The organism is Pseudomonas sp. Y3 TE3536 (genome assembly GCF_053629175.1).
This window is the reverse complement of sequence record NZ_JBRJHU010000001.1, coordinates 4,582,879-4,640,549: the sequence shown is the minus strand read 5'-3', so window position 1 is coordinate 4,640,549 and position 57,671 is coordinate 4,582,879. Positions and strand designations below refer to the sequence as shown.

Below are 57,671 nucleotides of genomic sequence, written 5' to 3'. Positions count from 1 at the left end.
TCCTCTGGTCGGTCCGTAGGAAGTCCCCCTCGTAGCGATAGGTCGCCACCTGGTTCTGTTGCCCATCGCCTGGCACCAAGGTGTGTATCGCCACCCGAGGCAGGCCAGGGCGTCCGTTTTTCTGCTCTTCATTCTTTGGTTGCCACGGTTGGTACCTTACGCATTCCACCGAGCCGTCAAGTTCCCGCAGGCCACACAGCACCCGGTCCAGGGTGTAGTCGTCGTCATAATCGCAATCGACCTGCTGCAGCACGACGTCCTTGTCCTTGACTTTCACCACGCGCTTGAGCGTGCGAAGCAGGTAATCCTTGAGCTCCAGCCTGACCTCGTATTTCTCGGAGTTGCTCTGCGGCCAGACCTGCATGTTCACCTTCGCAGCCTTGCCCTGAGGCGTCTCGTACTCGGCCATGAACAGGGCCTCTTCCCCGCTTTTGACCGTCAACAGCAGGAACTGGCCTTTTTCGCGCTTCCACTCCAACGTCAACTTTTCGCCGTAGGGCGATTCGATGCTAGACGGCACCAGCAACACGAACGGCTCCAGGCGTGCGAGTTCGAGTTCGAGATCGGCAATGCGCTTTTTCAGCTCAATAATGGCTTTCTCGCCTTCCCATGCGTTAACCGCTCGGTCGTAATCGAGATCCGCAGCGACGTAGTAGCAACGGGGCACGGCCGCCCATGCGATCCACTGCTGCCACTTATCCGGTAGCACGGGAAAACCCGGCCTGGACTTGTCCCGAATGGCTTTCAACGTTTTCAGTAGCAGGCCATGGAGTTCCTTGTTCGGTTCTTCCTCGTCACTGCCCTTGACTGCAGGTTTTTCCAGAATTTCCTGACGGCCGCTAGGCAGGTCAAGGGTGAACTTACTGTAATCCGCATTGCTGCGTACCACGCATGAGGCCAGCTTGATCGCCTTTTCCGCGCCCAGGTCCTTCCATTGCGCTTCGTTGAACTTGATCTGGGCGCCATCAGCCAGGGTCAGTCGCCGGTCGCGCACGTCCACGCTGGAAAAACGCCAGGCCCAGCCATCGCCAAGCCCCGCCTCATTGGCGCGCAGCGCCGAGTAATGCAAGGTCAGATCGACCGCCGGCCCCTGGCCTTGCAGCCCTTGCAAGCTGGCCACCAGGTAATGGGCGTGGAACAGCCCCGTGCGTGGGTCTACCCCGGCTTCACCGTGGCCGGTGGTGTCAAACAGTTCGGAGCGGCTGGTGTTGCCGTAGTCTTCGCAGAGGTAGCTGATATCCGTCTGCACCTTGAGTGCTTTGGGTGGGGTGAAGGTGACGGGCTTGGGGTCGTGCCAGAATTGGGTGGTTCCCAAGGCGCCGATATGGCCTACGGTCAGGGCTTCTTTGCCGCGCTCGGACTCGGGGCAGTCCAGGTAGAGGTCATACGCCTGGTTGGTCAGCGGGCCTTGCCAGGTGATGGTGTCGCCGGTGACCGATACGGGCCACACGGCAGTGGCCTCTTTATGAGCGACGGCAATGGCAAAGGCGAGCTTAGCGGCGGCTAGTAAGGCATCAGATCTAACAACTGAATAACCATAGAATCGGGAGTAGTATTCTTCCCGATCTACTAGGGCGCCAGCCATAGACGCTACGCCAATTCTCTTCCGGACGTAGTTGTCCGCTACCGCGGGGATGGACTTGACAGCGGCCTCGTAAGCTGTCGCGAAAGTGGCCTCGTCGGCGGCTTGGAAGGCGGCGGTTTGTATTAGTGCCTTTAATGCAGTCTCTACGGTGGAAAACTGGTTGCCCAAGGAGACCGAGTCAGCGACCTGAACGGCGGCGGTTGAGGCACCGGTTTCGGCGAACGAAACGGCGACAGTGTTACCTGCCTTGAGAGTAGCGTCTACATAGCTGATGTAAGCCTCTCTGAGCTGTTTGGCCGCGGCCTGCCTCGGCATACACGCCATCACCCGGTAGCCTTTGTCGCGCGCCGCCTTGTCCAGGCGAAACTCCAGCTCTGCGTCCAGCGAGCTGATGGTCACCCCCGTCATACCCTCACCGGGCTCGATGGTGAACGCCACCGGGTCTGCGGCCTCCTGGTATGGCCATTCATCAGCGTTCAGCAGTTCCCGCCGATAGTCCTCGGTCGCCCATTCGCTGCCATCGCCGACGTTATCCAGTGCGACAAGCAGCTCGGCGTGACGCGACAGCCACAGCTGCCTGCCGTCCTTGACATACAGTTCTGGCCAATGCTGCGTTTCGATAAAGCGGGCCAACGCCTGTAACCACGCTTGCTCGTTGCTGGGCACCGGAACGCAGGCCTGGGGCCTGAACAGTGCGTGGTGCAGCAAGGCTTGGTTACCGGGATGGCGCACGGTCACCAGCACGGCATCTTCCAGCGCCTTGAATGCCGGCGCCAGCAGCGGGCCTTCGACGTCGTAGTCATCGTCCGGCAACCTGGCGAAGATGCGCAACGCGTCGCCGCGCTGTTCGAGCACCGCCGCGGTCGTGTTAACGCGCAGGTAAGGCGCCACTGCTGACGTGGCCAGCGCCTCGGCCCAGGCCTTCAGCCATTTGCCGCTGGCGCGCTGGGAGCTGCTCGGGGTCCATTCGTGGTGGCCGAGCAGGCGCTGGGAAAACGTATCATAGACCCAGGCATGCAGCACGCCGCCGTCAGGCACCGCCTTCGTGCCATCGAACATACGGCTGGCCCACCAGTTCACCTCGGTTACTGTCACACACAACTCGGCACACTGCGGCCCCCAGAACGCGTTGTTCACCTCGCCCGGTACCACCGTGCAGCCTGCGCCCTTCACCCCCGCCCGCAGCAGGCGGCTGTCACGGTTGACCTGTTCGCACAAGGCCTTGGCCCAGCCGCTGGCGGCCTTGGCGGTAAACAGGTGCTGCTCGTGCAGGGCCTGAGTCTTGAGGTCGCGCACCTGCAGGCTCAGGGTCTGCCCGCGGGCCAGTGGAAAGTCATCGTGACAGGCCAATACCTGGACCAGGTTGTTGTCGAACGGTGCGGTGCTGAACGCCCGGTAGTCGGCCTGGCACCACAGGCGCGGATCTTCGTGGCTACTGGAAAACGCATTGTTGTCGCTCCAGCCCCCGGCCGTGATGGGCTTGCCGGCCTCGGCGACATACTTGGTAAAGTCCTTGAGCCACTGCTTGGTGCCCAGCTTGCTGGCCTGTGCGGTGTAGTCGACATGGGTCAGCTCGCCGGTGCGGCGGTGCACCAGGCAGGCACTGACGGTTTCGCCCGCAGCCAGGGCGCGGTCTGCCTTGATCGGGCACAGGCTGTACCAGCCACCTTCGGCACTGCCCACCCGCTCCAGGCCGAAGCCCTGCATGTCGGGCATGGTGCCGTCGGTTTGGTTGGTGATCTTGTAGGGCACCGGGAAGGTCTGTTTGGCGTCGATTATCGGAAGCGCCGTCGGGGCCTCGGCTTTTGAAGCGCTTAACGCCTCCATCAGAGGCGCGAGCTTGGCGACGTCCGAAAGTGAGTAGACTGCACGGACGTGCTGCATATTTACCTGAATCGGTGTATCAGACGGTGGGCTTAGAAAATGGTCCACAAATGAGTATTCCGACGCAAGGTCATTGCGTAGTTCTCCAAACGCGTCATCCATTGAAATGATGAGGCTTTCCACGGACGCTGGATGCGGCTCAACGGCATCCAGGTAGCAGAGCAGACCATAGGTATCTGTGCAGGCGTCTGAACCAAACGTAGTTACAAAATCTTTGACTGATGCAGGATGGAGTTCAATCAGAACTGGTAATGAAGAGGCAGACAAGAGCGCCGGATCGTCAAAGATAATGCGATAAGCGCCAGATGAAAGCATCGCGAACAGCTTACGCTTGAACTGCTGCTCCAATCCTCGATACTTCGGCTCATTCTGACTGTATCGACTTACCTTCTCACGTTCAACACCACTTATGGTATGAATAACATTGAGTCCAACCTCCGAATTATCGTAGTTAAGGATATCGCAACAATCCTGCGCCGCTGATTCCGAGAAATCATCACGGTACAAAACTTCAATGTGCGTATCGTGTGCCGCGATAAACCAGCATTTGTCGCCATTGACGCATATCGGGTCACCTCTTTTAAGGTCTGACCCGTCTATAACACTTTTATTGTAGCCATTAACAAAAATCTCCGAAAAACGAGTCATGCCTCATCCCCTGTGCGTAGTCAGTGTCGAGTTCGATGAGTCGCCCGCCATGAACCGACTGGGTTTCAGGAATCTGAATACACTTACTGATCCTGGGTGACTCGTGGGAACACTGTCCTCCTATTCCGAAAACCCGTCACCTGACAAAAATGCCAGGTGCGGCCTAGGGAAGTCACACTGGGGAGGCCTTAACGGTTCTATTGTTATCGACCGCATTGCCCGGTCGTGATGCGCTGGAAGCCCGCCTATCAGCTGTCGTGACGGCTTAAACGTTCGCCAAGGCCAACTAGCGCGTCATCCCCAATTCGGCATCATCCATCAGCGCCTTGGCCAAGGCGCTTAGATAATGTGAGGCCCAGATCAGCTGCGGGTTGTCGTCCATTACGCCGGCGATGGTCAGGTCTCGCACAACGCCCATCAGTTCTGAGGCTTGCTCATGGGCGTCTTGGCAAGGGATGCCGGGTTCGATGCAGAACAGCGGCTGGGTCTTTTTTCGCCCTGGTAGAACTTGGTCTTGCCGACCGTGGTTGGGGCTTTGTTGGCGTCTGTGGTCATTGTTCGGTCTCCCTGAAATTTCACCGCCTGTTCGGGCCTCTTCGCGGGGCAAGCCCGCTCCCACAGGTATACACAGGCCTTGAGACCTGCGGTGTACCTGTGGGAGCGGGCTTGCCCCGCGAAGAGGCCCGTACAGGCAACTCATTACCTGTGGCTTAATGCTGAGTCCGTGGCTGATGCGCCGGCATCTGCACCTGGATCAACGCCGACTCCAGCAGCACACGCAGTGACTCCAGCTCATGCATCGTCGCCATCATCAAGATCGACACGGGTGATTTGGGCTGTAGGAGAATGGCCTGATTTGCCACGGACTGTGCGCACAGGGCGTAGTCCGCTGCCTGGATGAGGGTGTCTTCGAGGGAATGGTGGTTGTGGGGTGGATCGGGGACTATCTTCAACATCCTATGATTCCTTCTAAGTGGCAACCACCCGCCTGCTGTCAAACAGAAGGGTGGCAGCTGTACGTGGGTTGACAGACCGGCGGAATCACGAAGCTCCGGCGCACGCAAGCGTGCCCACACGTACAGCTGCCATAAAGGACGAACCGTATGCATGATTACCGTCGCGGCCTGTCAAAGCCGTGTCGTTGATGTGCAACGACACGCCGAGACTAGAGCGCTGCCTGAACAGCCGCAACGGAAAAAAGGCGGCAGGAGTATGTTTGGGAAATGCCCTACAAGGAAGGGGTTAAATCTGATGATCTCTCTCCGAGTTTTACAGCTGGGCCTCTTCGCAGCGGTCATGCGCGGTCTGGGTAGGAGCAGCCTTGTGCTGCGAAGAGGCCGGTGGCAGCACTGAAGATTCCCGGTTGGGTCACGGGCCTCTTCGCAGCACAAGGCTGCTCCTACACTGGAATGCGTATGCCGCGAGAATCAAACAACTTTGTGGGAGCGGGTTAACCCGCGAAGAGGCCAGACCAGGCAACACAGTAGCTGTGCTTTAGTGCTGAGGCCGCAGCCACCTGTACCGCGCTGTCGCTTGATCACTCGGAGTGGATGTTCAACTTTAGCTCGTCGGCGCCTGCTTCGGCTCATTCACCGGGTCGCCGTTGCAGTACACGTACGGCGAGCCACTTTGAGTAGCAAGCAAACCTGCACCCGCAGGCACCTGATAGCGGTGCAGCTGCCCATCGTACAAACGATCGCCATTGCCCAAGTGGTAAAAGCTCAAAGGGTTAAGCGGTTCGCCTTTAAAACCCAGCCAGGTGGTTGATGCTAAGTCGCGAACACGAAACCCATAGGGCAGGTAGCTGAAATAGACCGGGGCGGTAGATTGGCCGTGCTTGAGGCTGGCGAACACGGTGCCCGCAGCATCACGCAGTTCGAACGTGCAGGTCGTTGAGTCCCACACGTCATCAGTGGCCTCTGTGATTTGCTGCAAAAAGCACGAGGGGCTGTTATTGAGCAGCACCATCCGCCGTTTCGCTGCCTGGCCGGTAAAGTGCTCGCCCAATTGTTGAACGGCGTAGATCGACCCTTCCCGGTAGTGATACACCTCCCGCTGCTCACCTAGCACCACTTCCCTGATCCGCCCCTGAATGTCATAGGCAAACTGGTAATCCGCGCCCTCCCCCCCTGCCTGGCTGCTGTATGACTTGATCTGTCCATTCGCGTGATAGCCGAGCTTGCGATTGCTGCGTTTCAAGGTGCGGCCGCGTTGATCGTTGACTTGCGGGTCGCCGTTCGATGAGATCAGTGCACCTGGGCGGTCTGGGTCATAGCCGTACGTAGAAACACCTGGCCCCTTGCTCGACTTGTGGCTGCGCGACACAACGTTGCCATCGGTGTCGTACGTAAATATCTGCTCGGTATAGGCTTTGTTGCTGCTGCTGACGGGCGCATTCTCGCCCGTGCAGTACCATTTATGCAGACGCTCATCGCTGTCGTACGTGTAATGGTCGCTGCGGTACTCCTTGTCATCGACCTTTAGCACAGACTGCTTCAGCCGCCCATCACTAAGCAACGTTCGCTCAAGGCTCAGCGTAGGAAAGCCGTCGCCACTGAAGGTGCGCGTAGTTTCATTGCCTGACGGGTCATAGGCGTAACTCACCGTGATCAAGGCGCCGCTGCAGACATCCTTGATGGTTTCCTGAGTGAGTTGGCCTTCGTCGTTGTAGGTGCTGGTTGTCTGGCATGCCGAACTGGCTGAACCGACGACGCGGTGATTGGTGTCGTACGTGAACGTTGTGGTAGTACCCGTAATGTCGTCGAAGCTGAGCAACTGGCCGGCCGCCGAGTAGATGTGCAGGGAGGTGGCCGTTTGCTTCGTACCCTTGAAGGTGGGCGCGCAGGCTTCACTGAATTGGTGTTTGGCAAGGTCCAGCGTGCCACTGTAGCCAGCAGCAAGGTAATCTGGCATGTCCTTAGGCTCAGCGTCTTGAAATAGCGTGGTGAGCGGCCCATCGCTGCCAACGGCGAGTGATTGTTGGCTCGCAAACTCCAAGCGCACGTTACCTACTGCACTATTAAAAAGAAGGAAGCGCGGGGTATTTTCTGCAGATTGATTGTCCATATTAAGCTATCACCTTTAGCACAAGAAGGATTTCGCCACCTTAGAAACAGTCACCACCTAAACTTTTTACGAACAGCTCCACTGCGTTCACAGCGTCAGCACACCGTCAACCCGCTGCAGCACTCAGCACCTCGCTGCAGCGCTGATCATCTACTTGATCTTCCGAATAGTAAGAAAAGGAATTATACGCCGTTAAACCTTCAGCCCTAGGCGCGATGCTTTTGACTGCCGCCCTCAACGTGCCATGTTCATAGGCCATGTTCTTAAGCGCTGGGTACACTTCAGCCAACAGTGGGTTAACCTTTTCGATCCTGTCCTCGAAGGGCTCGAGATTCACCTGAAGTATCATCCTACGCAGAATAGGAACTTTACGCCCCGTCACGCGATTGAATCGGCACTGATTAAATTGTGCAATGGGCAGCCCAATTGCCCTATCCTTCACATTATAGAAAAAAGCTTCAACGGGAAGCGCTGCGGCTGTTTGAGCCGTCCACGAGGTCACCTTGAAGTCATTAGGCACGGTGGTCTTTTCGGACGCCCGCTCAACGACCGCCAGTGCCGTCATGAACGCCTCCGTTACATCTGGCCCCTTAAGGGAAAATGCGCACCGCTTGTCGTAGGCCTTATCTTCAATGGGCGAATGAGCCTCAAACCAGGCCTTGGCATCTTTAACAATGTCACTCGACACCACACATGGCGCACTGCTGTCTTTCTTGTCCTCATACGCTCCACAACCCTTGTCTGAGCGTTTGTCCGAGGCACCATCAACGGGATAGACGCAGGTTGGCTGTAACTTCAATTGACCCGGTTGTTCTTGACCTGGCGGTGACACAATATAACCATTGGTGTATGCAAACGCTAACCGTTCAAAGGATATACCGATGCGCACGTAACTAAACGAGGTATCGTGCGTTGCTCCCTTTCGGGCGGGATCCCACGCGTTAAAATGCTTTCCACGCGGATCGCCCACACCTCTTATCAATAAACCGGAGCATTCGTAAGCCGGGCGATTATTCGGACAGGACTCTACATAAGCTTGATAGCGCAATGTAACTTTTTTCTCTATTTCCTTACCGTATCTATTGAGCTCAGGCCATGCCTGTACAGGCCCGATCATCGCCAGCATTATCAACCCTACACAATGTACACGCATCTATTAACCTCCATTTCTCAAGAGATAATGCACTCCACTGTGCGCTTCGCACGCCCTTGAATGACACACTGGATAGTGATGATCGTCTACTGGTAAAAATGATAGGTTGACGCGAATCGACTATGAGCTGCGCTCCTTATAAAGCTCCGAGAAACCCGCTCACCCTGCCTCACCCTCCAGTCATGCGGGGTCCTGGTAGGAGCAGCCTTGTGCTGCGAAGAGGCCGGTAGCAGCCCTGAAGATTCCCGGTTTGGTCACGGGCCTCTTCGCAGCACAAGGCTGCTCCTACAATGCGTAAGCCTGTTACAGGTCATCCGCGAACGGCAGCGGTAGTTCGGCCATTTGTAGGCACTGCAAACGGTACTCAAAACGCAACCACAGGTGGTCAAAGAAGTACGCCGCCGTTTGGCGTTTGCGCCGGTAGAACGGTTGCTCCACTTGCAACAACGCCAAGCGTGCCGCCCGGGCCCAGGCATGGCCGAGCAACACCATCGCTAACGCTTTTAGGAAGTCACCCGCTGCCCGGTAGGCATATTCCCTGTCATCATGCCGCACAAGCCCACGCACCCAAGCGCGCAATCCGTCACTGGCTACGTGCAACTGCTGCGCCCAACGCCTGCCTTCGGCGTCACTCGCCAAGCCCGCATCTCCCAGCACGTGGTCGAGCAGCGCTTCCAGCGCCTCGCCACGGTCGCCCAACACCTTGCGCACGAGCAGGTCGTTGGCCTGAATCTCGTTGGTGCCCTCGTAAATCATGGCCACGCGGCTGTCGCGCACGGTCTGCTCAATGCCCGATTCGGTGACGTAGCCGTAGCCGCCAAACACCTGCAACGCGTCACTGGCCAGCTGAAACCCTTGCTCGGTGAAAAAGGCTTTGACCACGGGCGTGAGCAAGCCGATGCGGGCCTCCAGGGTGTGACGGGCCGCCCCTTGCGACTGCTCGGCAAGGTCGAGCAGATGGGCACTCCAATAGCCGATGGCGCGCATGCCTTCGGTCAGCGCCCGAGACTGCCACAACACCTGACGCACGGCCGGGTGGAAGGCCACCGGGTCCGCTGCGGCAGCTTGAGCACCTTCAGGGCGCACCACCGCACGCATTTGCACACGCGCCTGTGCATAGGCCATGGCACGCTGCCCGGCGCTTTCGGCGTGGGCCAAGCCCTGCAGCCCGACGTAGGTACGGGCACTGTTCATCATCACGAACAACGCAGCCAAGCCGCAATGGGGCTCGCCGATGAGCCAGCCTTGAGCCTGGTCGAAGCTGAGGCTGCAAGTGGCGCTGGCGTGAATACCCATCTTGTGTTCGATGCCGGTGCAATGTACGCCGTTGGGCTGGCCGTGCTCAGTCAACTTGGGGACCAGGAACAACGACAGCCCGCGGCTGCCCGCAGGCGCATCGGGCAGCCGGGCCAGCACCAGGTGCACGATATTGTCAGTGAGGTCGTGCTCGCCCCCCGAAATGAACACTTTATTGCCCGTCAGCCGATAAGCCCCCGCTTCATCCGCCCGCGCCTGCGTGCGTAGCAGCCCCACATCGCTGCCGGCCTGGGGTTCGGTCAGGCACATGGTGGGCAGGCATTCACCGCTGACGATCTTGCCCAGCCAGGCCTGGCGCAGCTCGGCAGAGCCAAACGTGCGCAGGCACTCGTAGGCGCCATGGGCGATGCCGCTGTACATGGCCCAGCCATGGTTACAGGCGTAGATCACTTCGTGCAGCGCAGCCCCGAGCAGCAGCGGCAGGCCCTGGCCGCCGTGCTCCACTGCGCAGGTCAACCCTGGCCAGCCGCCCTCCACGTAACGCTGGTAGGCCTGGCGGAAACCTTTCGGGGTGGTCACTTTGCCGGCGTGAAAGCTACAGCCTTCGCGGTCGCCACTCATGTTCAACGGCAGCAACTGGTGTTCTGCAAAGCGCGCGCCTTCCTCCAGCAGTTGGTGAGCCAGCGCGCTGTCGACGCCGGCGAATCGCTCGGATTCAGCCCAGGCCGCAGGCGCTTGCAGCCAGTGATCGACGACGAAACGGATGTCTTGCAGCGGAGCGCGATAGGTAGACACGTGAACCTCCTTTTCAGGTCTTGGCCAGTGGGTTTTCCAACAGCAAGGCCATGCCCTGGCCACCGCCGACGCAGGCCGATACCACGCCATAGCGCTGGCCACTGGCGCGCAATTGCCGCGCAACGCTGATCACCAGGCGCAGGCCGGTTGCGGCCAGCGGGTGGCCAAGGGCGATAGCGCCGCCACAGGCATTCAGCCGTTCCGGCGCGATGCCCAGCGATTGCTGCACCGCTACAATCTGCGCGCCCTGGGCTTCGTTGATTTCAAAGCAGGCGATGGCGTCCAGCGCCAGGCCTGCCCGCTCCAGCAGCAAGCGTATTGCCGGCACCGGGCCCAGCCCCATCACCTCAGGCGCGACGCCCACCACGCTGCTGGCCCGCAACCAGGCCATAGGCGTGCGCCCAGCCAGCTGGTCTGCCGAACACATCAGCACCGCCGCTGCGCCATCCACCACCGCACAGCTATTGCCCGCGGTTTGCACCCCCTGCGGGTAAATCGGGGGCAGTTGCTGCAAACGCTCAAACGCTGTCGCGCGCGGGTGGCTGTCTTCGGAGACGGCTTCAACGCCACGCGGCAGGCGAATGCCGCGTGGCTGCAAGCCGGGCGCTTCGAACACTTCATTGCCAACACTGACGCACTCGTCGGCAAACCACCCTCGCGCCCGCGCAGCCATGGCCCGCGCGAAGCTCTGGGCCGCCCAGGCGTCTACGGCAGCCCGGGGGATGTGACAGTGCCGGGCGATGTTCTCAGCGGTCTGGATCATGCTGATGCCAACAGCGGGGTCGAACAGGGCTTCCCAGAGAAAGTCTTTGAAGCCGACTTCGCCGCCCAAGCGAAAACCGCCACGGTGGGTGTAGGCCACGATCGGATTGCGTGACATCGATTCGGCCGCCACACACAACACCGTGCCCGCCTCCCCCGCCTGGATTTGCTCACCCGCTTGGCGCAGCAGTTCAAAACCGGTCGCACAGATGCGTTGCACCATCAGCGCCGGCACCGCCTGGTCGACGCCACAGTACAGCCCGATATGCCGGGGCAGCATGTAGGCGTCGAAGTCAGCCTGGGCCATGGAGCCAGCCAGTACGCTGTCGACGTCGCGCCCCTCCAGCCCAGCGCGCTGCAACACTGCGCGGCCGGCCTTGATGCCCAGGTCGGTCGGCGAGACCAACCCGAATGCGCCATTGAGATCGACCCACGGCGTGCGGATACCATCGAGCAACGCGGTCGCCGCAAACGCGCGGAATTGCCCCCGCGCCGTCATGGCGCGTCTACACGTAACGGCCCCTGCCCGGCGTACAGGCTGTCGATCAGGCCCTGGCGCAGTTGCAGAACTGCACGCTGGTTGATCGAGCCTTTGTCGGTGATCTCGCCGCGGTCGATGGACGGCGCTTCGTCGGCCAGGCCCGCGAACTGGATAAAGCTGGCGTTGCCCGTGGCGCCTCGGTTGAGGCTGGCCAACAGGCTCGACAGCCAGTCCCGCACGGCAGGCGATGCCAGCACCTGGGCATCACTGGCGTGGTCGCCAAGCCCGGCCAACTGCCGGCACTCTGGCAACCGCGGGAAGATCAGCAAGCCCAGGCATTCGCGGTCAGGGCCCAGTACCACGACATCCAGCACGTACGGGGCACCCTGCAGGATCACCTGGGTGCGCATGGGCCCGACGCTGACGAACACCCCGGAGGACAACTTGAAGTCCTCGGCAATACGCCCGTCGAACATCAGCCCAAGCTGCGGGTTGTCGGGGTCGCACAGGCGCACGGCATCACCGCTGCGGTAGAACCCTTCGTCGTCGAACGCCGCTTCGGTTTGCTGGGATGAGCGCCAGTACCCCGGCATCACATGCGGCCCGCGAAACCTCGCTTCGAGTTTGCCGTCCACCGGCACCAGCTTGACCTCGCAGCCCGGGGCCGGCAGGCCGATGTAGCCGGCGACCGACAGCGGCCCCGTGGTGAACGTGCACGACGGCGAGGTCTCGGTCATGCCCAACCCCGCCATCATGCGGATGCGTTCGCCACAATGGGCCACGGCCACCGCGTCAAGCCGGTCCCAGATGGCCTGTGACAACCCGGCGCCGGCAAAAAAGAACAGCTTCATGCGTTGGAAAAAACGTTCGCACAGGCTGCTGTCCTGCTCCAGCGCCTTGACCAGTTCTTCCCAGCCCTTGGGCACGGTCAGGTACGCCGTGGGGGAAATGTCCTTGAGGTTGTGCAGCGTCTGGGCAAAGCCTTGCGGCGTCGGCTTGCCATCGTCGATATACAGCGTGCCGCCGTTGTACAGCACGATGCCCACATTATGGCTGCCGCCAAAGGTGTGGTTCCACGGCAGCCAGTCGACCAGCACCGGTGGCACTTCGGCGAACTCCGGAAAGGTCTGCAACAGCATCTGCTGGTTGGCGCAGAGCATGCCTTGAGTGGTGACCACGGCCTTGGGCAGCTTGGTGGAGCCGGACGTGAACAGGAACTTGGCCAGGCTTTGTGGGCGCAACGCGGCAAACGCTTGGTCGGCGCAAGGGTGTGCGGCGGTGGCCAGCACCTCGGCGAACGGCGTGCTCGCCCGGCCTGGCAGTTCGCCCTCGCCCAGCACCAGTGTCACCGAGGGCTCGAACACCGCATCAATGGCTCTGCCATAGGCGGCGTCGGCCGCGAACACCAGGCCCGGTTGCAGGGTCTGGACGATATGGCGCAGCTTGCCAAAATCCTGGGACAGCAGTGAATAGGCCGGCGATACCGGGCAATACGGGATGCCGGCATACAGCGCGGCCGAGGCCAGTTGCACATGCTCAAGGTCGTTGCCCGAGAGGATCACCAGCGGGCGTTCGGCGCTCAGGCCTTGATCCAGTAACCAGGTGGCGATGCTTCGAACACGCTGCAACATGGCGGCGTAAGTAATGTGCTGCCACTCGCCATCGGCACCACGGCGGGCGACGAACGTTTGCTCGCCGCGCTGTTCGGCCCAATGCAGCAAGCGCTCCATCAGCCGTGCCGGGTAAGCAGCAAGGGGTTCCACAGGGTCCAGGTAGAGGATGTCGCCTTGCTGGCGCACCTGTACCTGAGGCTGCCCGATCTTGACGGCGCGCAAGGGCGCACGCTGGGCAACGGAGAGGGTTTCGCAAACCATGAAGGCTACCTCTGCCTTAGTGCGCCCGAGGGCCGAGAGGCCCGCGGGTGCATTCGCTATTGTTGTTGTGAGTGCGTGGGTTAGATCGGGTAGTGCCGGGCGCCTTGCTGCACGGTGACCCAGCGCAGCTGGGTAAAGGCGTCGATCGCCGCCGTGCTGCCGAAGCTGCCGTAACCACTGGCCTTGACCCCGCCAAAAGGCATCTGCGCCTCGTCATGCACGGTCGGGCCATTGATGTGGCAGATGCCCGACTCCAGGCGCTGGGCAAGGGCCAGGGCGCGCTGGGTGTCACGGCTGAAAATCGCCGCGCTCAGGCCAAACTCGGAGTCGTTGGCCAGGGCCAGCAGCGCTTCGTCACCGCTGGCGCGCAGCACCACCGCGACGGGGCCGAACGACTCTTCGCGGTACAGCTTCATGTCGGCGTTGACCTGGTCGAGCAGCACCGGCTGCATAACGCTGCCCGTGCGCTCACCGCCCGCCACCAGGGTCGCGCCCTTGCTGACGGCGTCATCAACCAGCGCCTGTATGCGCTCACCGGCCCCGGCATCGATCAATGAACCCAGCGGCGCATCGGTTTGCGCAGGGTCCGCTGCGCGCAGGCTGCGGACTTTTTCACCGAGCTTGGCGACGAACACATCGGCCACGGCCTGGTCGACGATCAGCCGCTCGGTGGACATGCAGATCTGGCCCTGGTTGAAGTAGGCACCAAACGCTGCGGCATCGACCGCGGCATCCAGGTCGGCATCGGCCAGCACCAGGAACGGCGCCTTGCCGCCCAGTTCGAGCACCGCGGGCTTCAAGTAACGCGCCGCCAATTGCCCAACGATGCGCCCTACATGGGTAGACCCGGTGAAGTTCACCCGGCGCACCGCTGGGTGCGCTATCAGCCGCTCGACCACCGCCGGCGCATCGTGCGGGGCGTTGCTGATCACGTTGACCACGCCATCCCCCAAACCGGCCGCCTGCAACACCTGGCCGATCAGGCCATGCACCGCCGGGCTGGCTTCGGAGGCCTTGAGTACCACGGTGTTACCGCACGCCAAGGGCATGGCGATGGCCCGTGTGGCCAAAATCACCGGTGCATTCCACGGCGCGATGCCCAGCACCACGCCGCAAGGTTGACGCAGGGCCATGGCAAAGCTGCCGGGCACGTCGGAGGGGATGACGCTGCCCTGGATCTGGGTGGTCATCGACGCCGCTTCGCGCAGGATGTTGGCCGCCAGCATCACGTTGAAACCGTACCAGTTGGCCTTGGCCCCCGTTTCCCCGGCCATGGCCAGGAATTCGTCACGCAGGGCGTCCAGCGCATCGGCCGCCTTCAGCAAGCGCGCGCGGCGCTCGCCTGGCCCCAGCGCAGCCCACGCGGGGAACGCCGCCTGGGCCGCTTCGACCGCCGCATCGGCGTCGGCCAGGGTGGCCGCAGCCACCACCGACACCACCTCGCCGCTGACCGGATGGCGACGCTCGAACGTGCCGCCGTCGCTGGCCGCACGGGCCTTACCGCCAATTAACAATGGCACCTCGAACATCGGGCATTCCTCTTTTCTGATTATTCGGGAATGAACGCCAAGATCACTCAGCGCTTGTAGGCTTGCAGGCCAGGCTTGATGCTCTTGTCGTCAAGGAACTGCTTCAAGCCCTGCGCACGCCCGTGCTCGGGGTCACGCAGTTGCGCCTGGTCGAGCTTGGCGTACAGGTAGTCTTCGTTCTGCTCCCAGGTCAACTCGCGGCAGCGCTTGAAGCCGTTTTTGGCGGCGCGCAGCACCACCGGGTTCTTGTCCAGCAGGTCCTGGGCCAGCAGTACCACTTCATCGCGCAGTTGCGCCAACGGCACGCTTTTGTTGACCAGGCCCATTTGCGCGGCTTTCTGCCCGTCGAAGGTCTTGCCGGTCATGATGTAGTACAGCGATTCACGGTGGCCCACGGTGTCGGCCATGGCTTTGCTGACCAGGTTGCCCGGTGGGATGCCCCAGTTGATTTCAGACAGGCCGAAGGTGGCCTCATCGGCGCAGATGGCCAAGTCGCAGGCGACCAGCGGGCTGAAGCCGCCGCCGAAGCACCAGCCGTTGACCATGGCGATGGTTGGCTTGCTGTAGAAGCGCAGCAGCTTCCACTGCCATTCGGAGGCATCGCGGCGGATGCGCTCTTGAAGAATCTCCGGGCCGGCGTCCACCTCGCGGAAGTACTCCTTGAGGTCCATGCCGGCGGTCCAGGCGCTGCCTTCGCCGGTCAATACCAGCACACGGGCGTCGGCGTCCTGCTCGACGGTTTCCAGCACATCGCGCATTTCACGGTTGAGCGTAGGGCTCATGGCATTGCGCTTTTCAGGACGGTTGAAGCTGACCCAGGCGATGCCTTGCTCGACGGTGACTTTCACGGTCTGCCAGCGGTTGTCGTATTGGCCCATCACACACCTCTTGTACTGATTGTTCGTTGTGGTTGGCCGAACATTAGCCCGGCCATTTAGTTAAGTCAATTAACCATTAACAAAATTATCTATTTAACTTCGAAGGCGTCGTAGACGACGGCATTGCCCAGGCGCATGGCACTGCCGACGCCCACCGTGCGGTTGAGCCAGGCGTACTGAGGGGCCGAGGTTTCAAAGTGCATCGTGATGCGGAACTGGTACAGGCTGGGGTCGACATCCTCGCCGGCGGCGACTTTTTTCATCACCTCGGGCGGGCCGAAGCGATAGCCCTCGGTACGCAGGTAGATCAACGCGCCGTCGTCGGTCTGCAGCAGGTAACGGGTGTCGATGATCGCGACGCCCTCGGGGGTGACCACCTGCCAGTCCGCGCCATTGTTGAGGATGGTGCCCTTGAGCCGGGGGCCCTCGAAATGCCCACCCGTGATGGGGATGATTCGCCGTTTGCCCTGCCCGCTGGTGGCGCCCAATTCCCAGATCGGTGCCACCAGGTCAACGCTGAAGCGCGCCAGCGGCTCGAGCTTGAGCGGCGGCGGTTCATAGCTCGCGGCCTGGGCCAGTGCGGCGCAGCTGCTCAAGCACAGGGCGATAAGCCCATTACGCAGGCTCATGGCGCCACCCCTTGCGAAGCCGCAGCCTCGGTGGGCGGTGCACGCCGCCCCAGCAGCGCCATCGCCGCCACAGCCGCTACCACCAGGCCCGGCGAGGCCGCCAGCAACAAGCCCCCTACCCCGGCGCCAGCGGCGAGAATCTGCCCTGCCGCCAAGGGCCCGGCCATCGACCCCAGCCGGCCCACGGCCACCGACGCGCCCACCCCCGTGGCACGCACGTGTGTCGGGTACAGCGTGGGGGCCAGTGCATACAGCACCAACTGGCCGCCGATGGCGCAATAGCCGGCGGTAAAACCGGCCAACAGGATCAAACCGAAGGTGGTGGACAGGCCCAGCCCCGCCAGGGAGGCGAGCATGCCGGCGTAGGCGATCAACACCGCACGCCCAGCGTGCCCACGGTCCATCATGCGCCCGGTCAAAAATGACCCCGCTGCGCCGCCCAGGTTGAACAGGATTTGCACCGCGCCGGCCTGCGGCCGCGAATAGCCCTGGCCGATCAGCAACGAGGGCAGCCAGTTCAGCAGCATGTACAGCACGGTCAGGGTGAAGAAGCATGCCAGCCACAGCAACAGCGTACGGCTCGCCCGGCCGGGGCCGAACAGTTGCGCTGCCAGCCCGTTCTGCGTGCCGCTGGCGGCGGCCTGGGCGCGAAACGCCTGGGACTCCGGCAGCCAGACCATCAGCACGAAGGCAATCGCAATGGGCGCAAAACCGCCCACGTAGAACACCGTGCGCCAGCCCTCGCCCAGGCCCGCCATGCCAATCACCGAAGCGATGGCGCCACCCAGCGGCACGCCGCAGTAAGTCAGGCTGACCGCCGTGCTGCGCAGGCGCTCGTGGGCGGCTTCACTGGCCATGGCGATAAGGATCGGCAGCGCCGCGCCCAGCCCCAGCCCGGTCATCAGCCGCGCCACCAGCAGCGATGGGTAGTCCCAGGCATGCGCGGTGGCCAACGAGAACCCCCCGAACAGCAACACGGCCAGGATCAGGATGCGTTTACGCCCCATGCGGTCCGCCAGCCAGCCGCCGACGAAGGCGCCCGGCAACAGGCCGAGCAAGCCGGCACTGAACACCCAACCCAGCATGGCGGGGGTCAAGGCGAATTCCTTGGCCATGTGGGGCGCGGCAATGCCGGTGGCTTGCAGGTCGAGCCCTTCGAGCAGCGCGACGAGAAAACACAGGCCGATCGTCAGTACCGGCCGGTGCGATTGTGCGATTGAACCACTCATGTGCAGCCCTCTTGTTGTTATGCGAATAGGAGTCAGAGCCTGAAGGTCGCACGTACCGACACCAGCGAGGCGTCGTCGCCCCCGGCATCGCGGATGGCGGCGCCGATGTCGTAGTACTTCAGGTCCAGGTCGAGCGTCAGGTTAGGCGTCGCCAACCAGCGGGTATTGACGCGGTAAATGGTGCCCACGTGTCGGCCGGTGTCGCGGGTGTTGGCGAGGATGCTCATGCCGGGCATGTATACGCCGTCATGGGTGTTCTGCTTCCACACCTCGAAGATACCGGGTTCGAAACGCAGGGTGCGCCAGGGTGAAAAGCCAAAGGTCGGGCCAATGACGAGGATGTTGCTCAAGGTGGTCAGGCTGGCCTCGCCGTACACGCCGTTGCGCGGGTACAACGGGTCGAAGGTACCGACTTTACCATCGCCCAGGTCGCCGTCACCGCTGGCCGCATCCAGGCGCATGGCCAGGCGTGGGGCCCAGGGGTGGTTGAAGGTGTAGCCGGTGTCGCTGGACACCGCCCAGGCACGAATGGAGGCGTTGCCCAAGTGCCCATTTTGGCCGGCCAAGTCCCAACTCCAGTCCAGGGCCTGGTAGCGGCCGAACAGGCGGGTGCCGAACGTGTAGCGTTGTTCATCACCGGTTTCACCCGCCAGGGCGCGGTCGTCGGTTTCCAGGCCAAAGGCGAACAGGTCAATGTTCCAGGCCTGGGTCAACGGCAGGGTGCCGTACAGGCCATAGAACTTGACCCCGTTGTTACTGCCGTCATCCCAGCTGTCCTCGCCGGTCTTCACCGGCCGTACCGCAAAGGCATCGAGCTTGCGCCCGTCCTTTAGGTTGAGGCTGGCGCGCAGGCCGTCGAAGGTCTGGCGGATGTTGGGGGAGTCGCGGTAGGTGACGAACACCTGGTTGCCGAACGCCATCTCCTGGCGGCCGACACGGGCCGTGTAACGCCCGCCGTCAATGTCATGGTTCAGGTCGATAAAGGCCTGGCGCACTTCGTTGCGGCTTTCGTCGTTGGGTGAGTACAGGTCCTTGCCGAACGCGCGGGTGTTCTCGACTTGCACAAAGGCACGCAGCGCATCGTCGAACAGGTGCAGGTCGGCATGGGCTTGCAGGCGCTGCATCAGGTAGGAGTCGTCTTTGATCCCGCGCAGGCCGAAGAAGGGTTTGTCCAGTGAATCGGCGCGATAGCGCGCTTCCGCGCCCAGTTGCAGCCATGCGCTTTCGGACAGGCGATGGTAACGCAGGCCATCGAAAGGATCGCGGGCTTTACCTGGGTCATCCAGAAAGCGGTAATCCTCGACCCAGCGCGGCGCGCCAGGCCGCCCTGGGCGGCTGTCTTCCAGGGGGCTCGCCGCTTGTGAAAGCTGGGCGATTGATAACAGCGCCAGGGACAGACATGCCCCCGTCAGCGGCTTCGTCATCAGAATATCCTTTCTTGTTGTTGTGAAAATGGATAACTCTGTTAACGATTATTTTGTTTAACGATGATGCCGTCAATAGCCGTCAGCGCTTATCGCATACAACGGGGCGCGATCACTGTTCGCTGATCGAACAGTTTTTAAACCCGCTATTTAGGCGGATTGCCTGGATGAACCCGGAAAGAAGCGTTTCAGCCAGGGTCGTCGCCGGTCTTCATTCCTTGACAAGATAATTAAATAAAAAAATCATGTAGTGCACCCAACCCACAATAATAAAGAGAAACCCATGATCCCCTCCAAGCCCTTGCTCGCTTTCAGCCTGCTGCTGCTCGGCGCCAGCCAAGCGTTCGCCGCCCCAACCGTTAAACAACCCAACATTTTGCTCGTGGTCGCGGATGACCTGGGGTTTTCCGACCTGTCTGCGCTGGGCAGCGAGATTGCGACCCCGCACCTGGACAAGCTGCTGGCCGACGGGCGCCTGATGCTCGACTTCCATGCCTCACCCAGCTGCTCGCCCACCCGCGCCATGCTGATGTCCGGCAACGACCCGCACCTGTCCGGGGTCGGCATGATGGCCGAGTCGCGTGGGCGCCTGCCGGCGGGCAGCGAGGTGCAACCGGGGTATGAAGGGGTGCTGGGCGCCAATGTGTCCACGCTCGCCGAGTTGTTGCGCGATGCCGGTTATCGCACCTACATCGCTGGCAAATGGCACCTGGGCATGACGCCCGCGCAGCAGCCGCAAAACCGCGGCTTCGACCAGGCGTACGTGTTGCTGGAAGGCGGTGCGGCGCACTTCAAGCAAACCAACATGGGCCTGCTGCCCAACTACAGCTGGAGCTTCCGCCACAACGGCGAGCCGGTGGAACTGCCCAACGACTTCTACTCGACCCGCTGGTTCACTGACCGCCTGATCGACGTCATCGACCAGGGCAAGGCAAGCCAAAAGCCCTTCTTCGCGTTCGCCGCCTACACCGCACCGCACTGGCCGCTGCAAGCGCCCGACGCGTACCTGGCGCAGTACCGTGGCCGCTATGACCAAGGCTACGAACAGATCGCGCGCGAGCGGCTGCAGCGCCAGCGCAAGGCCGGGCTGGTGCCTGCGGACTTCCCGATGGAGCCACAACTCGAAGGTGTGCCCAGCTGGGCGTCGCTGACCCCGGAGCAACGGCAACAGTCAGCACGCACCATGGAGGTGTATGCCGCGATGGTGGCGGCACTGGACGCCGAGGTGGGCCGCCTGGTGGACCACCTGCGTGAAACCGGCGAGCTGGACAACACCCTGGTGTTGTTCATGTCTGACAATGGCCCGGAAAACGCCAACCGCGTCGACCCAGAATGGATCAAACGCAATTTCGACAACCGCCTGGACAACTACGGCCGGCCTGATTCGTTCCTGATGATCGGCTCGGCATGGGCCCAGGTCAGCGCCCTGCCCAGCCGCCGCTACAAGATGACCACCTACCAGGGTGGCATCCGCGTACCGGCCTTCGTCCACTACCCGGCCACGATAAAACCCGGGCGCAGCGAAGAACTGGCCAGCGTGCGCGACATCATGCCGACCTTGCTGCAACTGGCCGGTGCTTCACTGCCTGGCATCAAGTACCGCGACCGCGACATCGTGCCACCGCAAGGCACCTCGGCCCTGGCTTACCTTGAAGGCCGGGACACGCAGATCCACCCCCGCGACGAGGCCATGGGCTGGGAAATCAACGGGAACGCCTCACTGCGCAAAGGCAACCTCAAACTGCTGTTCGACACCACCGACGCTGCACCGGCGTGGCGCTTGTTCGATTTGAGCAAGGACCCAGGCGAGCACCATGACCTGGGCGCACAACAGCCCCAGCAAGTGGCCGAACTGCTGCGCGACTGGAAAAGCTACGCCCAGCGCAACAACATCGTTATCACGACCGAGGGCCGGCCTGTTTCCCCCGCGCTGGTCAGCAAGCCATGACACCCCGGCTGCTCGGGGGCGCGGCACTCGCCCTCGGCGTGCTTGCCGCCGCCTATGCGGCATGGCCCGCAGCCCCTGCACCGGCGCTGCTGTGCAGCGGTTACAGCGGTGTGCCCGTGCCCCGCGAGGGGCCGTGGCGCGACGGCATGGTGCGGCTGCCCGGTGGCACCTTCAGCTTCGGCTCAAGCCGCTTTTACAGTGAAGAAGGCCCGCCGCACCCGGCCAAGGTTTCGGCCTTCTGGATCGACGTGCACCCGGTCACCAATGCCCAGTTCGCCCGCTTCGTGCAGGCCACCGGCTACGTGACCCAGGCTGAACAGGGCATCGACGCGCAAGCGGCCCCTGACCTGCCCGGCACGCTGCGGGTGCCGGGGGGGATGGTGTTCAAACAGGGTGCCGAGGTATTACGGCCAGGCTGGCAGTTCGTTGCCGGGGCGAGCTGGCGCCACCCGCTGGGGCCCGATAGCCACTGGCGTGAGCGGGCAAACCACCCGGTCGTGCAAGTGACCCTGCGCGATGCCCAGGCTTACGCCCAATGGGCCGGCCGCACACTGCCCACCGAGGCCCAGCTGGAATACGCCATGCGCGGTGGCCTGCAGGATGCGGATTTCAGTTGGGGCGCTACCGAGCAGCCCACGGGCAAACCCATGGCCAATACCTGGCAGGGCCAGTTCCCGTATCACAATCAAGCGTTTGATGGTTTCACGGGCACCTCCCCGGTGGGCTGCTTCGTGGCCAATGGCTTTGGCGTGTTCGACGCGGGGGGCAATGTCTGGGAGTTGACCCGCAGCGGCTATCGCCCTGGGCATGATCAGACCCGCGATGCCGCACTCGACCCACAAGGCCCGGCGCTGGACGACAGCTACGACCCTGCCCAACCCGGCACACCAGTGGCGGTGATCAAAGGCGGGTCACACCTGTGCTCGGCGGATGCGTGCATGCGCTATCGGCCTTCGGCACGGCAACCGCAGACGGTGTACCTGGCGACGTCTCATGTCGGGTTTCGGACGGTGCGGCAAGCAGAGGGCGAGTGAAGCTGCCTATAGCGTTGCAGCCTGCGCCAGCCGCTGGGTGGCAAGGCGGATTTCATCCACATCCAACGAGGCAAACCCCAGCCGCAAGGCGTTCTCGCGGTGGCCAAACGGTGAAAACTGGCCGCCGCCACGCACCACCAGGTCCAGCTCCAGCGCGTTGGCCGCCAACTGGTCGACGTCGAGGGTGTCGGCAAACTTCACCCAAAGCGCCAACCCGCCTTCCGGTTCCTGCACCGCTATCTGCTCGCCAAAGGCATCGCGCAGGCCACTCAATAAGGTTTCCCGTCGCCGCCGATACTCCGTGGACACCCGGCGCAGGTGCTTTTTCAGTTCGCCGTCATTGATCAGGTCGGCCAACATCCGTTGCATCACCGCATCGCCCTGCCCCAGGGTCAGCACCGCTGTGCGCTCAAGCACCTCGATCACATTCGGTGGCGCCACGATAAAGCTGCAACGGAAGGTACTGCCCAACGACTTGGACAACGAGCCGATGTAGATCACATGGCGTTGCGAACGGTCACTGGCCAGCGGCAGATAAGGGCGCCCGGCAAAGTGGTACTCATGGTCGTAGTCTTCTTCGATCACGCAAAAATCATGCAGCCGCGCCAACTCCAGCAGTTGCTGCCGGCGTGCCGCATGCAGGCTGACCGTGGTAGGGAACTGGTGATGAGGGGTGAGATACATCATGCGCACGTCGTGGACTCGGCACAGCGCGTCGATCTGATCGACCCGGCAGCCTTCCTCGTCCAGGTCAACGGTGACCAACCGCGCGCCCAGCTGGCGGAAAATCTCCCACGCCGGCGGGTAGCTCAGGCGCTCGACCAGCACCACGTCACCCGGCTTGAGCAAAGCGCTGGCCGTGAGGTACAGCGACATCTGCACGCCTTGGGTCAGGCAAATATGCTCGGCCCCCACATTAAGGCTGCGGTTGTGGCGCAGCATGTCGGCCAATGCACTGCGCAGGTACTGGCTGCTGCTTTCGCAGCCATGGCGCACGGTGTTGGTGGTGAAACTGTTGCGCAAGGCCTTGCGGTAATACCGATGCAGCACAGCCTGGGGCAACAGGCGATGGTCACAGGCGCCGTTATCGAAAAACAGCGCGCCAGGCCGATGTTGCAGCGCCGTCACCTGCTCGCTGTTAGTGAAGTAGGGAACGGCAGGCGCCTCGTGCAGCGCCAGGGCAAATGACGACGGCGCGCTGTGGGCGGCCAGCGTGCCGGCAGCGAGCCGGGTGCTGACGAAGGTGCCCCGGCGTTGCACGCTCTCCAGCCAGCCTTTGGTAACCGCCTCTTCGTAAGCGAGGATCACCGTCTTGCGGTTGACATCAAGCAGTTGCGCCATTTCCCGCGTGCCGGGCAACAGCGTGCCGGGGCGCAGGCGGCCCTCGACGATCGCGGTCACCAGGCCCTCGACGATCTTTCTGTACGAAGCCTGCGGCTGAGCCCCGTCGAGCTTGAGCAACGGCCGCCATTTGCGAAGCTGGACCATGTGAATTATCCAGAACTGGAGGTTCTTATGGTCCTAGTCTAACGCAACAATCAGGCCTTTCTCGCCCCCAATTCAGCCCTGAGGTGTGTATGCAGCAACGCCATGTCATTGAACTGTCGCCCTCGGGCAAACGCTTCGAAGCCGCAGAAGGCTTGCTGCTCGACGCCATGCTCGCCAGCGGCCTGTCGGTGCCCTTCTCGTGCCGCCGCGGGGCCTGCGGGTCGTGCAAGGTCCAGGTGGTGTCGGGCCAGTACCGGGACAAGCAGCGCAGCGCAGACATGCCCGCGCCCTGCTACCCCCTGGCCGCCAACGAGATGCTGCTGTGCCAGAGCCATGCCTGCAGTGACATGCGCCTGGAAATCCCCGGCTGGTCGCTGGACACGCCAACGCTGGCCATCACTGCCCATGTGCTGAGCCAGCGCGCCCTGAGTGTCGACATCAGCGAACTGGTGCTGCAGCCCACCCAGCCTCTCGAAGTGCGCGCCGGCCAATACGTCAGGTTCTGCCTCGACAATGGCGACAGCCGCTGTTTCTCCATCGCCAACCTGCCAGCGCAGGACCAGGGGCGCTTGGTGTTTCATATGCGCAAGGTCAGCGGCGGGCTGTTTACCGAACGCGTGCTGCCCACGCTGCAGGTGGGCGATACATTGAAGTTGGAAGGGCCGGTGGGCGCCTGCACCTGGCAGCACGAAGAACAACGCCCGGTCGTGCTGTTCGCCACCGGCACGGGCTATGCCGGCATCAAGCCGTTGTTGCTGACGGCGCTTGCGGGCCATGCCCCGGTTACGCTGTATTGGGGCGCTTCATCGCTGGCCGACTTCTATGACGGCGCGTTCCTCGACCAGGCAAGCCTTGCCCACCCACACTTTCGCTGGCACCGCGTGCTATCGGCCCAAGCCCGCGTGCAGCAGGTCGCGCTGACCCATGCCCACCGGTGGGCCGATACCCAGGTCTATGCCTGCGGCAACAGCGCGATGATCACCAAGGCCCGCGAACAGTGCCTGGCAGCGGGCGTGCAGGCTCACCGTTTTGTCGCCGAGGCTTTCGTTGCCAGCGGCGCATCGGCGCCGGCGGCTGCGTCGCTGAGCACGCTGGACCCGGTGCTGGAAAAAGTCGGCCCACGTTACTCGTTGGACGGCATGCTCGCAGCCCGCGAGCAATCGGTGCGGGCCCTGGCAGCCATTGTCAGCCAACTGAAAGTCGGCATGACCACTGCCGAGGCGTTGCAGATGGCGGCCGAGACGTTGCAGGCGATGGGCGCGTCGCACACCTGGCACCCGACCTATATCCGCTTTGGCGACGACACCGTGCGCACACCCCGCCAAGGTATCGACCCACAGCGCCAACTGCGCGCCAGCGACATCGCCGTGGTCGACCTCGGCCCGGTGTGGGATGGCTACGAAGGCGACTACGGCGACACCTTCGTGTTTGGCGAGCACCCGCTGTATCACGCCTGCGTCAAGGCCCTGCACGACGTGTTCGAAGAAACGCGCCAAGCCTGGTGCGCGGGGCTGACCGGCCGTGAGCTGTACGACTTCGCCGAACGCAGCGCCCTCGCCAAAGGCTGGCAGCTGGAGCGCAACCTGGCCGGGCATCGCATTGCCGACTTCCCACATGCCCTGTTCGGGCAGGACAAACTGGCCGAACTGGACATCGTGCCGAGTGAGATGGTGTGGGTGCTGGAGATTCAGCTGTGCCACCCCACCGAGCCGGTAGGGGCGTTTTTCGAGGACATTCTGGTTGGCCAAAACAGCCCACTTATCAATGAACAAAGGTCATAAGTACATGCCGATTCAGCTTGCCCGATTAGCCTGACCCAACATCATGAAAACAAGGCAAACAACTGACTGCGAAAGTGAATGCCAAGCCGGTCAAACGCCCGGTTACGGTAGGTTTTCACGGTGCTCTCCTTGATGCCCAGGTCGGCGGCGATGCCGGCGTGGGTCATGCCCTGAAGCAGGCGGATGCAGATGTTCAACTCTTGCGTGGTCAGGTCGGGGCAGCGCTGGAGCAGCTGCTGCCGAGGGTCCTTGACGGGGTTCAGGGCTTTCAGCGCCAGGTGCCCACGCAAGAGCTGCAACAACGCCGGGCTGAGCGCTTCGCACATCTGCAGTTCACGGTCGTTGAAATAGCCTTGGTCGTGGTGGCGGTAGAGGTTGAACTGCACCGGGCGCGCCTGCTCGTCCAGGTACACACTGGACAACCGTTCGATCATGCCGTTGCGCTGGTAGATCGCCTCGCGGTAGGGCCCGTGGCGAATGTCCTGGGCGACCAGGTGGCCGACTTGCCCAGGGGCCGCCTTCAAGGGTTCGAACAGCGGGTCGTAGCGATGGTAGTGCTCGATGTACGCCTGGCCGCACCGCAGCACCAGGTTGGTGTCCGGGTGGCGGGTGCCGGCCGCCAGTAGCTGCGGCCGCGCGCCGTCCATGCGCAGCACGGAAAAATGCTGGCAAGCCGCCCATTGGCCCAGGCAGTCCAGCAACGCACCGGGAAAACCGGGCGTCCCCAGCGTACGGGTCAAGTCGCTAAATGGGCGTATTTCCGCTGGCAAGGTCGATGCCTGTGGGGTGCTGAGACGAATCATGGCGGCACTCGGCTATTTATTGTTTTTGGATCGAGCGAACAGGGCCCGATAAATAGTTAACCTATTAACTATCAGTCTGCCGCCAATCATTGTCCTTGTCCACCTCACGGGTGACAGCCCTGCCAGACGCTCGTCCGTAAGCTGGCCCGACAACGACAATGAGCGCAAACACCCATGGACCTCCACCCCCTCGACCTGCGCGTCACGCGCTACGCAGCCGAAGCCAAGGACGTCGTTCTGATCGAACTGCGCGCCGCCGATGGCCGAGCGCTTCCGCCCTTCAGCGCGGGTGCACACCTGGAAATCCGCGTCGCCGGCGACCTGCCACGCCACTACTCACTGCTCAATGCACCCCATGAACGCGACCGCTACCTGATCGCTGTGGGCCTGGCGCCTGACAGCCGCGGCGGCTCGCGCTTCCTGCATCAGCAACTGCGCCTGGGCGACACCCTCGCCTGCAGCCTGCCCCGCAACCATTTCCCGCTGGACGAGCACCTGCAACGGTACTGCCTGGTAGCAGGCGGCATCGGCATCACCCCGATACTGGCGATGCTGCGTTGGTGTCAGGCGCACGACAAAGACTGGCGGTTGGTGTACTGCGCCCGCAACCGGCAACGCGCCGCGTTCTATGAAACGTTGCGCGAACTGGACCCTGCGCGGGTGCACCTGCACTTCAACGACGAAGCGGGCGGCCATCTGGATACCGCTGGGCTGCTCGACACCCTGCGCGACGACGAGCACCTGTACGCCTGCGGGCCGGCGCCAATGCTCGATGCCCTGCAAGCCGCTGCGGGGCCGCGCGCCGAACGCCTGCACATCGAACGCTTCAACGCCGCGCCGGCCAGCACCGAGGGTGACAGCGGCTTCACCGTGCACTTGAGCCGTAGCGACCGAAGCCTCTGGGTCGCGCCCCAGCAAACGATCCTCGAAGCCCTCGAGCACCATGGCATCGAGTTGCCGTTTTCGTGCCGCGCCGGCCTCTGCGGCAGTTGCGAAACCCGCGTCTGCGCAGGTGTGCCAGACCACCGCGACCTGATCCTCTCGGACGCCGACAAGGCCGAAGGCCGCAGCCTGATGATCTGCGTGTCGCGTGCCCTCGGCGACAGCCTGGTGCTGGACCTCTGAACCGCCCCACCCTTCTTGAAGGAGCAACCCCATGTCACTGCCAAGCAGCAACCTCATCGCGCATGCGCGCAAGGCCAGCGAACCGATGGCCAACCGCGAAACCCCATTCATCTACAACGAGTGGTACGTTGCCGCCTTCGACGATGAAGTCGGCCGGCATTTGTTGGCCCGGCGCCTGCTCGGCCGCCGCGTGGTGATGTACCGCACAGAAGCGGGTGAACCGGTGGCCCTGGAAGACCGCTGCGCGCACCGCTCCTTCCCGCTTTCGCGCAGTCACCTGCAAGGCGACACCATCGTCTGTGGCTACCACGGTTTTCGCTACGACGCCGCCGGCGACCTGACCGAAGTGCCGTCCCAGAAAAACTGCCCGCGCGGCATTGGCGTACGCCGCTACCCGCTGGTGCGCCAGGGGCCGCTGCTGTGGATATGGCTGGGCGAGCAAGCCCTCGCCGACCCGGCGCTAATCCCCCATCAGGCGTGGATCGACGACCCGGCCTGGGCCTGCACCTCCGGGTATTTCCATCACCCGGGCAACTACGTCAGCCTGCATGAGAACCTCATGGACCTGACCCACCTGAGCTTCCTGCATGCCAACACTATCGGCACCCCGGACTACGCCAGTGCCCCGTACAAACTGGACCTCAAGGAAGGCCATTACACCCTGATCCGCGAAGTGGTACCGACCACCCTGTCACCGGTCTGGGGCAAGACCACAGGCCTGGAAGGCTGTGCCAGTGCAGCCCGCATTGCCACCTCGGAGTTTCTCTCCCCGGCCCTGCACCGGGTCAGCGTGACCTTTTACGACAGCGCGCAACCGGCCGAGCAACGCCAGCAGTTTCACATTCGTACCGCGCACATCCTGACCCCGGAAACCGCCAACAGCCTGCACTACTTCATCGTCCATGGCCGCGACTTTGCGCAACACGACGAAGCCTTGGGCGACTACATGCACGAGCAGCTGTTCGCCGCCTTCAACGAAGACGTCGAAGGGCTCGGGGCACTGGAAGCCGCGCTCGACGACCGTGACGACCACCACTACGAGATTTCCGTGGCCAGTGACGCGCCGGCCGTCGCCACCCGCATGTACCTGAAGAAACGTGCCGATGCCGAACGCCTGCACACCAGCCGCAAGGTCGGCTGAAGGCAGCGCAGGCCGCCGTCCATAACAACAATAAAAGGGACAACACATGTTCAAGCCTGAACGGGGTATCACCTGCCTGCGCCTGGCCCTGCTGGCAGCACTGGGTTTGCCAATGCATGCCCGCGCCGACTTCGTCGCCGACAGCCAGGGCAGCCTGGAGCTGCGCAACTTCTACCAGAATCGCGATTTTCGCCAGAGCGGTGCCAAGGCCTCGCAAGTCGGCAACTGGTCGCAAGCCTTCATGCTCCGAATGCAGTCGGGTTTCACCGACGGGCCTGTCGGGTTCGGGCTGGATTATCTCGGCCTGCTGGGGGTCAAGCTCGACTCAGGGCGTGGCCGCAGCGGCGACGGCACGCTGCCTTTTGGCTCGCAATCAGGCCGGCCGGTGGACGACTTCAGCCACATGGGGGTTACCGGCAAGCTGCGCGTGGCCAAGACCCGACTCGACGTCGGCATCCTCACCCCGACCTTGCCCGTGGTCTTCCGTGATGACATGCGCCTGATGCCCCAGACGTTCGATGGCGCGCTGCTGCAGTCGCAGGACGTCGAACGGCTAACCCTCACCGCCGGGCAACTCTGGCGCTCACGCACCCGCGAATCGTCAGGCAGCGACCGCATGTACCTGGCCGGGCGCAGCGCCGACTTCGACAGCGGCGCCTTCGATGTACTCGGCGCCAGCTATGACGTGGGCCACGGTTTGATCGCCAGCGTCTTTCGCGGCGAACTGCACGACGTCTACCGGCAAGACTACTACGGCCTGGTGCACACGCTGCCACTGGGGCCAGGGATGTCGCTGCTCACCGACCTGCGCTACTTCGACAGCAACAGCGCCGGCACTGCCAAGGCCGGCAGCGTCGACAACCGCAACTTCAACATGATGAGCACCTTCAGTGTTGGCGCGCACAAGGTTGGCGTGGGCTACCAGCGCATGTACGGCAATGACGCCTTCCCCACCCTGAACGGCTACACCCCGCCGTACACCGCCAACCTGGTCACGATCGGCACCTTCACCAGTGCCGGCGAGGTCTCCTGGCAGGCCCGCTATGACTACAACTTCGTCGCCCTTGGGCTACCGGGGCTGAGCTTCATGACCCGCTACGTGCGGGGCGACGAGATCCGCACCGGCGCTGCCGACGGCCATGAGTGGGAACGCGACACCGACCTCGCCTACGTGATTCAGGCCGGCTACTTCCAGGGCCTGGGCCTGCGTTGGCGCAACGCGGCCTATCGCTCCAGCTACGCCAGCGACATGGACGAGAACCGGCTGATCCTCAGCTACACCCTGAAACTCTGGTGAATCCCCCTACACCTGCCCTTCGAGGTAATTCCATGAGCCAGACCTTCGAGACTCTGCAACACACGCAGAGCACTGCCAGCACCCACCGCCAGGTCAGTTGGCGGATCATGCCGCTGCTGCTGATCAGCTACGTGTTCGCCCACCTGGACCGCATCAACATCGGCTTCGCCAAACTGCAGATGAGCAACGACCTGCAATTCTCCGACACCGTGTACGGCCTGGGGGCCGGGCTGTTCTTCGTCGCCTATGCGATGTTTGGCGTGCCGGCCAACCTGGTGCTCGACAAGCTCGGCCCGCGGCGCTGGATCGCCCTGATGATGGTGACCTGGGGGCTGCTCTCCAGTGCCATGCTGCTAATTGAAAGTGCCCAGGGTTTCTACGCCCTGCGTTTCGGCCTCGGGGTGGCCGAAGCCGGTTTCTTCCCGGGCATTCTGGTCTACCTGTACCGCTGGTTCCCGGCTGGGCGCAGGGCGTCGATCACGGCCCTGTTCACCCTGGCGGTGCCCATGGCCGGCGTAGTCGGCGGCCCGGTATCGGGCTGGATCCTCGAACACATGCAAGACACCGCCGGGCTGCGCGGCTGGCAGTGGATGTTCCTGATCGAAGGCCTGCCAGTCGTGGCGCTGGGCCTGGTGATACTGGCGCGGCTCGACGACCGCATCGAAGACGCACGCTGGCTCAGCGACGCGCAGAAGCAGGCGTTGCGGCAAACGCTGGCCGGCGAAGAAGCGCGCAAACAGATCAGTTCCTGGCGCGGCATCTTTGCCAATGGCCAGGTCTGGCTGCTGGTGGCGATCTATTTCGCGGTCATGCTGGCGGTCAACACCCTGGCCTTCTGGATGCCTGCGCTGATCCACGGCTCGGGGGTTGCCCACGACAGCCAGGTTGGCCTGCTCAGTGCCCTGCCCTATCTGGCGGGCTGCTTCTTCATGATTGCCGTGGGGCGTTCTTCAGACCACCACAAAGAGCGGCGCTGGCACTTGTGCGTGCCGATTCTGATGTGCGCGTTGGGCTTGACCCTGACCGGCCTGCAGCCGCAGTCACCGCTATGGGTCATGGCCGGCCTGGCCATTGCCGGCATGGGCGCCAGCAGCGCATTGCCGATGTTCTGGCAGTTGCCACCCGCCTATCTGGCCGGCCCGATACTGGCGCCGGGGCTGGCGCTGATCAGCTCGCTGGGCAGTGTCGCCGCTTTCGTGGCGCCTTACCTGATCGGCTGGATGCGCGACAACACGCAAAGTGCCAGCCTGGCGCTGTACCTGTTGTCGCTGGTGATCGCCTTGGGGGCGCTGCTGGTGCTGCGTACCTCGGCTGCGGTGGTCAACCCACGCTGAGGCGAGGTACGCAGGCAGGCGTGGCTAGGCCGCGCCAGCCTTCAGCAACTATCCCTCTCAGGGACGAACTGCAGTCACTTCGATCTCAACACGCCAGGCTGGGTGAGCCAAGCCTGCAATCTGGAACGCGGAACGTGCAGGCAGGACTGGCTGCTTGGCGTCTGGGCCGAAGAACTGGGTGTAGCCGGCCATGAAGCCGTCGAAGTCCATCTTGCCGCCGTTCTCCGGGCCGCCTACCAGGAATACCTGCATCTTCACCACATCCTTCAGGCCCAGACCGAGGTCTTTGAGCTGCTTCTGGATGTTCTCCAGCACATTGATGGTTTGTGCTTTGGTATCACCGAAGGATTCCAGCGAATCCTTGGCTGCCTCTGGGTGAATAGCCGACGGAACCGAGCCGCTCAGGTAAACGACGGTCTTGCCTGCGGGTACTTCGACAGCTGCCGAAATGGGGAAACTGCCTGCGCTGTGGCGCACGACATCCTGTGCATGAACGCTCCCGGCACCAGCAATTGTCAGGGCCAATGCAGCAACGGTCTTGAAAGCGACCTTCATGTGTTTCTCCTAATTGATTACCACGGGTGATGTGCACGCCTCGACGAGGCATGCACGGTCATTCCATTGTCGTAGCGGGGTTTAGAATCGATACAGGCTAAACGGTGTTGGGTCCAGCACTGGGGCTTTGCCCAGCAGCAGGTCGGCCGTCAACTCGGAAGACACCGGGCTTTCTGTCATGCCCCAACCGGTCGCGGTGTTGATGACCAGGCCAGAGTACTCTTTGACGGTCGAGATGATCGGGTTTTCGTCCGGGGCGATCGCCATGGCGCCGCTCCACTGATCGATCAGTTTCGACTCGGCGAAGGCTGGGAATTCGACCTTGAGTTTTGCCAGCGAGGCATTGAGCTCTGGAAGGTCAGGGGCCGCCGTCATCAGCCTGTTTTTCTCGAACGGCGACACTTCATCCAGCTTCCAGCTGGTTGGCTGAAGGAACGAATCGATCAACTGCTTGTTGAGCGACACGTGAACCGGGAAGTCCGGGATGGCCAGCAGTGGCAGGTACTTGTAGCCATACATGAAGGACTCTTTGACCACCGGCGCAACCACGACGCGCGGCGAGGTGGCGTAGGTGCCGTCAGCCTGCTCGCGGAAGTAGATGTTCCCTGGCAACGCAACGTTACCGCCCGGTGCGCGAGGTGCCGCGCTGATGATCTGCTGGGACTGGTAGGCAGGCAAGGTCGGTACATCGACCCCCAGGTTCTGCATGAACAGCCTGGACCAGGCACCGCCGGCCACGACGACGCGAGAGGTCTTGATGGCGCCCTTCTCGGTCACCACGTCGGAGATGGCACCTGCTTGGGTTTCCAGCCCACGCGCGGCGCAGTGGGTGTAGATGCGCACGCCCATTTTCTTGGCGTACTCGGCCATAACGTACGAGGCACGCTCGGCGTCCAGGCTGCCCGAGTCTTCCTCGAAGCCTGCGATCTTCCAGCTGGACGAGGCACCGCGCAGGCGCTGCTCAAGTTCAGTGCCTTGAATGATGCGGGTCTTGAAGGGGATGTCGGAGCCGACCTCACGGGTTTTGAGGTCGATCCACTTTCTGACGCCTTCCAGGTCTTCTTCATCGAAAGGCACTTCGACACGGCCTTGGGTGCGGTAGCTGGTGTCAGCACCTACCTTGGCATTCATCTCGCGCCAGCGTTGCTTGGCAAGGTGGTGCAACTGGAAGGTCGCATCCGGCATCTTGTAGGTCATGACCTGGCCATAGAACCGGCAGGACTGCTCGCCAGCAATATCACCTTTCTCAACGATGACGACCGACAGGCCACGCTCGACCAGGTTGATCGCGGTGGTAAGACCGAGAATGCCCGCGCCGATGACGACCACGTCTGCTTGCTTGGGCAGCACACCCTCGGTGCCTTCGACAAAACCGAACCGCGGTTTGCCGGGGATCAACCGACCCTCGCGCGTCAGCATAGGGGTAAGAATCCCCGCACCTGCCGCAGCTGCCACAACGCCGCCGCCAATCAAAAACTTACGCCTGGTCATTCCCATGACACTTTCCTTTCCTAGCATTCAGTATCGGTTACATCAGCCCGAACAACGGGCGCATGCAAGGCCGACAGCCCACCTGGCCAACTATGCGGCCATTGTGTGAGGCTGACGGTTCAAATTGAGGGCGGCTATTCTGGTGATGCTGCACTGCGGGAGGAATCGCTGGGGGCAAATACTTAGTTCATGTATTTCGTAACTTTCACACAAAGGACATAAATAGTTGATATGGCGACGTGGCGACTGCGTAAGTGGCGCTGTCCACGCGTTGGCAATTAGCCGGCCACACCTTCTTTGAACTAATTGGTTAACCCTGCACCCTAAGCCTGAGCAGCAAGACCATTGCCACTCACTAGAAAGGTTCGATCATTTATGAAACGTGAACAGATTGAAGGTGTTGCAGAGCAGGTAACCGGTAAAGCACAAAGCGCGGTGGGTCGGCTGATTGACGACCCTGCCCTGGAAGCTGAGGGTGATGGGCGCCAGGTCGCTGGCCAACTCACTAAAAGCTACGGTGACGCATTGAACAACGTTTCTACTTTTGTGAAAGAGAAGCCCATCGCAGCGCTGGCCATTGGCGCAGCCATCACGTTAGTTCTGAGCCGCCTGTTGCGGCGTTGAGCATGAGAGATCACGGGCCCTTAATGCCAGTCAGTTTTAGGCGTTATCGGGGGTAATTGGGGCTGCTGCGCAGCCCATCGCAGCGGTTCGGCGCCCCGACAAGCCAGCTCCTACAGGGATCGCGTATTTCTTGTGAGTCGCGCTAACCTGTAGGAGCTGGCTTGTCGGGGCGCCGAACCGCTGCAATGGGCCGCGCAGCGGTCCCCTAGGCCCTAACTGACTGAAACCCAAGGAAGAAAGAATGTCGGACCACTGTGGGATGCTTGCTCAACAAAAATACCAGCTGACATCAAAAAAACTGTTCTTCGTTTTACTAGGGGTTTTCTCGCTCACGCAACTACCCCACGCCTTCGCAGAAAACGCCAATGGTAAAACCCTTTTCCTGCAAAGATGTGCGGTATGCCACGGAGCAGATATCAAGGGAACCGGGGCGTTAGCCACTAAAAGCAACCCTCCCACACCTGACCTTACAACGGCTGCCTTCAAGAAACGCCTGAACGACTACCCAGGCGTTATTGTGGCGTCAGTGATACTTAGGCCTAATGGAAACTTGATTCCAAAGACGCTGCAGGAGAACGGTGTGAAAATCCCGCCGCACGCCTGGAGCGTTCAGGATTTTCGCGATCTGAATCAATACATGACGGGTGTGATTTCAAGAACCCGTTGATCTTGAGCGCACCGGCTAGCGTACTTAAAACGCCGGCACCACATCACCGTGATAGCGATCGAGGATGAACGCCTTCACCTGCGGCGAGTTCAGCAACGCCCCCAGCTTTTGCACCGCAGGGTCGTTGGCCTTGTCCCGGCGCACATACAGGTAGTTGGCATACGGCGACTCAGCACTTTCGATAAACAGCGCATCCCTGTGCGGTACCAGCTTGGCCTCCAGCGCGTAGTTGGCGTTGATCAGCGCCATGTCTACCTGGCCCAGTACGCGCGGCAGCATGGCGGCTTCAAGCTCCTTGAACTTCAGGTGCTTGGGGTTGCTGGTGATGTCGGCGGCGGTTGCCATGATGTTGCTCGGGTCCTTGAGGGTGATCAGCCCCTGCTTGGCGATCAAAAGCAGCGCCCTCCCGGAGTTGGTGGGGTCGTTGGGGATCGCGACGGTAGCGCCGTCCTGCAGTTCGGAGACCGATTTGATCTTGCTGGAATAGGCACCGAACGGTTCGATGTGCACAGCCACGACCGGTACCTGATCGCTGCTCGGGCGGTCTTTCTGATACGCCTCGTAGTAAGGCTTGCTCTGGAAGTAGTTGGCGTCCAGTCGGCCCTCGTCAACCTGGCGGTCTGGCTGGATGTAGTCAGTGAACACCTTTACCTCGAGCTCCACCCCCTGCTTGGCCAATTCGGGTTTGAGGAACTCGAGGATTTCGGCGTGAGGCACGGGCACCACGGCGATCTTGAGCGTTTCGGCCTGTGCAGTACCGAGGGTGGCCGCCAGCAGGGCAAGCGAAAGTGCAATGCGCTTCACGAGAGTGTTCCTTCGAATCGTTTGAGGGTGAAAGAGGACAGGTCAAGGTCGGTGGAGCCGCGGGTGCACCACTGTGCAAAGGCTTCGCCCAAGGCAGCCGAGTGTTTGAAACCGTGGCCAGAACAGGCCGACACCACCAGGGTGTGCTTGAGCGTGGGGTGTTGGTCGATGATGAAGTGCCTGTCCGGGGTTACGGTGTAAGCGCACACGGCCGACTTGAGGACTTTGTCGGTAACCCCGGCAATACGGCCTTGCACTTGCTGCTCGTACATCGCGCGGGCTTGCTCGGCAGACACACTGCGGTCCAGCAAGTCGGGCTGCGAAGCCGTGTGGTACTGGGCCGTGGCAATTTTCAAGCTGCCCTCGCCGGGCTGCGCAGGGAAGCCGTAGTTGATGTTGTTGTCGCCGCGCCCATGGGTGAGGATGAACGTGGGCGATGCGCCCTCCAGGCCTGCACCCGGCTCAAGCTCAAACCAGAACAGCATTTGCCGGTAGACACTCAGCAACCGGTCGAAGGGCTCACCCAACAACCCGCCCGCCCAGTTACCGGCGCTGAACACCAGCTTGCCGGCCTTGACCGTGCGCAGGTTGGTGGTAACCGTGACGCCGTGCTCATCCGAGCGGATGCCGGTCACCGTTTCGCCGGTGTGCAATGTGGCGCCGTGCTGCGCTGCCAGGCGCAACTGCACCTCGATGCAGCGCTCGGGGCGCACGAAACCGCCACCGGGCTCGAAGTAGCCGATCGCGTCATCGCGCACGTGTGCGAATTGTGGGAAGCGCTGGCGGATTTGCTTGGCATCGAGCACTTCGTGTTCGATGCCATAGGCCTTGGCCAACCCGATGGTGCGCAGGGTGAAGTCGCTTTTATCGTCGGGGTCGAAGTCGGGGCTGGACGTCAGTGCGAGCAGGCCAGACTGTTCGAACAACGACTCGCCGGACAGCACTTCCAGTTCTCGCCAGAGCTGCTGGGCCCGTTTGACGATGGGCACATACTGCGCGCCCTCGCCTACAGAAAGCCGGGTGATGCGTGTATCGCCGTGGCTTGAGCCAAGGGTATGCGGGGGGTGATAGCGGTCGATACCGACCACATCGACACCCGCCTTGGCCAACTGATACACGGTGGCGGCGCCCATGGCGCCCAGACCGATGACGATGACTTCACAGTGCTCCACGGGCAGCGCTCGCTCAAAAAGGCGCTAGTTGAAAGCAGGCAGGCTCGGGAGACAAAGAATTAAAGGGTATATCGTTATGCCTATGTGTTCTCTGGAAGGCCTGAGCCAGAGCGGGTCCAGGCTTTCAGGGGCCGGCTTGCCCCACAGGTAACTGCGCAGGCTCAGACCTTGTGACGACCCTGTGGGAGCGGGCTTGTCCCGCGAATGGGGCTACGCGGTGCATGGCACCGGCTTCGCCGGTGTTCGCGGGGCAAGCCCGCTCCCACGTGCGTCAATTTTTAGACATTGCGCAAGACAGTTGCTCCCATAGGCCTCACCTGAATCAATTGATAGGGGCGGATGGTCTTGACCTTGGTGCCTTCAATCCAAGTGGTTGATGCACACCACCTTGGGCTGGGTCATGTCCTCATAGGCAAACCGCACCCCTTCGCGGCCCAGGCTGCCGTACTTGAAGCCCCCAAACGGCATGGCGTCGAAGCGGTAATCGGAGGAGTCGTTGATCATCACGCCACCGGCCTCGATCCGCCGCGCCAGCTTCAGCGCCGTCGACAGGTCTCGGGTGAATACCCCTGCATGCAGGCTGTATTCCGGGGCATTGGCCAGGGCAACGGCCTGGTCGAGGGTGTCGAACGGCTCCAGGATTACTACGGGGGCGAACACTTCCTGCAGCCAGATACGGCTGTCGTGGCTGACCGTTTCCAGTACCGTAGGTGCGTACAGCGCACCTTGCCGGCGATGACCGCAAAGCAGCGTCGCCCCCTGCCCCAGCGCTTCTTCCACCAGTTGCTCGGTACGGCGTGCCGCCTGCTCGGTAACCATCGGGCCGACATCCGTGTCCGGGCTGGCGGGGTCACCCAGCTGCAAAGCTTTGGATTGCGCGACGAACTGCTCGCGGAAGGCTTCGTACACCGCGCGCTGCACCAGAATCCGTTGCGTGCCGATGCAGTTCTGCCCCGCCGCCCAGAAGGCCCCAGAGACACAGGACTCCACGGTCGGCCCCAGGTCACAGTCCTCCAGCACCAGTACAGGCGCATTACCGCCCAGGTCCATGGCGAGCTTTTTGAGCCCTGCGCTGCGGGCGATCGATTCGCCGGTGGCAAAACCGCCGGTGAACGAAATCATGCGCACCTCACGCAACTCGACCAGCGCCTTGCCCAGTTCGACACCACCGGTTGCCGTGGTCACCACGTTTTCGCCAAGCCCGGCCTGCACCAGGCAATCGACCAGCTTCAACGCCGACAACGGCGCCAGCTCGGACGGTTTTAGGATCACCGCATTGCCCCCGGCAATCGCCGGGCCCAGCTTGTGCGCCACCAGGTTCAGCGGATCGTTGTAGGGCGTGATCGCGACAATCAGGCCCAGCGGTTCGCGGCTGAACCAGCCTTGGCGGGCTTCGGACCCTTCATACGCTTCGAACGGCACCACCTCCCCGGCATTGCGCCGGGCTTCTTCGGCGGACAGCTTCAGCGTGTTCACACAGCGCTTCACTTCCTTCTGGGCCTGACGCAGGGTTTTACCGGCTTCGGCCACGATCAAGTTGGCGAACGCAGCCGCATCGGCTTCGACCAACCGCGCCGCTTCTTCAAGAATGCGCGCGCGACGGTGCCGGGGCATCGCTGCACTTTCAAGGCACCCCGCCCGTGCGCGTGCCAGCAAGGCGGGCACGGCCGTGGCGTCCAGATTGGGCACACGCCCCACCAGACGGCCGTCGAAGGGGCTGAACACGTCGATGTGGCTCGGCGCTACAGCGTGAACACTGGCCATGCGAGATACGCTCATAAAGGCTCCGTTACTGACGCGGGGTGGTGTGCAGGGCGATGATGTCGGAGAGCAAGGCATAGGCGGTTTCGATACGCCCTGCGCCCGGCCCGGACACCGTGACCGCCCCCAGCAGCCCACTGTTGAACGACACCGCATTGACCGCGCCATTGATGCCGGCAAGCGGATGATCGAGCGGTAACAAACGCGCTTCGACACTCGCGGACACCGTGCCGTCAGCGCCCTTGCTGGCAGCGCCGATCAGTTTCCAGCACTGCCCCGTGGCATGCGCCTTGACGATATCCGACGCACTGATGCCGCTGATGCCCGAGCACATCACGTCGCTGACGTTCAAGCGCGCATCCAGCAACTCGTTGGCCAGGATCACCACCTTCAGGCGCACGTCATAACCTTCGACGTCCGCCGTAGGGTCGGCCTCTGCGTACCCCAGTTGCTGCGCCTGGGCCACCGCATCCGCGAACGACATGCCGTCTTTCATGCGGGTCAGCACGTAGTTGGAGGTGCCGTTCAGAATGCCTTCGAAGCCTTGAATTTGCGAACCTGCCAGGGCCTGCTTGGCCAGGCGGATCACCGGGGTGCCGCTCATGACCGCGCCTTCGTATTCGAACGCGACATTGTGGCGGCGCGCCAGCGCCTTCAGTTCGGCGCCGTGCAATGCAATCGGCCCCTTATTGGTGGTCACCACATGGATGCCACTCTCCAGCGCCCAGCGGCAGAAGGTGGCCGCCGGCTCGCCATCGACCGGGTTGGTGAAGGTAGCCTCAGCGATGATGTCCGCGCCGGACTGCTTGATGACGGTCTCGTTGAACGCCTCGGCAGTGCCCCCTGCAATCAGGGCGAGCGCGCCCTTTTCGGCGGGCAAGGCTGCCAGCGCGGCAGCGTCCAGGCCATTGCGGTCGACCACCGAACCGAGGAACAGGTCGGTGACGCCGACGATCTTCAGGCTGAAGCCGAGGGTGGCCTGCCAGCTGTCATTATGCGTTGCGATCAACTGGGCCAGGCCTCTGTTGACACCGCCAAAACCGACCAGGGCAATGTTGTATTCAGTCACGAAGGCATTCCTTTTTGCTGTTGTTTGATGGGCCTAGCGTACGAGCCGGCTACGGGCAGTTGAATAGGCCAAAGTGCCGTATTTATTGGGCGTTCTGCCCACACGCGAAATGGCCACTTTACGGATGCCACAGGTAGCTCGCGTTCCCTGTCGGAGCGGCCTTGTGTCGCGAAAGGGTCGCAGAACGCCCCCCAGGTTTCAGCATCGCCGCCTGAATTGTGGGGGCTGCTCTGCAGCCCTTTCGCGACAAAAGGCCGCCCCTACAGAAAGGGGCACGCGCAGGGGAGAATGGGGGTTAGAAGACAGCGGAGAGAACAAACGAGGTAACGGTGTTTTCAACACCCGGCATGCCGGCAATTTCTTTCCAGACGGCGTGGACCCGTTCCGGGGTCGCCGCAGCAACCCTCAGCATCAAGTCGAACTCGCCACTGAGCACTTCGCACTGGATCACCTCAGGGAGGGTGCGCAATTTGGCCAGCACGTCGTCACCGCGCATGCGGTCGTAGCGATAGACGAAAATCGCCGCGCTGATCAACGATGAAGGGCGGCGGAAATCCCCCAGCCGAACGGTGTAGCCCTGTATCGCGCCATCGCGCTCAAGCCGTTCGATACGCTGGCGCACCGCATTGCGCGAGAGGTTCACCTTGGCGCCGAGTTCGGCATGGGCGATCCGCGCATTGGCAGTCAATTCGGCGAGAATGCGCTCGTCCAGCGGGTCGAGGATGCGTTTCATGCCGGCCTCGACTGCGCTGCCAGCAGGGCCTGGCACAGGCCTTCAAGGTCCCCTCTGCACAAGGCTGGCGGCCCGTCTTGCACCACGGGCTGCGGTGCAAGCTCACCCTCCCACACGCCCAACTGCGCCAACAGCGCAGCCGACTTGGCCGGCGCAATCTGGCCCAGGGTCACCATCGGTGCGCCCAGGCTGCGTCGATGCATGCGGCCGGCCAGCGCGCCGACAGCCGTGTGCGGGTCGACCAGCGCTGCGGCTTGCGTGCGCAGTTTGATGACTTCGCGGCGCACCTCGGCCTCATCCACCGCATAAGAGTCGAACAACACCCGCGCCTGAAGCCATTGCGCATTGCCGATGCTTAATTCACCGCAAGCCTCGAACTGCGCCATCAGTGCCGCAACGCTGCTGCCACTGCGCCCGTACAGCTCCCAGATGAAGCGCTCCAGGTTCGAATAGAGCGAGAAGTCCATGGCCGGTGACAATGTGCGCTGACTGGCGTGCGGCGCGTAGCGATTGCGGTGCAGAAACCGGTGGAGGGCATCGTTGCTGTTGGTCGACACGATCACCTGGTTGATCGGCAGGCCCATTTTCTGCGCAATGAAGCCGGCGTAGATCTCTGCGAAACTCGCTGCGGGCACACTGAACCCGACCGGGCGGGTGCCGCCCCCCAGTTGCAGCGCCGCGTGGAAGTAGAACACGATCTGGGCAAGTACCCCGACCCAGTTGGTGGAGTTGAAACACACCGGTATCAACCCTTCCAGCGGCCAGGCACGGAACAGCCGCGCCACCAGGGTCTGGCAGTCATCGAAACTGCCATCGACGGGTATCAGCTGAACACTGGCGGGGTCACCCGCCTGCAAGGCGGCCAAGCGGTCTGCCGGGATCTCGTTGCGGGGGTAGAGAATCGCCAGGCGCACCTTCGGCCTGGAAGCGAAGGCTTGGATGGCGGCAATGCCGGTATCGCCATTGGTGGCACCAACCACCAACGCCGCTTCGCCCGACTGCTCGAGGAAGTGGCTGACCAGCCGCGCCTGAAGCTGTGCGGCAAAGTCCTTTGAGGTATGGGTAGGGCCATGAAACAGCTGCAGGATCCATTCGTTATGGCCAATCTGCTGCAGCGGCGTGATGGCACGATGGCTGAAGGCCTTGTAGCTGTCGCTGAGCAGCGCCCGCAAGACTTGATCATCGATGGCATCGCCGACAAAAGGCGCGATCACCCGCCAGACCAGCTCATCGAACGGCAGCCATGACCAACTGGCAATCTCCTCCGGGCTGATCACCGGTAAGTGTGCTGGCACATACAGCCCGCCATCAGCGGCAGGCCCCGACAGCACCACCTCACGGAAGTCCGCCCGTACATCACCGTTGCGGGTACTTACGTAGTGCATGAAAACTCCACAGGGTTACAAAGGCCGGTGCGCGTGTGCCACCAGCCAGGAAGAAAACAGCGCGGCATCGGGCGGCAATGGGCGGCCCTGCTCGCGTACCAGGTAAAACGACTCGCTCGCTTCGATGCGCTGGCTGAACGGCGCGACCAGTTGGCCGTCCCTGAGCAGGTCCTCGACCACCGAGGACCGCGCCAGCGCCACCCCCTGCCCCAGCTCGGCCATGCGGATGGTGGACACCAAGGTGTCGAACTGCAGCCCGCGCGAGTAATCGACATCGTCCGCGCCCACCCGCTTGAGCCAATACCCCCAGCCCTCTTCATAGCCCAGCACATGCAGCAGCGGGTGGTGCCTGAGGTCGCGTGGTTCGCGAATGGCCGAGCGCGCCATCAGTGCCGGCGAACACACCGGCACCAACACGTCCCAGGTCAAGCGTTGGGCATGCAGGCCGGGCCATTCGCCGTTGCCCCAGCGCACTTCCAGGTCGTCCTCGCCATCGGGCGCCTTGACCCAGAGGTTGCTGATGTAGCGGATATCGATGTGCGGGTGCTGGCGGCTGAAGTCCGGCAGCCGCGGGGCAAGCCAGTACTGCAGAAACGACAGGCTGCCACGCACCTTCACGGGGCCGCGCTTGTGCTGGCCGAAAATCTCGTTGGTGCCCACCGCCAGGCGGCTGATCGCATCCTGCACCACCGGCAAGTACGACTGCCCTTCTTCGGTCAGGCCCAGGCCCCTGGGCAAGCGCTTGAACAAGGCCACGCCCAGGTGGCTTTCGAGTTGCCGAATCTGCTGGCTTACCGCGCCTTGGGTCAGGTGCAGTTCCTCCGCCGCGTGGGTAAAGTTCAAGGCGCGTGCCGACACTTCGAACGACCGCAGCCAGTTGAGCGGCGGCAGGGATTTTTGCTTCATCGACACGACCTCGTTCACAGTTGAATCCGTGCATCATGAACCGGTTTGTTCAGGTCGCGCCAACACCCGCGCCTGCCGATGCCGCAGCCGCCAGGCGCTGTGCACGTTTGTTGCGGGTCACCCAGTAGACGAAGTAGCACCAGGCAATGAACGGGATGCCGAAATACAGGGCAACACGCTGCTCCGGGTCGAAGGCAATGCCGACACACGCCAGCACGCAGCAGGCAATCGCGCCCAGCGGCACCCACGGGTAGCCGCGCACCCTGAAGTGCAGGTCTTCGACCCGGCCGCCATTGGCCACATAGTGCCGGCGGAAGGCCATCTGGCTGGCGGCGATGCTCATCCACACCACCACCACTGCCAGGCCGGAAATCGACACCAGCGCCAAGTACACCGTGTCTGGCGCCAGCACGCTGCTGAGCAACGACGCCGCGGCGCCGGCCATGCTCAGCATGATGGCGTTGACCGGCGTGCCGCGTGGCGACAGGCGGGCGAAGCACTTGGGCATATGGCCCTGGTCACTGAGCGTCCACAGCATCCGCGAGGCCGCGTACAACCCGGAGTTGGCGGCCGACAGCAGCGCGGTGAGGATCACGAAGTTCATGATGTCTGCCGAGTACGGAATGCCGATCAGGTCGAAGACCATGACGAACGGGCTTTCGACCAGGCCTGCCTGTTCACGCGGCAGCAAGGTGGCCAGGACGATGATGGTGCCGACGAAGAACAGCGCCAATCGTACTACCGTAGTACGTATTGCCTTGGGCACGCTGTCCTGTGGGTCTTTTGCCTCACCGGCGGCAATGCCGATGAGTTCGGTGCCGGAGAAGGCGAACGACACCGCCAGCAACGTCATTGCGATCGGCAGCAAGCCGGTCGGGAACAAGCCTTCGCGGGTGAAGTTGGACAGCCCGATGCCCTGCACGTGCTGCACATCGAGCAGGCCAAAAATCGCCGCCCCGCCGATGGCGATGAAGGCGATCACCGTCAGCACCTTGACCAGCGACAGCCAGAATTCGGTCTCGGCAAACAGGCGTACCGACACCACGTTGCTGACCAGTACCGTGATCGCGAACAACGCGCTCCAGATCCACACCGGCGTGTCGGGGAGCCAGCGCACCATCAGGATACCCGCCGCGGTGAACTCCGAGCCAATCGCCACCGTCCAGGTCAACCAGTACAGCCAGGCCACCGTGTACCCGGTGCCAGGCCCCAAATAGCGGGTTGCATAACTGCTGAACGAGCCGGTTTCGGGCATCTGCACCGCGAGTTCACCCAGGCAGACCATCACCAGGTAGACCATGACCGCGCCGACGATATAGGCGATGACCGCGCCCAAGGGCCCGGCCTGGTTGACCGTGTAGCCTGACGTCAGAAACAGGCCAGTGCCAATCACGCCGCCCAGCGCCAGCATGACGATGTGGCGCGTGTGCATCTCTTTCTTGTACCCGGCCGGGTGGCCCGACGCCGCGTTTGAGTGTTCGGTGGACATAGTTGAGTTCTCATGAAGTGGCTGGCACAGCAGCCGGCAGGTGGCCCTGAGGCCGCCACCGTCGCTGTGTCAGCGGCTGTTATTGTTATGGCTTTCATGAATCATTAAGGGCGTGCCCGACGCCTCAGGTGGACACTTCGACGTGCCGGCCACAGGTGTCGCTGCCCTGCCCCTGCGCGCGTTCGACCTGCACAGCGGCGAACGCCTGGCGCAGGTCTTCCAGCAGGTCGGCGGTATCCTCGATGCCGACCGACACCCGCACCAGGCCTTCTGAGATGCCCAGTGCCTGGCGCTCTTCCAGGGTGTTTTCCACGTGGCTGGTTGTCCGTGCCGGCCCGTAGATGGTTTCCACTGCACCCAGGTTGCCGGCGCGGTGGGCGTAGCGCAGCTTGGGCAGCAACTTGACGACGGTGTCCATCCCGCCCACCAGCACGAAACTGACGATGGCGCCAAAGCCGCGCATCTGCGCACTGGCGATCGCGTGGCCTGGGTGCCCAGGCAACCCGGGGTAGTTGACCGACTCGACCAACGGCTCGCTGCACAGGTACTCAGCCAAGGCCTGGGCGCTGGCCTGCTGCTGGCGCAGGCGCAGCGCCAGGGTCTTGATGCCGCGAATGATCAGGTACGCGGAAAACGGGTCCAGTGAAGCGCCGTTGATTTCGCGGTAGTGACGCACCTGCGCCATCAAGGCTTCGCTGCCGCAGACCACCCCGCCCAGCACATCGCCATGGCCGGAAAGGAACTTGGTCGCACTGTGCACTACCACATCGACGCCCAGCAGCAGCGGGTTCTGGTTCAGCGGCGTGGCGAAGGTGTTGTCGGCAACGACCAAGGCGCCCACACGCTTTGCTGCGGCCACCAAGCGGCGGATGTCGAGGATTTTCAGCGTCGGGTTGCTCGGGGTCTCCAGGTAGACCACATCGCAACCCCGGGCGATTTCACGCTCCATGGCGTCGGTGTCGAGGGTGTCGCACAGCGTCACTTCGACGCCCTGACGGGGGAGGAATTCTTCGAATATCTTGTTGGTGCCGCCGTAGCTGTCGCGGGTCGAGACCACGCGTTTGCCGTTGCACAGGAAGGTATGCAGCACACCGCTGATGGCCGCCATACCGGTGCTGAAGGCCACGGCCGACTCGGCGTGTTCCAGTGCACAGAGTTTGTCCTCGAGGACCGCAACCGTCGGGTTGCTCATGCGGCTGTAGATGAAGCCCGGCTGCTTGCCCAGCGCGATGTCGTACCAGGCGTCGATATCCTGGTAGCCGTAGGCGGCACTGGCGATGATCGGGGTTTGGGTGGCATTGAAGGGGTGCTCGACTTGTTCCCCCTCCCACACCACCCGCGTCCCGATACCCGGCTGCACGCCGTTAGCGACCTTTGCTTGGTTATTCATGTCATTGTCTCGCATCGATGAAACACGGCGGTGTTTCGACTGGTCTGCGAGGACTATAGAGCGCACCTGCGCCCATGAAAAACGATGCAATTGGGCCCTAAGGGGCGCTTATTTTAATGGCTTACCAAGCCGCCTGCGCCGGGCAAGCCATCCGGGTTTTACGCATTACCCGGTAGGAGCAGCCTTGTGCTGCGAAGAGGCCGGTGATAGCAACCAACATTGTTGTGTTTTCACCGGCCTCTTCGCAGCGCAAGGCTGCTCCTACACAGATTTGGGGCGCAGCGCCACTGCACGTGACCTGCGGTTTGCGACAAGCTTTAATGGCTTACCAAACCGCCTGCGCCGGGCAAGCCATTCAGGGTTTATGCATTACCCGGTAGGAGCAGCCTTGTGCTGCGAAGAGGCCGGTGATAGCAACCAATATTGTTGTGTTTTCACCGGCCTCTTCGCAGCGCAAGGCTGCTCCTACACAGATTTGGGGCGCAGCACCACTGCACGTGACCTGCGGTTTGCGACAATCTTTAATGGCTTACCAAGCCGCCTGCGCCGGGCAAGCCATCCGGGTTTTACGCATTACCCGGTAGGAGCAGCCTTGTGCTGCGAAGAGGCCAGTGATAGCAGCGAAGATTGACTGTGCCTGCACCGGCCTCTTCGCAGCGCAAGGCTGCTCCTACACAGATTTGGGGCGCAGCGCCACTGCACGTGACCTGCGGTTTGCGACAATCTTTAATGGCTTACCAAGCTGCCTGGGCAGGGCAAGCCATTCAGGGTTTATGCATTACCCGGTAGGAGCAGCCTTGTGCTGCGAAGAGGCCGGTGATAGCAACCAATATTGTTGTGTTTTCACCGGCCTCTTCGCAGCGCAAGGCTGCTCCCTACACAGATTTGGGATGCCCCGCCACTGCACGTGACCTGTGGTTTGCGACAAACTTTAATGGTTTGCCAAGCCGCCTGCGCCGGGCAAGCCATTCGGGTTTTACGCATTACCCGGTAGGAGCAGCCTTGTGCTGCGAAGAGGCCGGTGATAGCAATGAACATTGTTGTGTTTTCACCGGCCTCTTCGCAGCGCAAGGCTGCTCCTACACAGATTGGGGGCGCAGCGCTATTGCACATGAGCCTGCAGCGCTTGCTGGTCGGCATGGTAGGAGGACCGCACCAGCGGCCCGGACGCCACGTTCTTGAAGCCCATCGCCAAGGCCCGTTCGGCAAACCAGGCGAAGGTGTCCGGGTGCACGAAGCGCTGCACCGGCAGATGGCTGCGCGACGGTTGCAGGTATTGCCCCAGGGTCAGCATGTCGACCTGGTGCTCGCGCATGCGCTGCATCACCTCGATCACTTCTTCATCGGTTTCACCCAGGCCCAGCATCAGCCCGGATTTGGTCGGTACGCTGGGCACACGTCGTTTGAAATTCTCCAGCAGGTCCAGCGACCACTCGAAGTCCGAGCCCGGCCGTGCCGCCTTGTACAGGCGCGGCACGGTTTCCAGGTTGTGATTGAACACGTCCGGCGGCTCCTGCGCGGTGATGGCCAGGGCCACGTCCATGCGCCCGCGGTAGTCCGGCACCAGGGTCTCCAGCTTGACGCCCGGCGACAGCGTGCGGATTTCACGCAGGCAGTCGACGAAGTGCTGGGCGCCGCCGTCGCGCAGGTCATCGCGGTCCACCGAGGTGATCACCACGTACTTCAGGCGCAGGTCGGCAATGGCAATCGCCAGGTTCTTCGGCTCATCGGCATCCAGCGGTTTCGGCCGCCCGTGGCCGACGTCGCAGAATGGGCAACGGCGGGTGCAGATGTCCCCCATGATCATGAAGGTCGCCGTGCCACCGGAGAAGCACTCGCCCAGGTTCGGGCATGAGGCTTCTTCGCAAACACTGTGCAGCTTGTGCTTGCGCAGCAGCGCCTTGACCCGTGCGACCTCGGGTGACGTGGCAATGCCCACGCGAATCCAGTCAGGTTTGCGCGGCACCTCCTCGGTGGGCAGGATCTTCACCGGGATGCGCGCCACCTTGTCGGCGCCGCGCAGTTTCACACCGGCTTGCAGGGGCTGCGGGCGCGTGGCGGCAGGCAGGGTCTGGTTCATGTTCATGCTCCGGCAATCAAGGCTTCAGCCACGGTAATAACGTTGAGCCACAAAGGGTGTGCGTACCACCTGCATCGGCACCCGCTTGCCTCGCACCAAGGCGAAGACTTCGGTTTCCAATGCCGCGTGCGCACTGTGCACGTACCCCATCGCCAACGGCCCGCCCAGGCTGGGGCCGAAACCGCCGCTGGTGACACGGCCGACTTCCTGGTCGTTGGCATCGACGATCAGCGCCCCTTCGCGCACCGGTACACGCGCTTTGGGCATCAGGCCCACCCGTTTACTGGCCACGCCCTCGCGTTGCTGGGCAAAGAGGCGTTCGGCCCCCGGAAAACCGCCGGCCCGCACGCCCTCGGCACGTCGAGCCTTGGAGATCGCCCAGGTTAGGCTGGCCTCGATAGGTGTGCTGCGCGCGTCCATGTCATGGCCGTACAGGCACAGCCCGGCCTCCAGGCGCAGCGAATCGCGGGCGCCCAGGCCGATGGCCTCGACCTCGGGCTCGGCCAGCAGCGTGCGGGCGAGCATTGCCGCCGCCTCGGCCGGCACCGAGATCTCGAAGCCATCCTCACCGGTATAACCCGAGCGGCTGACGTAGCAGTCAACACCCAGCAGCTTCACACGGGCGAACTGCATGAAGGTCATGGCGCCGACCTGGGACGCCAGGCGGCCCAGCACCTTGGCCGCCGCAGGCCCCTGCAGGGCCAGCAAGGCGTGGCTTTCGAACAGCGATTCCACCTCGCACTGCCCTTCCAGATGCTGCTTGAGGTGCAGCAGGTCCTGGTCCTTGCAGCCAGCGTTGACCACCAGCAACAGTTCGTCACCGCCCAGGTTGGCCACCATCAGGTCGTCGAGGATGCCGCCGTCGTCGTTGGTGAACAGCGCATAACGCTGCATGCCCACCGGCAGGTCGAGGATGTCGACCGGCACCAGCGCCTCCAATGCCTTGGCAGCGCCGGCGCCGCGCAGGCGAATCTGCCCCATGTGCGAAACGTCGAACAGGCCGGCCTGCTCGCGGGTATGCAGGTGCTCCTTGAGCACCCCCAGCGGGTATTGCACCGGCATGGCGTAGCCGGCAAAGGGCACCATGCGCGCGCCGAGTTTCAGGTGCAGGTCATGCAGTGGCGTTTGTTTGAGTTGTTCTGTGGACATGAACGATTCCCCGTAGTCGATTCAGGCGCGATAGACCGGATATTCCGCGCACAGCCTGGCCACCGACGCGGCCACCTGGGCCTCGACATCGGCATCGCCAAGGTGGTCAAGGATGTCGCAGACCCAGCCGGCCAGGGCCACGCATTCGGCCACCTTGAAGCCACGGGTGGTGACCGCCGGGGTGCCGATACGCAGGCCCGAGGTCACAAATGGCGACTGCGGGTCGTTGGGCACGGCGTTCTTGTTGACGGTGATGTGCGCGCGGCCAAGGGCGGCGTCGGCATCTTTACCGGTGAGGCCCTGGCGGATCAGGCTGACCAGGAACAGGTGGTTGTCAGTGCCGCCGGAAACCACGTCGTAGCCGCGGTCGATGAACACTTGGGCCATGGCCTGGGCGTTTTCGATGACTTGTTGCTGGTAGGCCTTGAAGCCTGGTTCCAACGCTTCCTTGAAGCACACGGCCTTGGCGGCGATGACGTGCATCAGCGGGCCGCCCTGGGCGCCGGGGAACACGGCAGCGTTGAGCTTTTTCTCGATCTCTGGGTTGGACTTGGCCAGGATCAGGCCCCCACGTGGGCCGCGCAGGGTCTTGTGGGTGGTGGTGGTGACCACATCGGCGAACGGGATCGGGTTCGGGTACAGGCCCGCAGCAACCAGGCCGGCAACGTGGGCCATGTCGACGAACAGCAGCGCACCGACCTTGTCGGCGATGGCGCGGAAGCGTGGGAAGTCGAGGGTCTTGGAGTAGGCCGAGAAGCCGGCGACGATCATTTTCGGCGTGTGCTCGACCGCCAGGCGCTCGACTTCGTCGTAGTCGATCAGGCCGGTCTTGGTGTCGATGCCGTATTGAACCGCGTTGTACAGTTTGCCCGAGGACGACACTTTAGCGCCGTGGGTCAGGTGGCCGCCGTGGGCCAGGCTCATGCCCAGGAGGGTGTCACCGGCCTGCAGCAAAGCCAGGTACACCGCGCTGTTGGCCGAGGAACCCGAGTGCGGCTGGACGTTGGCGTAGTCGGCACCGAACAGCTGCTTGGCGCGCTCGATGGCCAACTGTTCAACCACATCGACGTGCTCGCAGCCACCGTAGTAACGCTTGCCTGGGTAGCCTTCGGCGTACTTGTTGGTCAGCTCGGTGCCCTGGGCCTGCATCACTTGCGGGCTGGTGTAGTTTTCCGAGGCGATCAGCTCGATGTGGTCTTCCTGGCGTTGTACTTCGCGGCTGATGGCCTCCTGCAGCACAGGGTCGAAGTCGGACAGGGTGAGGCTTTTATGGAACATGTGGGTGCTTCCTTATTGTTGGGGGCAGGCCAGGCCCGGACGGGGTCCGGGCCTGGGCAGTCAGGCGTCCTGGTAGACCGACATGGGCGGGCAGGCACAGGCCAGGTTGCGGTCACCGTAGACGTTGTCCACGCGCCCCACCGGCGGCCAGTACTTGTTCTCGCGCAGCGTTTGCAACGGGTACACCGCCAGCTCCCGGCCATAGCGATGGGGCCATTCGCCCACCAGTTCGCTGGCGGTGTGTGGGGCGTTTTTCAGCGGGTTGTCGAGCGTGTCGAAGGTGCCGTTCTCCACCGCTCGGATTTCCTCGCGGATGCAGATCATCGCCTCGCAGAAGCGGTCCAGCTCTTCCTTGGACTCGCTCTCGGTCGGCTCGACCATCAGCGTGCCAGCCACCGGGAACGACATGGTCGGGGCATGGAAGCTGAAATCGATCAGGCGCTTGGCCACGTCCTCGACGCTGATGCCGCTGCTGTCCTTGAGCGGGCGCAGGTCGAGGATGCACTCGTGGGCGACCAGGCCGTTCTCGCCGGTGTACAGCACCGGGTAGTGCTCCTCCAGGCGCCGGGCAATGTAGTTGGCACTCAGAATCGCCAGCTGCGAGGCACGCTTGAGCCCTTCGCCACCCATCATGCGGATATACATCCAGGTAATCGGCAGGATGCTCGCACTGCCATAAGGCGCTGCGCAGACGGCACCTTGTTTATGTTCCAGGTGCGCGTGGCCAGGCAGGAACGGCGCCAGGTGCGCCTTGACCCCGATCGGGCCGACACCGGGGCCGCCACCGCCGTGCGGGATGCAGAAGGTCTTGTGCAGGTTGAGGTGCGACACGTCGCCGCCGAACTTGCCCGGGGCGCAGAGGCCGACCATGGCGTTCATGTTGGCACCGTCCAGGTACACCTGGCCGCCGTGCGCATGGATGATGTCGCAGATGCGGGTGATGCCCTCTTCGAACACCCCGTGGGTCGAGGGATAGGTGATCATTAGCGCGGCCAGTTGCGCCCGGTGCTGCTCGGCCTTGGCTTGCAGGTCGGCCACATCGACGTTGCCGCGCTCATCGCAATTGACCACCACCACGCGCAGGCCGGCCATCTGCGCCGTGGCCGGGTTGGTGCCGTGGGCGGACGACGGGATCAGGCAAACATCACGGCCCGCTTCGCCACGGCTGGCGTGGTAAGCGCGGATGGCCAGCAGGCCTGCGTATTCCCCTTGCGAGCCGGCGTTGGGCTGCAGCGACATCGCGTCATAGCCGGTGGCCTCGCAGAGCATCGCCTGCAATTCGTCCGTCAGTTGCCGATAGCCGAGCGACTGTTCGGCCGGGGCGAACGGGTGCAGGTTGGCGAACTCGGGCCAGGTGATCGGGATCATCTCGCTGGCGGCGTTGAGCTTCATGGTGCACGAGCCCAGCGCGATCATGGTGCGGTCCAGCGCCAGGTCCTTGTCGGCCAAGCTGCGCAGGTAGCGCATCAGTGCTGTTTCAGAATGGTAGCGGTTGAATACCGGGTGCTGCAGGAACGGGGTTTCGCGCAGCAGCTGCACTGGCAAGCAGTCGCCACACCCCTCTGCCAGGGCGACGAAGGCCGGAAGCGCCTGGCCCGGGGCGGCGAACACCTGCCACAAGGCCTCGACACTGGCCTGCTCGCAGGTTTCATCCAGTGACAGGCCGACCCGCTGGGCGTCGATCGGGCGCAGGTTCAGGCGGGCCCCATGGGCGGCGGCCAGCACATCGGCCGCTGGCCTGGCAGTGACCACGCTGACGGTATCGAAGAAGTGCGCTTGTTCCACTGCGTGCCCGAGCTGCAGCAGCCCTTGCACCAGCACTGCCGTTAACCGGTGCACACGCTGGGCGATCTGCGCCAGGCCTTGAGGGCCGTGATACACCGCGTACATGCTGGCGATGTTGGCCAGCAGTACCTGCGCGGTGCAGATGTTGCTGGTCGCTTTCTCGCGGCGGATGTGTTGCTCGCGGGTCTGCATGGCCAGGCGCAGCGCCGGCTTGCCAAAGCGGTCGATGGAGACACCGACCAGGCGGCCGGGCATGTCGCGTTTGAACGCATCGCGCGTGGCGAAGTACGCCGCGTGCGGGCCGCCAAAGCCCAGCGGCACGCCAAAGCGCTGGGCGCTGCCCAGCACCACGTCGGCATCGAACTCGCCCGGCGGGGTCAGCAGGGTCAGCGCCAGCAGGTCGGCGGCCACCGCCACCAAAGCGCCGACGGCATGGGCGCGTTGCACCAGGGCCCGGTGATCGGCGATAGCGCCAGTGCTGGCCGGGTACTGCAGCAACAGGCCGAAGTACGCCTCAAGGCCCTGGCCTTCCAGTGCCGCTTCATCACCGATGACCACCTCGATACCCAGCGGCTGGGCACGGGTGCGCAGCACGTCAAGGGTTTGCGGGTGGCAGTGGCGGGAGGCGAAAAAGGCCGGTGCCTTGCTCTTTGCCAGGCGCTTGCAGAAGGTCATGGCTTCGGCCGCAGCGGTGGCCTCGTCGAGCAAGGAGGCGTTGGCGATCTGCATGCCGGTAAGGTCGCAGACCAAGGTCTGGAAATTGAGCAGCGCTTCCAGCCGGCCTTGGGAAATTTCTGGCTGATACGGCGTGTAGGCGGTGTACCAGGCTGGGTTTTCCAGCAGGTTGCGCAGGATCGGCGTCGGCGTGTGGCACGGGTAGTAGCCTTGGCCGATATGGTTGCGAAACAGCTGGTTCTTCGCGGCGATGGCCTTGAGCGCAGCCAGGGCCTCGGCCTCGCCCTGCCCTTTGCTCAGTTCAAGCACGCTGGTGCCTTTGATGCTGCCTGGGATGACGCTGTCGACCAGGGCCTGCAGGGAGCCATGGCCGGTCAGCGCCAGCATCGCCTCGATATCGTGATCACGCGGGCCAATGTGGCGCGCGATGAACTCATTATCCGTGGTCAATGGAAACGGTGCGTTGTGCATGTCGATACCCTGGCTCAGGCGTTGTCGGCCAGGAAGCGGTCGTAGCCGTCCTGGTCCATCAAGGTGTCGAGGTCGGCGAGGTTGGCCACCTGGATACGGAAGAACCAGCCATCCTGCATCGGCGAGGCATTGACCAGTTCCGGGTCGTCGGCCAGGGCCTGGTTGACCGCCACCACCGTACCGTTCAGGGGCATGCTGATGTTGCTGGCGGCCTTCACCGACTCCAGCACTGCGACTTCATTGCCCTCGCCGTACTCGCCCGGCTCTGGCAACTGCACGAACACCACGTCCCCCAGCGCCTCCTGGGCATAGGTGGTGATGCCGACAGTCAGTTCGCCAGTCGCTTCCAGACGCAGCCATTCGTGTTCGGGGGTAAAACGCAGCATGCTCATGGATCTTCCTCTCTTGTTATCAGGTAGGTCCCGGTACAGGACTGATAACTACAAGAGCAAGGGCGATGCCAACTTGATTAAATCATTTTATTTCAATGGCTTAAAACAAAAACGGGGATCATTCCAGTCAGCCCAGGCGGAACGAATAAGCTCCAGTGCATCGCCCCGGCAGGCCTGCGTGCCGGGGCGTGCCAATGAACGCGGGGACCTCGCCGAACTGGAGTGCAATCACTCCAGTGGAACGCATTGACACCAGGGTGCTACGCCCGGGTGGCAATGCCGTATTTGCGCAAGCGCTGGCCGATGGCCGTGTGCGACGTCTGCAAGCGTGCGGCCAGTTGCCGGGTCGAGGGATAGGTTGCATAGAGCTTTTCCAGCAGGGATTTTTCGAACCCCTGCACGGCCGCTTCCAGGCTGATGATTTCGTGTACGTCGGCCTGCTGGCTGCTCAAGGCGGTGCCGGCCAACTCCAGGTCGTCGCAGTCGATCACCTCCCCTTCGCTGATGGCCGCGGCGCGGAAAATCACGTTCTGCAACTGGCGCACGTTACCCGCCCAGCGGTTGCCCAGCAGCAGCGGATGGGTCGCCAGCGCCAACCGGCAGGGCGAGCGCTGTATCTGCGCGCAGGCCTGGCGCAGGAAGTACTCGGCCAGCAGCAGGATGTCCTTGCCTCGCTCGCGCAAGGGCGGCACCTTGAGGTTGAGCACGTTGAGGCGGTAGTACAGGTCTTCGCGAAAGCTGCCTTCGACCACCATGCTTTCGAGGTTGCGGTGGGTGGCACAGACCACCCGCACATTCACCCGCACCTCGCCGCCACCGCCGACGCGGCGGAAGCTGCCGTCATTGAGAAAGCGCAACAGCTTGGCCTGCAGGTAAGGCGACATCTCCCCCACTTCATCGAGAAACACCGTGCCGCCATCGCCCAGCTCCAGCAGGCCGGGCTTGCCGCCGCGCTGGGCGCCGGTGAATGCGCCAGCGGCGTAGCCAAACAGTTCGCTTTCGGCCAGGCTCTCGGGCAAGGCGGCGCAGTTGAGGGCCAGGAACGACGCATCGCGCCGGGCACTGAGGGCGTGGCAGGCGCGGGCGACCAACTCCTTGCCGGTGCCCGTCTCACCCTGGATCAGCAGCGGCGCCTCAAGGCCTGCTACCTTGTGCAGGCGCACCTTGAGTTCCTTCAGCGCCGTGGAATCGCCCAGCAGCCCCTCCAGCCCTTCGGTGTGGTCGTGCAGCAACGACGCCAGGCGTTCGCCGATGCGGCTTGGCGGGTACAGGGTAAGCAGGCCGCCCACCAGGGCATCGGCACCGCCGCTGATGGGCGTGGCTTCCAGCAACAATGCCTGGCCCTGGAAGCCGACCTCGCACATGGGCAGGCGAAAGCCCTTGTCGATCAGGGTTTGGGCCAAGTCGGCCTCGGCAAACAGCCGCGACAACGGCTCGCCGGCCGGCTCGCGGCCAATGAGGTTGACCAGAGTGGGGTTGGCCAGCAGCACATGGCCGCCGGGGTCAACCGCCAGCACTGGGTCACTCATCGACGCCAACAGGGCCTCCAGTTGCAGCCGCCGGCGGTGGCCAGGCAGGAAGTCGACCAACTCGACCGCCTGCACCCCCACCACGCGCAACAGCGCACCGTAGAGCTCGTCCAGCACGGCCTGTGACAGCGCCGGGGCGTCGATGTAGACGTTGGGCGGGATCATTTCCACCGCGTCCAGGTTGAGGTTGCGCGCCCCTAGCAGTGCCAGGATTTCCTGGGTGATGCCGACGCGGTCGATGAAGGTGACGTGGATTCTCATCGTGATTCCCTGGTTGGCGAAACGACAACAGGGGGACGGCGCACCCGGCGCTGTCCCCCTGGTTAGAACGTGAAGGCGGCGGTTACTCCGCTTCGAGCGACAACGCGGCGTGCTCCTGTTTTTTCTGGCGAATCGACCGGTAGGACAGGCCCAGCACGGCAAACCATACGGGCACAGCGAACAACGCCATGCGGGTGTCCGCCTCCAGGGCCAGCAGGCCGAGGATGAAAGCGAAGAACACCAGGCAGACCCAGCACATGATCGTGCCGCCCGGCATCTTGTATTTCGACGCACGGTGCAGGTGGTCACGCTGTTTGCGGTACGCCAGGTAAGACAGCAGGATGATCGACCAGACGAACATGAACAGCAGGGCCGACACCGTGGTAATCAGCGTGAACGCGTCGAGCATGTTCGGCACCAGGTAGATCACCAGGGCGCCAGCGGTCAGGCAAATACAGGAGAAGATCAAGCCGTTGGAGGGCACTGCACGGCGTGACAACGCGCTGAACCGGCCCGGTGCATCACCCTCCACCGCCAGGCCATAGAGCATGCGGCTGGTCGAGAACACGCCACTGTTGGCCGAAGACGCCGCAGACGTCAGTACCACGAAGTTGATGATCCCCGCTGCAGCAGGCAGCCCGGCCAGCACGAACAGTTCGACGAAGGGGCTCTTGTTGGCCACCACTTCTCGCCACGGGGTCACGGCCATGATGGCAATCAGCGCCAACACGTAGAAGACGATGATGCGCAGCGGGATGGAGTTGATGGCCCGTGGCAGGTTGCGTTCCGGGTTCTTGGTTTCGGCCGCGGTGGTGCCGACCAGTTCGATGCCGACGAAGGCGAACACCGCGATCTGGAAGCCGGCGAAGAAGCCCATGGCGCCGTGGGGGAACATCCCGTCGTCGTTCCACAGGTTGGCCAGCGAGGCGACGTTACCGGTCGGCGACTGATAAGCTGCCGCCACCATGTACACCCCGGTGCAGACCAAGGCGCAGATGGCCACGATCTTGATCATGGCGAACCAGAATTCCAGTTCACCGAACATCTTCACCGTCATCAGGTTGAGCGACAGCAACACACCGACGCAGGCCAGTGCCGGTAACCACAAGGGAATATCCGGGAACCAGAACTGTGAATAGGCGGAGATGGCGATAACGTCGGCAATACCGGTGACGATCCAGCAGAACCAGTAGGTCCACCCGGTAAAGAACCCCGCCCACGGGCCCAACAGGTCCGCCGAAAAGTCGATGAATGACTTGTACTGCAAGTTGGACAACAACAGTTCGCCCATCGCCCGCATGACGAAAAACAGCATGAAGCCGATGATCATGTAGACGAAGATGATCGAAGGCCCAGCCAGGCTGATGGTCTTGCCAGAGCCCATGAACAGGCCCGTGCCAATGGCGCCGCCGATGGCGATCAACTGGATATGGCGGTTGGACAGGTTACGTTTGAGTTCGTGGGTGTCACCCTCAGGCGGACAGTGACCCTGCGGCAGGTTATTCATTGTTATTTACCTTGCTAGTTTAATTGTTTTTATAACGTCACAAGTTCAACTTTCTAACCGGACATGCGTTGCAACAGCCGGCCGAACGCAAGGGAAAGAGCAAGGACTATGCCAAAGGCTAGAGCCCTTTAAATACGGGGGTCTGTGTGGGTATTAACGTTTATTGCTGTAATGAAGCCACTCCAGGCAGTGGCGGTAATGGCGCGGTGTACGACACCGAAGCGTCGTATACCGTGCCCTGCCCTGTGCTGTATCGATATCACTACAATGGAGCGCTATCAGTCCAGGTTTATCTGCTTCATCCGCCCCATGGCCAGCGCTGTACCTGTGGGAGCGGGTTTACCCGCGAAAAATCCGACGCGGTGTATGGCACCGGCTTCGCCGGTGTTCGCGGGTAAACCCGCTCCCACAGGGACCGCGTAGGCTCACCCACGCTTGATCACGCACGCACCTCGCGCCGCGGCGCGCGGCTGCGCTGTTGTTCTTCCCACCCGTCCACCAAACCGACCGGCACATCGACCGGCGCCAGCGGCTCACGCCCGCGCACCAGGTCGGCGGCACGTTCGGCGAGCATGATGGTCGGTGCGTTGAGGTTGCCGTTGGGCTCGCTCGGGAACACCGACGAGTCGATCACCCGCAGCCCCTGCAGGCCATGCACACGCAGTGTCGAATCAACCACCGCCATGTCGTCCTCACCCATGCGGCAAGAACCGCACGGGTGCATGGTACTTTCCATGTTGGCACGCACGAAGGCATCGATCTGCTCATCGGTCTGCACCTGCGGCCCAGGTGCCAGCTCCTCGCCGCGGAAGCGGTCCATGGCCGGCTGGGCGATGATCTCGCGGGTCAGGCGCACGCAGCGGCGGAAGCCCTCGCGGTCCTCCTCGCTTTGCAGGTAGTTGAAGCGGATTTCCGGGTGCTGGTAAGGGTCGGCCGACAGGGCCCGCACATGGCCGCGGCTCTTGGGCTTGTTCGGCCCGGTCAGCACCATGAAACCGTGGCCCTTGAACGGTTTGTCACCGTCGTAGCGCATGGCCGCCGGCAGGAAGTGGAACTGGATGTCCGGCCAACGCAGCCCCTTGGACGAGCGGATAAAACCACCCGCCTCGAAGTGGTTGCTGGCGCCCAGGCCATCCTTGAACAGCAGCCAACGCAGGCCGATCATCGCCTTGCCCAGCAGGCTCATCTTGCCGTTGAGGGTCACTGGCTCCTTGCACGCGTACTGGATGTAGATTTCCGAGTGGTCCTGCAGGTTTTCGCCCACACCTGGCAGGTCGTGCAGCACCTTGATGCCGGCCTTTTTCAGCACCGCCTCTGGGCCGATACCCGAGCGCTGCAACAGGTGCGGCGAGC

Annotated in this window: 42 protein-coding genes and 1 pseudogene (2 of these 43 only partly in view); 9 read left to right on the top strand and 34 right to left on the bottom strand. The window is 62.7% G+C overall.

Going from position 1 to position 57,671, the window contains the following annotated elements; translation table 11 throughout:
* The 13 genes and pseudogenes from AB7M33_RS21005 to AB7M33_RS20945 all read right to left on the bottom strand — a co-directional run.
* A protein-coding gene (locus tag AB7M33_RS21005; protein ID WP_454243518.1) for an RHS repeat-associated core domain-containing protein crosses the window boundary here: on the bottom strand, window positions 1-4,117 show its start. Its footprint begins 4,514 nt before the window's first position; the window shows 4,117 of its 8,631 coding nt (coding positions 1-4,117); the start codon lies at window positions 4,115-4,117; its stop codon lies beyond the left edge, outside the window.
* 286 nt (window positions 4,118-4,403) lie between these two features.
* Window positions 4,404-4,672 (bottom strand): annotated as a pseudogene (locus AB7M33_RS21000) (DUF3077 domain-containing protein).
* Window positions 4,673-4,827: 155 nt separating this feature from the next.
* On the bottom strand, window positions 4,828-5,073 hold the full coding sequence (locus tag AB7M33_RS20995) for a hypothetical protein (protein ID WP_454243517.1): 246 nt from the start codon (window positions 5,071-5,073) through the stop codon (window positions 4,828-4,830).
* Between the two features lie 604 nt (window positions 5,074-5,677).
* Window positions 5,678-7,183 carry a hypothetical protein gene (locus AB7M33_RS20990; protein ID WP_454243516.1) on the bottom strand — a complete coding sequence of 502 codons (1,506 nt, stop codon included), beginning with the start codon at window positions 7,181-7,183 and terminating at the stop codon, window positions 5,678-5,680.
* A 106-nt stretch (window positions 7,184-7,289) separates the two neighbouring features.
* Window positions 7,290-8,309, bottom strand: coding sequence for a hypothetical protein (locus AB7M33_RS20985; RefSeq protein WP_454243515.1), 1,020 nt, complete (start codon window positions 8,307-8,309; stop codon window positions 7,290-7,292).
* 330 nt (window positions 8,310-8,639) lie between these two features.
* Window positions 8,640-10,388 carry an acyl-CoA dehydrogenase family protein gene (locus AB7M33_RS20980; RefSeq protein WP_454243514.1) on the bottom strand — a complete coding sequence of 583 codons (1,749 nt, stop codon included), beginning with the start codon at window positions 10,386-10,388 and terminating at the stop codon, window positions 8,640-8,642.
* A gap of 13 nt (window positions 10,389-10,401) precedes the next feature.
* Complete coding sequence (locus AB7M33_RS20975) at window positions 10,402-11,649, bottom strand: thiolase family protein (protein WP_454243513.1); 1,248 nt, start codon at window positions 11,647-11,649, stop codon at window positions 10,402-10,404.
* Complete coding sequence (locus tag AB7M33_RS20970; RefSeq protein ID WP_454243512.1) at window positions 11,646-13,505, bottom strand: feruloyl-CoA synthase; 1,860 nt, start codon at window positions 13,503-13,505, stop codon at window positions 11,646-11,648. The genes AB7M33_RS20975 and AB7M33_RS20970 overlap by 4 nt, the downstream gene beginning before the upstream one ends.
* Before the next feature lie 80 nt (window positions 13,506-13,585).
* Window positions 13,586-15,034: an aldehyde dehydrogenase gene (locus AB7M33_RS20965; protein WP_454243511.1), complete on the bottom strand. Its 1,449-nt coding sequence runs from the start codon at window positions 15,032-15,034 to the stop codon at window positions 13,586-13,588.
* A gap of 47 nt (window positions 15,035-15,081) precedes the next feature.
* Window positions 15,082-15,912 carry a p-hydroxycinnamoyl CoA hydratase/lyase gene (locus AB7M33_RS20960; protein ID WP_033698578.1) on the bottom strand — a complete coding sequence of 277 codons (831 nt, stop codon included), beginning with the start codon at window positions 15,910-15,912 and terminating at the stop codon, window positions 15,082-15,084.
* A gap of 89 nt (window positions 15,913-16,001) precedes the next feature.
* Window positions 16,002-16,541, bottom strand: a complete 540-nt coding sequence (locus AB7M33_RS20955; RefSeq protein ID WP_454243510.1) for a DUF3237 domain-containing protein — start codon at window positions 16,539-16,541, stop codon at window positions 16,002-16,004.
* Window positions 16,538-17,770 carry a 3-(3-hydroxy-phenyl)propionate transporter MhpT gene (gene mhpT / locus AB7M33_RS20950; protein WP_099429657.1) on the bottom strand — a complete coding sequence of 411 codons (1,233 nt, stop codon included), beginning with the start codon at window positions 17,768-17,770 and terminating at the stop codon, window positions 16,538-16,540. The genes AB7M33_RS20955 and mhpT overlap by 4 nt, the downstream gene beginning before the upstream one ends.
* A gap of 32 nt (window positions 17,771-17,802) precedes the next feature.
* Window positions 17,803-19,194, bottom strand: a complete 1,392-nt coding sequence (locus AB7M33_RS20945; protein WP_454243509.1) for an alginate export family protein — start codon at window positions 19,192-19,194, stop codon at window positions 17,803-17,805.
* Window positions 19,195-19,477: 283 nt separating this feature from the next.
* On the opposite strand from AB7M33_RS20945, the gene AB7M33_RS20940 reads away from it, so the two are divergent.
* On the top strand, window positions 19,478-21,142 hold the full coding sequence (locus tag AB7M33_RS20940) for an arylsulfatase (protein WP_454243508.1): 1,665 nt from the start codon (window positions 19,478-19,480) through the stop codon (window positions 21,140-21,142).
* The gene (locus AB7M33_RS20935) at window positions 21,139-22,176 is read left to right on the top strand and encodes a formylglycine-generating enzyme family protein (protein WP_454243507.1); all 1,038 of its coding nucleotides are present in this window, start codon (window positions 21,139-21,141) and stop codon (window positions 22,174-22,176) included. The genes AB7M33_RS20940 and AB7M33_RS20935 overlap by 4 nt, the downstream gene beginning before the upstream one ends.
* 6 nt (window positions 22,177-22,182) lie before the next feature.
* Here the strand turns inward: AB7M33_RS20935 and pdxR are convergent, their stop codons facing one another.
* Complete coding sequence (gene pdxR / locus AB7M33_RS20930; protein WP_454243506.1) at window positions 22,183-23,664, bottom strand: MocR-like pyridoxine biosynthesis transcription factor PdxR; 1,482 nt, start codon at window positions 23,662-23,664, stop codon at window positions 22,183-22,185.
* Window positions 23,665-23,753: 89 nt separating this feature from the next.
* Here pdxR and AB7M33_RS20925 point away from each other — a divergent pair, with 89 nt between their 5' ends.
* Window positions 23,754-25,445: a M24 family metallopeptidase gene (locus tag AB7M33_RS20925; protein ID WP_454243505.1), complete on the top strand. Its 1,692-nt coding sequence runs from the start codon at window positions 23,754-23,756 to the stop codon at window positions 25,443-25,445.
* 41 nt (window positions 25,446-25,486) lie between these two features.
* Here the strand turns inward: AB7M33_RS20925 and AB7M33_RS20920 are convergent, their stop codons facing one another.
* Complete coding sequence (locus AB7M33_RS20920) at window positions 25,487-26,248, bottom strand: helix-turn-helix transcriptional regulator (RefSeq protein WP_099429662.1); 762 nt, start codon at window positions 26,246-26,248, stop codon at window positions 25,487-25,489.
* A gap of 174 nt (window positions 26,249-26,422) precedes the next feature.
* On the opposite strand from AB7M33_RS20920, the gene AB7M33_RS20915 reads away from it, so the two are divergent.
* Genes AB7M33_RS20915 through AB7M33_RS20900 form a run of 4 tightly spaced genes read left to right on the top strand, consistent with a single transcriptional unit; the run spans window position 26,423 to window position 31,145 of the window.
* The gene (locus AB7M33_RS20915) at window positions 26,423-27,373 is read left to right on the top strand and encodes a PDR/VanB family oxidoreductase (protein WP_454243504.1); all 951 of its coding nucleotides are present in this window, start codon (window positions 26,423-26,425) and stop codon (window positions 27,371-27,373) included.
* A gap of 31 nt (window positions 27,374-27,404) precedes the next feature.
* Window positions 27,405-28,514, top strand: a complete 1,110-nt coding sequence (locus tag AB7M33_RS20910) for an aromatic ring-hydroxylating dioxygenase subunit alpha (RefSeq protein ID WP_238211427.1) — start codon at window positions 27,405-27,407, stop codon at window positions 28,512-28,514.
* Window positions 28,515-28,560: 46 nt separating this feature from the next.
* A complete protein-coding gene (locus AB7M33_RS20905; RefSeq protein WP_454243503.1) occupies window positions 28,561-29,811 on the top strand; it encodes an OprD family porin in 1,251 nt (416 codons plus the stop codon).
* A gap of 32 nt (window positions 29,812-29,843) precedes the next feature.
* On the top strand, window positions 29,844-31,145 hold the full coding sequence (locus tag AB7M33_RS20900; protein WP_454243502.1) for an MFS transporter: 1,302 nt from the start codon (window positions 29,844-29,846) through the stop codon (window positions 31,143-31,145).
* A 57-nt stretch (window positions 31,146-31,202) separates the two neighbouring features.
* On the opposite strand, the gene AB7M33_RS20895 is transcribed toward AB7M33_RS20900, so the two are convergent.
* On the bottom strand, window positions 31,203-31,700 hold the full coding sequence (locus AB7M33_RS20895; RefSeq protein WP_033694339.1) for a RidA family protein: 498 nt from the start codon (window positions 31,698-31,700) through the stop codon (window positions 31,203-31,205).
* 81 nt (window positions 31,701-31,781) lie between these two features.
* A complete protein-coding gene (locus AB7M33_RS20890) occupies window positions 31,782-33,173 on the bottom strand; it encodes an NAD(P)/FAD-dependent oxidoreductase (protein ID WP_202883856.1) in 1,392 nt (463 codons plus the stop codon).
* Between the two features lie 393 nt (window positions 33,174-33,566).
* Here AB7M33_RS20890 and AB7M33_RS20885 point away from each other — a divergent pair, with 393 nt between their 5' ends.
* Both AB7M33_RS20885 and AB7M33_RS20880 read left to right on the top strand, forming a co-directional pair.
* Complete coding sequence (locus AB7M33_RS20885; RefSeq protein ID WP_027596354.1) at window positions 33,567-33,815, top strand: CsbD family protein; 249 nt, start codon at window positions 33,567-33,569, stop codon at window positions 33,813-33,815.
* 259 nt (window positions 33,816-34,074) lie between these two features.
* Entirely contained in the window at window positions 34,075-34,482 is a 408-nt protein-coding gene (locus tag AB7M33_RS20880) for a c-type cytochrome (protein WP_265968300.1), read from the top strand.
* 24 nt (window positions 34,483-34,506) lie between these two features.
* On the opposite strand, the gene AB7M33_RS20875 is transcribed toward AB7M33_RS20880, so the two are convergent.
* The 17 genes from AB7M33_RS20875 to betA all read right to left on the bottom strand — a co-directional run.
* Window positions 34,507-35,286 carry a MetQ/NlpA family ABC transporter substrate-binding protein gene (locus tag AB7M33_RS20875; protein ID WP_454243501.1) on the bottom strand — a complete coding sequence of 260 codons (780 nt, stop codon included), beginning with the start codon at window positions 35,284-35,286 and terminating at the stop codon, window positions 34,507-34,509.
* Window positions 35,283-36,458 (bottom strand): N-methyl-L-tryptophan oxidase, encoded by a 1,176-nt coding sequence (solA, locus tag AB7M33_RS20870; protein ID WP_454243500.1) that lies wholly within the window; start codon window positions 36,456-36,458, stop codon window positions 35,283-35,285. Before solA ends, AB7M33_RS20875 begins: the two co-directional genes overlap by 4 nt.
* Before the next feature lie 360 nt (window positions 36,459-36,818).
* On the bottom strand, window positions 36,819-38,237 hold the full coding sequence (locus tag AB7M33_RS20865; protein WP_265968240.1) for an aldehyde dehydrogenase family protein: 1,419 nt from the start codon (window positions 38,235-38,237) through the stop codon (window positions 36,819-36,821).
* A 10-nt stretch (window positions 38,238-38,247) separates the two neighbouring features.
* Window positions 38,248-39,288 carry a homoserine dehydrogenase gene (locus AB7M33_RS20860; RefSeq protein ID WP_454243499.1) on the bottom strand — a complete coding sequence of 347 codons (1,041 nt, stop codon included), beginning with the start codon at window positions 39,286-39,288 and terminating at the stop codon, window positions 38,248-38,250.
* A gap of 295 nt (window positions 39,289-39,583) precedes the next feature.
* Window positions 39,584-40,021: an Lrp/AsnC family transcriptional regulator gene (locus AB7M33_RS20855; protein WP_454243498.1), complete on the bottom strand. Its 438-nt coding sequence runs from the start codon at window positions 40,019-40,021 to the stop codon at window positions 39,584-39,586.
* Window positions 40,018-41,406: a threonine synthase gene (gene thrC / locus AB7M33_RS20850; RefSeq protein WP_454243497.1), complete on the bottom strand. Its 1,389-nt coding sequence runs from the start codon at window positions 41,404-41,406 to the stop codon at window positions 40,018-40,020. The genes AB7M33_RS20855 and thrC overlap by 4 nt, the downstream gene beginning before the upstream one ends.
* A 15-nt stretch (window positions 41,407-41,421) precedes the next feature.
* Window positions 41,422-42,312 carry a LysR substrate-binding domain-containing protein gene (locus AB7M33_RS20845; RefSeq protein WP_027596347.1) on the bottom strand — a complete coding sequence of 297 codons (891 nt, stop codon included), beginning with the start codon at window positions 42,310-42,312 and terminating at the stop codon, window positions 41,422-41,424.
* Between the two features lie 49 nt (window positions 42,313-42,361).
* Window positions 42,362-43,801 (bottom strand): amino acid permease, encoded by a 1,440-nt coding sequence (locus AB7M33_RS20840; protein ID WP_454243496.1) that lies wholly within the window; start codon window positions 43,799-43,801, stop codon window positions 42,362-42,364.
* A gap of 124 nt (window positions 43,802-43,925) precedes the next feature.
* On the bottom strand, window positions 43,926-45,191 hold the full coding sequence (locus tag AB7M33_RS20835) for a cystathionine gamma-synthase family protein (RefSeq protein ID WP_454243495.1): 1,266 nt from the start codon (window positions 45,189-45,191) through the stop codon (window positions 43,926-43,928).
* A gap of 1,102 nt (window positions 45,192-46,293) precedes the next feature.
* Complete coding sequence (gene lipA, locus AB7M33_RS20830; RefSeq protein ID WP_454243494.1) at window positions 46,294-47,271, bottom strand: lipoyl synthase; 978 nt, start codon at window positions 47,269-47,271, stop codon at window positions 46,294-46,296.
* Window positions 47,272-47,295: 24 nt separating this feature from the next.
* Window positions 47,296-48,420, bottom strand: coding sequence for a glycine cleavage system aminomethyltransferase GcvT (gcvT, locus tag AB7M33_RS20825; RefSeq protein WP_265969696.1), 1,125 nt, complete (start codon window positions 48,418-48,420; stop codon window positions 47,296-47,298).
* Window positions 48,421-48,441: 21 nt separating this feature from the next.
* Window positions 48,442-49,698, bottom strand: a complete 1,257-nt coding sequence (gene glyA / locus AB7M33_RS20820; RefSeq protein ID WP_454243493.1) for a serine hydroxymethyltransferase — start codon at window positions 49,696-49,698, stop codon at window positions 48,442-48,444.
* Window positions 49,699-49,758: 60 nt separating this feature from the next.
* On the bottom strand, window positions 49,759-52,629 hold the full coding sequence (gcvP, locus tag AB7M33_RS20815; RefSeq protein ID WP_454243492.1) for an aminomethyl-transferring glycine dehydrogenase: 2,871 nt from the start codon (window positions 52,627-52,629) through the stop codon (window positions 49,759-49,761).
* Between the two features lie 14 nt (window positions 52,630-52,643).
* Window positions 52,644-53,021 (bottom strand): glycine cleavage system protein GcvH, encoded by a 378-nt coding sequence (gene gcvH, locus AB7M33_RS20810; RefSeq protein WP_027596340.1) that lies wholly within the window; start codon window positions 53,019-53,021, stop codon window positions 52,644-52,646.
* A gap of 260 nt (window positions 53,022-53,281) precedes the next feature.
* A complete protein-coding gene (locus AB7M33_RS20805; RefSeq protein ID WP_027596339.1) occupies window positions 53,282-54,811 on the bottom strand; it encodes a sigma-54-dependent transcriptional regulator in 1,530 nt (509 codons plus the stop codon).
* 82 nt (window positions 54,812-54,893) lie between these two features.
* Window positions 54,894-56,318, bottom strand: a complete 1,425-nt coding sequence (gene cycA / locus AB7M33_RS20800; RefSeq protein ID WP_454243491.1) for a D-serine/D-alanine/glycine transporter — start codon at window positions 56,316-56,318, stop codon at window positions 54,894-54,896.
* A 439-nt stretch (window positions 56,319-56,757) separates the two neighbouring features.
* Window positions 56,758-57,671, bottom strand: the 3' portion of a protein-coding gene (gene betA, locus AB7M33_RS20795; RefSeq protein WP_099429685.1) for a choline dehydrogenase. It continues 772 nt past the right edge of the window; 914 of the gene's 1,686 nt are visible here — the last part of the coding sequence; the start codon falls outside the window, past its right edge; it ends in the stop codon at window positions 56,758-56,760.

Excerpts from the sequence above, each read along its gene's own strand:
- AB7M33_RS20895 (WP_033694339.1), bottom strand. The coding sequence starts at position 31,700 with ATGAAGGTCGCTTTCAAGACCGTTGCTGCATTGGCCCTGACAATTGCT.
- AB7M33_RS20880 (WP_265968300.1), top strand. The coding sequence starts at position 34,075 with ATGCTTGCTCAACAAAAATACCAGCTGACATCAAAAAAACTGTTCTTC.
- lipA (WP_454243494.1), bottom strand. The coding sequence starts at position 47,271 with ATGAACCAGACCCTGCCTGCCGCCACGCGCCCGCAGCCCCTGCAAGCC.
- AB7M33_RS20910 (WP_238211427.1), top strand. The coding sequence starts at position 27,405 with ATGTCACTGCCAAGCAGCAACCTCATCGCGCATGCGCGCAAGGCCAGC.
- AB7M33_RS20935 (WP_454243507.1), top strand. The coding sequence starts at position 21,139 with ATGACACCCCGGCTGCTCGGGGGCGCGGCACTCGCCCTCGGCGTGCTT.
- AB7M33_RS20900 (WP_454243502.1), top strand. The coding sequence starts at position 29,844 with ATGAGCCAGACCTTCGAGACTCTGCAACACACGCAGAGCACTGCCAGC.
- AB7M33_RS20990 (WP_454243516.1), bottom strand. The coding sequence starts at position 7,183 with ATGGACAATCAATCTGCAGAAAATACCCCGCGCTTCCTTCTTTTTAAT.
- AB7M33_RS20940 (WP_454243508.1), top strand. The coding sequence starts at position 19,478 with ATGATCCCCTCCAAGCCCTTGCTCGCTTTCAGCCTGCTGCTGCTCGGC.
- AB7M33_RS20865 (WP_265968240.1), bottom strand. The coding sequence starts at position 38,237 with ATGAGCGTATCTCGCATGGCCAGTGTTCACGCTGTAGCGCCGAGCCAC.
- pdxR (WP_454243506.1), bottom strand. The coding sequence starts at position 23,664 with ATGGTCCAGCTTCGCAAATGGCGGCCGTTGCTCAAGCTCGACGGGGCT.
- mhpT (WP_099429657.1), bottom strand. The coding sequence starts at position 17,770 with ATGAGTGGTTCAATCGCACAATCGCACCGGCCGGTACTGACGATCGGC.
- cycA (WP_454243491.1), bottom strand. The coding sequence starts at position 56,318 with ATGAATAACCTGCCGCAGGGTCACTGTCCGCCTGAGGGTGACACCCAC.
- AB7M33_RS20855 (WP_454243498.1), bottom strand. The coding sequence starts at position 40,021 with ATGAAACGCATCCTCGACCCGCTGGACGAGCGCATTCTCGCCGAATTG.
- AB7M33_RS20945 (WP_454243509.1), bottom strand. The coding sequence starts at position 19,194 with ATGACGAAGCCGCTGACGGGGGCATGTCTGTCCCTGGCGCTGTTATCA.
- gcvT (WP_265969696.1), bottom strand. The coding sequence starts at position 48,420 with ATGTCCACAGAACAACTCAAACAAACGCCACTGCATGACCTGCACCTG.
- AB7M33_RS20915 (WP_454243504.1), top strand. The coding sequence starts at position 26,423 with ATGGACCTCCACCCCCTCGACCTGCGCGTCACGCGCTACGCAGCCGAA.
- AB7M33_RS20840 (WP_454243496.1), bottom strand. The coding sequence starts at position 43,801 with ATGTCCACCGAACACTCAAACGCGGCGTCGGGCCACCCGGCCGGGTAC.
- AB7M33_RS20965 (WP_454243511.1), bottom strand. The coding sequence starts at position 15,034 with ATGTTCGAGGTGCCATTGTTAATTGGCGGTAAGGCCCGTGCGGCCAGC.
- thrC (WP_454243497.1), bottom strand. The coding sequence starts at position 41,406 with ATGCACTACGTAAGTACCCGCAACGGTGATGTACGGGCGGACTTCCGT.
- AB7M33_RS20885 (WP_027596354.1), top strand. The coding sequence starts at position 33,567 with ATGAAACGTGAACAGATTGAAGGTGTTGCAGAGCAGGTAACCGGTAAA.
- AB7M33_RS20805 (WP_027596339.1), bottom strand. The coding sequence starts at position 54,811 with ATGAGAATCCACGTCACCTTCATCGACCGCGTCGGCATCACCCAGGAA.
- AB7M33_RS20845 (WP_027596347.1), bottom strand. The coding sequence starts at position 42,312 with ATGAAGCAAAAATCCCTGCCGCCGCTCAACTGGCTGCGGTCGTTCGAA.
- AB7M33_RS20905 (WP_454243503.1), top strand. The coding sequence starts at position 28,561 with ATGTTCAAGCCTGAACGGGGTATCACCTGCCTGCGCCTGGCCCTGCTG.
- AB7M33_RS20920 (WP_099429662.1), bottom strand. The coding sequence starts at position 26,248 with ATGATTCGTCTCAGCACCCCACAGGCATCGACCTTGCCAGCGGAAATA.
- AB7M33_RS20995 (WP_454243517.1), bottom strand. The coding sequence starts at position 5,073 with ATGTTGAAGATAGTCCCCGATCCACCCCACAACCACCATTCCCTCGAA.
- AB7M33_RS20925 (WP_454243505.1), top strand. The coding sequence starts at position 23,754 with ATGCAGCAACGCCATGTCATTGAACTGTCGCCCTCGGGCAAACGCTTC.
- glyA (WP_454243493.1), bottom strand. The coding sequence starts at position 49,698 with ATGTTCCATAAAAGCCTCACCCTGTCCGACTTCGACCCTGTGCTGCAG.
- AB7M33_RS20955 (WP_454243510.1), bottom strand. The coding sequence starts at position 16,541 with ATGAGCCTGCGTAATGGGCTTATCGCCCTGTGCTTGAGCAGCTGCGCC.
- gcvH (WP_027596340.1), bottom strand. The coding sequence starts at position 53,021 with ATGAGCATGCTGCGTTTTACCCCCGAACACGAATGGCTGCGTCTGGAA.
- AB7M33_RS20970 (WP_454243512.1), bottom strand. The coding sequence starts at position 13,505 with ATGGTTTGCGAAACCCTCTCCGTTGCCCAGCGTGCGCCCTTGCGCGCC.
- AB7M33_RS20985 (WP_454243515.1), bottom strand. The coding sequence starts at position 8,309 with ATGCTGGCGATGATCGGGCCTGTACAGGCATGGCCTGAGCTCAATAGA.
- gcvP (WP_454243492.1), bottom strand. The coding sequence starts at position 52,629 with ATGCACAACGCACCGTTTCCATTGACCACGGATAATGAGTTCATCGCG.
- AB7M33_RS20960 (WP_033698578.1), bottom strand. The coding sequence starts at position 15,912 with ATGGGCCAATACGACAACCGCTGGCAGACCGTGAAAGTCACCGTCGAG.
- AB7M33_RS20975 (WP_454243513.1), bottom strand. The coding sequence starts at position 11,649 with ATGACGGCGCGGGGGCAATTCCGCGCGTTTGCGGCGACCGCGTTGCTC.
- AB7M33_RS20835 (WP_454243495.1), bottom strand. The coding sequence starts at position 45,191 with ATGAATAACCAAGCAAAGGTCGCTAACGGCGTGCAGCCGGGTATCGGG.